This window comes from Pseudomonas sp. SWRI51, from assembly GCF_014268825.1.
Lineage (GTDB): Bacteria > Pseudomonadota > Gammaproteobacteria > Pseudomonadales > Pseudomonadaceae > Aquipseudomonas > Aquipseudomonas farsensis.
The window spans coordinates 1-57,002 of sequence record NZ_JABWRG010000004.1 but is presented as its reverse complement, the minus strand read 5'-3'; the positions used below and the strand labels follow the sequence as shown (position 1 = coordinate 57,002).

Here is a 57,002-nt window from a genome sequence, read left to right as displayed (position 1 = left end):
CACTGTTGCCTTCGAAGCTGACACACTCATCAAACTCGCTCAACAGGGTGAGTTTCCGCTTTACCAGAAAGGCATCGGGGTTCTACGACGCGAGCCCGACCTGTTCGAAGTCTGTGAACTGACTGTCAAACATCCGGGGCTGGAGATGACAGGCGCTGGCTACACGAAGGGATGGTGCTATCGAAGACAGCAGGAAGGAACATGGCTTAGAGAGGCGAACGAGGGGGAGTGCGACTGCGGTAGCGAGATAACTCACGGCGAGCACATTTCCGCGCTCCACATTGCCGAGGACTTTCTCAATGGCACTAACGCCGACTAGATCAGAGCCGCACTGTGCCCCCCCGAAGGCTTTCGAGTGAAAGAACAGAACAACCCTGGGCCACCCTGAAAGCATGTAGTCCAACTCCGGAAACTCCACCTTGACTGCAAACTGGCATAGCAAAACCCCTACTGCCGAAGGCGCAGAAGTTCCTTTTCGACCTGGCCTTCAAAATCCCATATATCCCTATCCCATAAAAAAGGGCCCCGCAGGGCCCTGATTTGTACTCAAACAGTGTTACTTAGCCAACCAGGATTCGACCTCTTCGGCACCGTGCTCAGCCTTCCACTCTTTGAGCTGCTTGTGATTGCCACCTTTAGTTTCGATGACTTCACCAGTATGCGGGTTTTTGTAATGCTTGACCTGGCGCGGCTTGCGATTGCCTTTTTCAGCAACTGCGGCAGGAGCTGCGCGGCGAGAAGCGGCTTGAGGATCGAGGATGGCAACAACGTTACGCAAGCTATAATTGTACTCGCCCAATAAGTTGCGAAGCTTTTTCTCAAATTCGATCTCGCGTTTGAGACCATCATCGTTTTTCAAGCTTTCCAGCTCAGCCAACTGTGCAGCGAGCTGTTGTTCAAGGGCGCGGAATTCAGCGAGCCTAGACATATCGGTTCCTTTTAGATTATTGGTTAGGCTCGTTTTGAGCCTCAGGCAGAGCCTGGTGAGACTGCACGAATAGTACGATGGCCGAAGCTGCCGTGTGAAGGGTGTAGGCCACCATGTGGCAGTCAATTTCTTTGGCAACAACCCCTTGGCCAGACCGGCCTCAGCATTGCGAATGACAAGATTGGTCTGACGCTGTCCGTGAAGTTCGGCATTTAACCGGGCGCTCCAATAGTAACGTATAAAACACGCTCTGGTGATCAGTCACCCCCCCTCAGTGCTTAGCACCGTGCAGCCCTGTGCCAGTTCGCCCCCCTCTAAAAATCGAGGCTGTCAATCACGATTGCAAGCACACCTACTAGATGGTAGGCTTCGATCTATTCGAGTTCGACCCTCAATTCCCTACCACCTTTGCGACAATTCACACACGCAAAACTCTCAGCAAGCCTACTCCAAGACCAATGCTTCCTACGGAGCTAAACATGACCAAACAGAAAATTACGTTTCCAAATTCCCAGGGCATGAACCTTTCAGGTCTGCTTGAGGCGCCTCAGTCACCTAAAGCTTACGCATTGTTCGCGCACTGTTTCACGTGTGGAAAAGATATAAAAGCAGCCGCCCGAATTGCCAAAGCGTTGGTAGACAATAATATCTCTGTGCTTCGATTTGACTTCACAGGTCTTGGTGGCAGTGATGGAGATTTCTCCAACAGTAATTTCTCTTCTAATGTTGCCGACTTAGTAGCTGCAACAGAATATTTGCGTAATTTCCACCAGGCACCATCCCTTTTGATTGGACACAGTTTAGGCGGCGCCGCAGTTATAGCAGCGGCCAAGCACATTCCAGAGGCAAAGGGGGTAGTTACAATCGGCGCTCCCGCCGATGCGTCCCATGTCATGAAACAGTTCAAAGGTCAGGTGGAAACCATCAGAGACATTGGTGAGTACAGCGTAACGCTTGCAGATAGACAATTCACAATAAAAAAGCAGTTTCTTGACGACATTGAGAGCCACCAGCAGGATAACAGTGCTGCGAACTTGAAACGTGCGCTTCTTGTCTTTCACTCCCCCACGGACAACATCGTATCGATAGAACAAGCGCAGAAGATTTACCAAGCAGCTAAACACCCTAAAAGCTTCATTTCACTGGATTCCGCCGACCATCTATTAACTAACAGTCGAGATGCGGAGTATGTTGCCTCATGCATTGCCGCCTGGAGCTCTAGATATCTATAACAGTGTTACTGCCTCGATCTAAAGGAATTGTCTTATGCGATACTGCTCAATTTTGGCCCTAAAGAAGGCTAGGGAACAAGGGAAAGAAACTCCCCTCTGCTGCGATAGTGAATCGGCACAGCGACAAGGGAAAGAGAGTGCCAGTAGCAGTTCTTGGTCTATGATATTTCTCATCATATTAGTGGCGTTTTTTGCGTTAGCTCTAATGCAATCGTCCTAATCCCAGCGTTAGCGTAGGTGCGAGAATTCTGCATAGGGCTGGCACCCTACTCTTCAGCGGTCGCAAGGCTGTGTTGTTGCCGCCACCAATGACGAGCTCAATCGTGAAGCCATCCTAGACACCTAACGAATGGCCGTAGCTCCCCTTCAGACCAATTCCGCCAGTCGAGTCGATCACGTACAGCATCGGCTCACTCATATCCACTGCGGGAAACGGCTAAGCGGCAGGGGTGAGGAAAGCACAGGTAGCTCAGCATCCACAGCGCTCCGTGACCGCCGGAAGCTTCTGAAAGCCAGATATCAAGCCAAGTCCAGCCGACCAGACACAGAGGCTCGGCGCAAGTGATTGCGCCTGTTGGCTGGGAAATCCTAATAAATGAAACAGAATTGCTATTCCTACCTACTAGGTGGTAGGCTTGTTTTCCTTTCCCGCAACCATACTAAATGTTTAATTTCTACGCCTTGGCGTAGCTGAGAGGATCACATGCAAGATTGGAAACAGGCCCGACAAGACATCAACGCCCGCGTTATGCAGCTTGGCTCGCTTTCGCCAGAAACCATTAAAGGTGTAATGGCACTAGGTGGGGCTGGCGCAAAAACCAATCACCTAGACGCGAAAACCCGCGAGCTGATTTCTCTTGCGGTAGCGGTGACCACTCGCTGCGACGGCTGCATTGCTTTCCATGTAGCCGAAGCTAAGAAGCTTGGTGTTACGGTTGAGGAGGTCTCAGAAGCTCTGGGAGTCGCAATCAACATGAACGCAGGCGCAGCTCTGGTTTATAGCACCCATGTGCTAGACGCCTTCGACAAAGAATGACCTAAAGGGGCTGTTTTCCTAATGAGCAGCCATCCTTTTCCCGTCCGCGCCCAGACTAATAACTGGGCTGCTGAATCTTTCAGGTGATACAAAATGAGCGCAGAATCCAAATTGATCACCATTTACGTTTGGTCGGACTTCGTCTGCCCTTGGTGCTGGATTGCGAAGCGCCGGTTCGAGATTGCCCTCGCCGATTTCGAGCACAAGGACTTGGTTCAAGTTAACTACAAGGCATTTCGACTCGCTGCTGGCCAAAAAGCTGCACCGATAAAACAGGTTCTTGCGCAGAAGTTTGGCAACGAGCAGTCTGCCAAGGGGATGATCCAGGCTGTTGTTGCGAACGCCACAGAAACAGGCCTCGTTTACAACTTTGACACTATGCTTTTTGGAGACACCACAAAAGCACATGCTCTCGTCAAAGCAGTCGACGATAACGACATCAAAAAGGCTCTCAGCGAACGCCTTTATAAGGCCTGCACCACAGATGGACGCTCGATCTTCGAAGTGAACTCATTAGCGGAAATTGCGGGAGAAGTCGGCCTTTCAGAAAGTTTCGTCCAGAATGCCTGGAATGATGAGACGCTGCCTTACCTAGTCGCCAAGGATGAGAAAGAGGCTCGTGAGGTCGCAAACGGCGTTCCTCTGTTTGTCTTCAACAACGGCTTCTACATTTCGGGAGCCCAAACCGTTGACGCATTCAAACTGGCGCTACAACGAATGCATTCGGATGCCACCGAAGATGAATCTTTTCAAGGGCAGACCTGCGGCCTAAACGGATGTGACAGCTGATGAACATGCTCGCACATTAACGATAAATATTAATTTCTGTAGGCCGTCAGTATGAACAACATTGTGAATGGTATCGACGTTACTAATCTAGAGAACTTCGCTCGCGAAGTAGCGGCGGATGACACAAAAGCTGAAGTCCGCTTCAATGTCCAGACTAAGTGGATGGGCCAAACCAAAAGCGTTACGAATGTTACTCAATGCAGGCTTGCCGGTCGGCAAATAGCGCGAGACTTCCAGATCGTCTCGGACGAGCCTGTTGAGCTGCTGGGTGAGAATACAGCTCCCGGCCCAATGGAGCTGCTGCTTGCCGCCCTGAATGCTTGTATGTCGGTGGGTTACGCAACAGGCGCTGCGGCGAGGGGCATCAAAATCAAGAGTCTTGAAATTGAAACGGACACTAATCTAGATCTACGTGGATTCTTGGGTCTTGATGAAAGCCTCAACCCTGGCATAAATGAAATTAACTACAAAGTAAAAATTTGCGCAGACGCGCCTCAGGATCAAATTGAGGAGCTTCATGCACACGTCATTAAAACCTCGCCAAACTTCCATAATATGGCGAGAGAAATCAAAGTATCGCCTAAACTAGAGATCATATAATATCTGGCAGCATCATCGCTGAAGGGACGCCAAAGTACTACCTGGCGGCCCTACGCAGCACTTTAAGAACAAGCTTGGATATGTTTCTATGAATGACACTCATGACTTAGATGCAGACGGGCTGTATAGAGAACTTAGCGTACCCCATAGACTTTTTGTGGTCTACTTCTCTGCTCCTTGGTGCGGCCCGTGCACCGGAATGAAGCCAGTCTTCCAAAAGCTCGCTGACGCCTACTCTCAGCTCGCGTCATTCAGACACGTTGATGTCGCCCTGTCCCCCACGGTTGCGAAAGCATTAAATATTCACGGCGTTCCTTCAATCGCAGTATTTAGAGAGGGGATTCTCTCTAAGTTGATCATGGGTGCGAATTCATACAGGGAGTTGCAGAAAGCTCTGGAAATTGAATTCAAATACATGGACTGAAGCGACCTTTAAGGTTGACACTCTATAACAGATTCTCGGTTGGAAATCTGACCCTACCCAGTGGAAGACTTCTCTTGAATACACGTCTATCTGCCGCTCTCACCACCAAAAAAACACAACGCGTTGTCATTCTCACCGCTATCGCTTTGACCGCCTTTGCTGCGAACTCAGTGCTGTGCCGCGTCGCACTGCGCCACAGCGCTATCGATCCGATCAGCTTCAGTGTCATACGTTTGGTGAGTGGTGCACTGATCCTATGGGTGATTCTTAAGTTTCAGCGGCCAGTAAAAAAGGCGACAGGTTCCTGGGGGGGAGCTGTATCACTCTATGTTTATGCCTTTGCGTTTTCCTACGCGTACCTGAAACTAGACACCGGTACCGGCGCACTTGTTCTGTTCGGCGCAGTGCAGCTAACCATGCTCGGGTACGGAGTTCTGCAGGGAGAGCGTATGGGCGTCTTGGCACTGCTAGGCCTAGTGTTGGCGGTTACTGGCCTTGTCGTGCTGCTTCTTCCTGGATCCAGCGCTCCGCCGCTGACAAGCGTAGTAATAATGCTAGCATCAGGGGTGGCATGGGGGGTCTACTCAATACTCGGTAAAGGCTTAACTGATCCGTTGGCGGCTACAGCTGGCAACTTCATGATGTCTGTGCCGCTAATCATGCTTACCTCCCTGCCCTTCATATCCTCTTTCCATGCAGACGTTGTCGGTATTACCTCTGCCGTCGTATCAGGCACAATCGCATCAGGCGCGGGATACGCTATCTGGTACGCGGCGGTTCGACATCTCTCATCTTTTCGCGCAGCTACGGTACAACTGACCGTGCCAGTGATTGCCTCCATCGCCGGAGTTCTACTGCTAGGGGAAACCTTTACTACTCGACTTGGCCTAAGCTCCCTCACAGTACTAGGTGGCATTGCCCTGGTACTGTCAGCTAAGCAAACAGCTTCATTAAAGCCGAGAGACTGAAAAGCATCGACACGTGCAGCACAGTCGATCTTAGGCTGCACGCACTGCATCAATCGCTGAGGCAAGTTCCACATCGCGCGTAACCTTGGCACTCACAAAGGAAGAGTCGGGCACCTTTTGATCTCTTTGAGAGAAAAGCCCGTATACATCTCCTTAATATTTCCCAAGCGGCGGATCTTATACATAGCCAGCTGATGGAAATCGTCCATGTCTTTAACCACCACCTGAAGTAAATAGTCATACTTCCCAGATATGTTATGACAGGAAATCACACTTGGAAGTGAATTGATTCCCTTCTCAAAGTTGTCCATCGCCTCCTCAGAATGCGTATCCAACGTAATACTGATGAAAGCAAAAACATTCAAACCAATAGCTTTTCGGTTAAGGGAAGCGTGATACCCCTCGATCACCTCTTCTTCAAGCCGCTTCAATCGCTTCCAGCTTGCAGGGGCCGAAAGCGAGACGCGAGCTGCAATCTCAGCGTTGGTGAGACGACCGTTCAACTGAACGATCTCAAGGATCATTCGATCCACCTTATCCAGCTCAATCATGGGCGCATCTCGGGCAATGGCAGAAAAATCTAAATTAATCGGATACGGAATTTTCCTAGACAGCCCTAATAATATTAACTAGAAAACCGCCATGCAAGAAATATACGAAAGAAAATTTCTCTAGGAAATAAATATAATTAACTGGTCTAGCCACGCATCGATCAGAGAGAAAAGCCTTGAATAACAATAAGTTAACCACCTCAAGCGCGACGGTGATTGCTCACGCAGGTAGCCATCCCGAAGACCACTACGGTTTCGTCAACCCTCCTATCTACCGAGGTTCGACAGTCGTTTTCCCAAGCGTCGACTGTATGCAGAATGGCGACCAGCGCTATCAGTACGGTCGATGGAACAATCCATCGACCGAGGCCCTGTGCGAAGCTATATCAACGCTGGAAGGCGCCACTGGGGCCGTTCTGTGCCCTTCCGGCCTATCCGCGTGCGTTACCGCGATATTGTCCGTTGTAGGCTCAGGCGACCATATTCTGGTACCGGACAGTGTTTATGCCCCGACACGCCATTTTTTGGATACTGCAGGAAAACGGCTGGGTATTCAGACAACCTACTACGACCCTCAAATTGGAGCGGGCATCTCCGAACTTTTCCAATCTAATACTGAGGCGGTGTTTACTGAGTCCCCAGGCTCTCACACCTTTGAAATTCAAGACATCCCGGCAATCGCCAAGGCCGCACACGCCCATGGCGCACTGGTTCTGCTCGATAACACCTGGGCGACGCCGCTTTACTTCAAAGCGATCGATCATGGCGTTGATCTCTCGATTATGGCTGCCACCAAGTATATCGTTGGTCACTCTGATGCCCTTATCGGCACCATCGCCGCATCATCACGCGCATGGCCGCAACTGAAAGCCTACCATTTCCAATCGGGCACATATGTGAGCCCGGACGACGCGAATCTGGCACTGCGAGGACTTCGGACATTAGACGTTCGTCTGGAGCGACATCAACGCAGCGCCCTGTGCGTGGCAAAATGGTTGGAAGAGCAAGACCAAGTTTCTCGTGTCATTTACCCTGGGCTACCATCCCACAAAAATCACTCCCTATGGCGCCGGGATTTTACAGGCGCAACCGGCCTCCTATCGTTTGTTACCAAATCCGCCCCCATTGAAGCAGTCAAAGCCCTTCTTGATGATCTAAGTCTTTTCGGACTCGGCTATTCCTGGGGTGGTTTTGAGAGCCTAGCGATGACAGTAGATCCACGAAAAATGCGTACCACAACCACCTGGGAGGAAAAGGGTCACCTGATTAGACTTCATATCGGCTTGGAAAATGCAGAAGACCTGATCGCCGACCTCAAACTGGGCTTTGATAGATTCGATCTGATTTGCCATCAGGCTTAACATTGATCGAGCGTTAATTAACCGATTAAATAAATAAAGCCTTGCGCACGCTAAGACAGGGGGATCCGATAGGTTACCCCCCTTCTTCACGTACTGCCGAGAATAATAAAACCGGAGGCAATTGTGAGCATTTTTAGAACAAAAAGCTTAGACGAAATAAGCAAACTACAATCTTCAAAAATATCTCTAAAAAGGGTGCTCGGGCCCGTCGACCTTATATTTATCGGGGTGGGCGCCATTGTAGGAACAGGTATTTTTGTTTTAACGGGCACGGGCGCTCTAACAGCTGGGCCTGCACTGACAGTTTCGTTCATCATCGCTGCTTTAGCGTGTGGCTTTGCAGCACTCTGCTATTCAGAGTTTGCATCAAGCATTCCGGTAGCAGGCTCCGTCTACACCTACAGCTACTTCACACTCGGTGAGATTGTTGCATGGATGATCGGCTGGGATCTTATGCTTGAGTACGGGTTGGCTAGCGCCGCAGTATCTGTTGGGTGGTCTGGTTACTTCCAGTCTCTTCTAAGTGGGTTCGGACTTTCGTTACCCACCGTGTTGACTGCAGCACCCGGGGCGCTACCAGGCGTTAGTACCTTCTTCAACCTTCCTGCGTTTGTCATCATGATGGTAATCACGTGGCTGCTTTCTGTTGGAATACGTGAATCTGTAAAAATCAACAACATCATGGTGGCACTCAAAATTGCAGTCGTACTTTTGTTCATTATTGTCGGCGCCCGACACGTAAAGCCCGAAAACTGGCAGCCCTTTGCGCCTTTTGGATTCAATGGAATAATGAGCGCAGCAGCATTGGTCTTCTTTGCGTTCATTGGTTTTGACGCAGTATCTTCTGCAGCCGAGGAAGTCAAAAGACCCGAGCGTGATTTGCCTATCGGGATTATTGGTTCACTTGGTATATGCGCGATATTGTACGTCGTGGTGTCCATGATCATGACAGGTATCGTTCCATTCGGTGAGTTCCTCGGCGTCGACCATCCCGTCTCGCTAGCCCTCCAACATGCAGGTGAAAACTGGGTAGCAGGCTTTGTCGACTTGGGTGCTATCTTGGGGATGACCACGGTCGTGCTTGTAATGCTCTATGGGCAATCCAGAATTATTTTCGCTATGTCTCGCGATGGATTGGTGCCCTCTAAGTTTTCCGAAATTCACCCTAAATATGGAACACCATTCTTCACTACTTGGGTGATCGGCATAATTTTCGGCCTTATCGCAGCAGTAGTGCCATTAAATGTACTTGCTGAACTTATGAACATAGGCACGCTAGCCGCATTCTGCCTTATTTCATTTGCAGTAATCGTACTTAGGAAAAAGCGGCCCGATCTGCCACGTGCCTTCAAATGCCCTCTCGTACCGCTCGTACCAGCACTCGCGATTATTTTCTGCATTACGCTCATGTCGTATCTAAAACTGCACACATGGATTGCATTCGGAGCATGGCTGCTCATTGGTGCCGCAATCTACTTTCTATACGCCAAAAAACACTCAAAACTCAATACCTCTACGGATGGCGCACTGAACACAGGCATTCCCCCGGCCTAATCCGCTAGAGCCTCATTGTGGCCAGCCTCGCTCACAGCACGACTGGCCTTCGTTTAGCTAAAACTATGGAGAGCACATGTCCCATCGGATAATTATTGTCGGCGGCGGCATTGGCGGCACAATGACTGCCAATCACCTTGCCACCAAACTCTACCCTGAAATACGCAGTGGTAAAGTAGAAATCTTGATGTTGTCAAACTCCCCCTGGCACTACTACAAACCAGCCTTCATGTACATCGCCTTTGACAGCTTCTTCAAGAATGAACTCAGGCGGCCTCAGCGCAGCCTACTCCGCCCTGAGATTGACTTTCTTATTGAAGAGGTCGAGGAATTCCAATTCAATATAAACCGCGTGAAATGTAAGAGCGGAAAAGCATACGGATACGACCAACTCATTATCTCCACAGGGTGCATACCAAGCCCTGAACGAATCGACGGCCTAAAAGAAGGCGGTGATCACTTCTATCAGCATGAGCCTGCGCGGCAGCTTGCAGATAAGTTAAAGTCGATCGAAAAAGGTCGCATCCTAGTCACGGTAACATTCCCCAAGACGCCCAATGTACCTCATCAATGTGGTATTGCGCCCATTGAAACTACACTAATGCTTGACGACCTGCTACGTAAACGCGGCGTTAGAAACAAGGTGGAAATTGTCTACACGTACCCCACCGTAGCTCAACTGTTAAGAAACTGTCTTTTTTTGCAAAAGGACACCTGCGAAGTACTACCAAGCATATTTGAGCAAAGGGGCATCAAGCATCAAAGAAGCTTTACTCTCAACAGAGTTGATCCAGAAAGCAATATCGCCTTTTCAGAAGAGGGTGGGGCTGAAGATTTCGATATCCTTATGGCAACCCCACCTATCCGCGCCGTAGAGGCGGTCAGAAACTCCGGACTATCGCAAGCTGCAGACGATGAAGGGTGGCTCCCTACAAATTATCAAACCATGAAAGTCTATGGCTTAGAAAACGTCTATGTTTTGGGCGATACCGTTGATCTCCCCGTGAGCAAGGCCGGAGGCGCATGCCATAGCCAGTCCCCCGTTGTAGTAAATAACATAGCCTCCGAGCTTCGTTTCGGGCGGACTTGCGACAGTTACGAGGGCAAGGTTGCTGCAATTGCTCAGATGGGACTGGAGGCAGGAATGCCGCTCTGGTACGACTATGAAAGTGATGTAAAGCCTACGCCCCCCACTAAGGTTGGCGGACTTATGAGGAAAAGCTTCAATAGAGGCATATATTGGGCGGTCGCGCGCGGCCTGGTGTAACACGATCAATAATTTTACAGGACACCTCAGATGAGCTTACTCTCTGAACAAGGAAGCGCCTCGGAAAATCAACCGGGAGCGCCCTCGATTTTGGAATCGTTGGAACTTAGCGAGGCGGCGCTCGAAGGGCTCAGGCTGCTTGTCGTAAAGCTTGAGCCACTCTTGGCCGGAGATCGACTCTCAAGGCTGGTCGACCTAATGTCAGTTGCGACCGACATCGTCGACATGAGCGATTCTTACATGGTCGAAAAGCTAGCAAATGTCTTCGAAGAAGGCACGTCTGCTGCATGGTTAGCGGGTAACGCAGCTCGCGTCGCAAGCGCGCAAGTGAGCAAGCTTTCGGAACCCCCCTCTTTAATCCGTTTGCTTCGGATGACCTCTGATTCGGATGTCAGACGGGGACTAGCATTTGCGTTGGAATTTTCGGGAGCACTCGGAAAGCAACTAAACCATGGCGTTACCAACCATTTAGAAGACTGACACCGTTTTCGCAGACCAAGACGCAAAGCGCCCGATGCATTGCATCGGGCGCGATTGACTACGCAGATAAATACCTCAAGGTGCTAACAGCAACGTGGCTGACCGTTGCCGCCGCCATATCGAGCTTCCTGTCTCTCCCGAAAGAATTCCTCATATGACATCAGAGGTTTGTCAGGGTGCTTGTTCTGCATGTGCTCGACGTAGGTGTCGTAGTCAGGCATGCCCACCATCAGACGCGCTGCCTGACCCAGGTATTTACCGAGGCGACTCAGGTCATTGAACACGCTACCACCCTCCTTTATGCATCAGGCAGTGCTTGGTAAGGCGACTCTTTATCCGTCCGCTCCTTGCTACCCCACGCCGCAATCCCAACCTTGAGCGCGTAGAACAAAATGCTAAACATAACAAGCAAGAACAGGGCTGTGAGCGTAGCGTTCGTATAGGCGTTGAAGATCACATGCTGCATCTGCGAAATGTCCTTCGCCGGCGCCAAAATCTGACCATTGGCCTGCGCATCACTGTACTTACGGGCCAACGCCAGGAAGCCCATAGCAGGGTTAGCATCGAACAGTTTGATGAATCCCGCAGTTGTAGTGCAAATCAGCAGCCAAATCGCTGGTAGCAGGGTCACCCAAACATACCGATGACGCTTCATTTTGATAAGCACGACGGTACTTAGCATCAAAGCGATACCTGCCAACATCTGGTTGGAAATGCCGAACAGCGGCCAAAGCGTATTGATACCACCCAACGGATCGATCACGCCCTGGTAGAGCAGGTAGCCCCACAGTGCCACACAGCCAGCGGTGGCAATAAGGTTCGCCGTCCAGGACTCTGTGCGGCGTAGGGAAGGAACAAACGAACCTAACAAATCCTGCAGCATGAAGCGTCCTGCCCTGGTGCCAGCATCGACTGCGGTCAAGATAAACAGCGCTTCGAAGAGGATTGCAAAGTGGTACCAGAACGCCATGGTATTTTCACCCGGCAAGAGGTGGTGCAGGATTTGGGCAATACCTACAGCTAACGTCGGTGCACCTCCTGCCCGGGCAAGAATTGTGGTTTCACCGATATCTCGGGCAACAGCCTCAAGCTGATCAGGTGAAATTGTGAACCCCCAACTGCTAACCGTCTGCGCTACGGACACTGCATCACCACCAACGATAGCCGCAGGGCTGTTCATGGCGAAGTACACACCAGGCTCAATTACCGACGCAGCCACCATAGCCATGATCGCTACGAAGGACTCCATCAACATGCCACCGTAGCCGATGTAGCGGGCGTGGCCTTCGCTTGCGAGCAACTTAGGTGTTGTGCCAGAGGCTATCAGCGCGTGGAATCCCGAGACTGCACCGCAGGCAATGGTAATAAAGAGGAACGGGAACAAGCCGCCTTTCCACACCGGCCCCGTGCCATCGGTGAACTGAGTCAACGCCGGCATTTTCAGCTCGGGCATAGTGACGAGAATACCGACGGCAAGCGCGAGAATCGTGCCAATTTTGAGGAACGTGGACAGGTAGTCACGTGGTGCCAAGATCAGCCAGACGGGCAGCACCGCAGCGACGAAGCCGTAGCCAATCAGCATCCAGGTGATTTGAATACCGGTGAAGGTAAAAGCCTTGGCCCAAACTGGGTCAGCAGCAATCTGCCCCCCCAACCAAATTGAGCCCAACAGCAACAACACACCAATTACCGAGATCTCTCCGATGCGCCCGGGACGAACATAGCGCATGTAGACGCCCATAAACATGGCGATCGGAATGGTGGCCATGACGGTGAAGATACCCCAGGGGCTCTCAGCCAGCGCTTTGACCACAATCAGCGCTAATACGGCAAGGATGATGATCATGATCAGGAAGCAGCCAAACAGCGCGATCGTTCCTGGGACTCTGCCCATCTCCTCTCGCACTATGTCCCCCAAAGAGCGACCGTTGCGGCGGGTAGACAGGAATAGCACCATGAAGTCTTGTACCGCGCCGGCAAGCACCACGCCGGCTATCAGCCAAAGCGTTCCAGGCAAATAGCCCATCTGGGCAGCGAGTACTGGCCCAACCAAAGGCCCCGCACCAGCGATTGCAGCGAAGTGATGCCCGAAGAGCACGTGTTTGTTGGTCGGCACATAATCCAGGCCGTCGTTGTTGACAACGGCGGGAGTGGCCCGACGAGGGTCTAGCTGCATCACTTTCTCGGCGATGAACAGACTGTAGTATCGGTATGCAACGAGATAGATGGCGACTGCTGCGACTACGATCCAGAGAGCATTGATAGCTTCGCCACGGCGCAAGGCCACGACGCTCAGCGCGAATGCTCCCAGAACAGCCACGGCAAACCAGGCAATGTGTTTAGCCATATGGGTCATTACGTGTCTCCTGTCGACAGCCTGTAGGTCGTCGACCGTGATTTTTATATTTGTGTCCGCTTCGCGGCAGCGGCCAATATCCGCGTATACCCACCACAAATAAATCCGCAGAACTACGCCCACAAGCCTACGTAGTTCTACTGAGCTGCCGGCTATGCAATCGGGTCTTTCGACCGCTAGCCGCTTTCGGCTACTCGGTGCATCGGGGATTGACATAAGATGCTGGAGCCTCAGTGGTCTCCAACCGCAGCCCCCAAGACCGCTGGTCGAGTACAAGGTCTGGACAGGAGTAGGAATGCAGCTCAAACACAAAATTGTCGCCCTGGGGATCTTGCCACTTGTATTGGCTATTGCCGCTATCTGCGCGCTTGTCATCTCCCTGAACAACCAGCTGGGTGACCAGCAAGCACAACTGATCGAAGACAGTATTTTGGTCAGTAAGCGTGCAGAGCTGGAGAACTACGTAGCGATGGCAAGGAGCTTGATCGCCCCCCTCTATAACGATGGCCATGGTGACGAACATGCCAAGCAAAAAGTCCTAGACGAGCTGAGGAAGCTTAGCTTTGGTATAAATGGTTATTTTTTCGTCTACGATCGCCAAGGCCGCAGCCTGATGCATGCACGGCAGGCAGAGCTTGTCGGCAAAGACCTCATGGATATGAGAGATCCACACGGTCTGCTAGTGATTCAAGCGTTGCTGAAAAGTGCCAGGTCTGGAGAGGGCTTTCAACGCTATGCGTGGAATAAGCCTTCATCCGGAAGAGTGACCGAAAAGCTAGCGTACGTCGTAATGTTAAAACAATGGGGGTGGATGATCGGTACGGGCATCTACCTTGAAGACGTTGAGAAAGCCACTCGGCAAGCGCGCGATGAAGTGGCTCATGGCATCCGCAAGACGATGGTTTCAATTGCTGTCGTCGCCCTTGTGGCAGTCCTGTTCGTATTTGCAAGCGGGATGACGCTGAACCTGAGTGAGCATCGACTGGCCGACACCAAGCTACAACGCTTGAACCAGCGAATTGTCAGCCTTCAGGAAGAGGAGCGTTCGCGCGTTTCTCGCGAGCTTCACGATGGCATTAGCCAAGTTCTCGTGTCCATAAAATACAAACTTGAGCTAGCAGGCTTTCTGCTCGAAAACGAAGAAAGCCCAGGTGCAGTTATCTTGAAAGAGGCTACCGAGCGACTTGGAGAGGCCATCGGGGAGGTTCGGAGCATCTCACACGACCTTCGTTCTTCGCTCTTGGACACCCTGGGGCTTCCCGCCGCAATCGGACAATTATCTGATGAGTTCGAGCAGCGCAGTGGACTGCGGGTAACGTTCGAAACCAATGAGTTTGAATGCCTGCTGGACGATGGGGTACCCGTCTCGCTTTTTCGAATTGTTCAGGAAGCATTATCTAACATCGAGCGACACGCTCAAGCTCACCATGTAGCGATTACTTTGTTTGGAACCGAGAAATCTGTTCGCTTAAGAGTCATCGACGATGGAGTTGGCTTTAACGTCGATGAAGTTGAGCGTCGCCATGCCGGGATCGGACTAAGAAACATACGCGAACGCGTCGAACACATGGGTGGTCGATTTCATCTGGTATCTTCACCTGGCCGGAGTGAGGTCGACATTGAGATCCCAATGAGCATCCCTTGTAGAAAAGTTTGAACCACTTATTTCGATAACAATGGACACCCCCCTATGAGCCTATCAACAAAAATTCGTTTAGCCTTAGTCGATGACCACTCGCTTGTCCGCGACGGGATCAGGGCATTGCTTTCGGTAGTACCCAATGTGGCTGTTGTTGGTGAGGCCGAAAACGGCGCACGCGCCATGGAAATGGTTGAACAGTGCAAGCCAGACCTACTTCTAGTAGACATCAATCTACCAGACATAAACGGTCTTGTACTCACACGAAAAATACGCGAAAAGCATCCTTCATTGCGGGTTCTGGTGCTCAGCATGCACGACAGTAAAGAATACGTCAGCGAATCACTGCGTGCAGGCGCGAGCGGCTACGTGTTAAAAAACTCCCCTTCGAGAGAAATAGTTGCGGCGATTGAAGCGATCGCAACTGGAGGTACTTTTTACAGTGCCGAAATAGCACAAAAACTTCTCCTTGAAGACGGCGAGTCCAGCGAACTAACGCCCAGGGAGAGCCAAGTTCTTTATAAAATGGCTCAAGGACTGAACAACAAAGAAATGGCCCGTGAACTTAATATAAGCGTCAGAACAGTAGAGACGCACCGCCTGAGCATTCGACGAAAATTAAAAATCGACAAACCTGCAGCGCTAGTAAAATATGCAATCGATCATGGAATAATTTCCAGCCAACCACATTGAAAATGTGACGATAACCTAAACAACTATCTGGCTCGCCAAATTGTAATGAAATCGTACCATTTCTCGTGCGTTATTATACACCAGCCAGCCAACCAGCCAGCCGCGCACCAGCAGGACTGGCACAGCCACACTCCAGCTCACAAGGATGCAGCAGTGCCCCATTCCGTGTACCTCTGAATCCAAATTCCTTAGTACTGCCCCGCGACATAAGTGATGTCAGATGGCACCACCCATTGCAAGCCTACCTACTGGATGGTATCCTGCCTTCACAAGTCGGAGGAATTTACACGTGGACACAAACGATAAACCACCCACCCGAGCTACCTTTCGGTTCGGCATCAATCGATCGTCGGCTAATAAGCGAATGCGTTACATTGAAGGAACGCAAATCGATCCAAACGAATGCATTTTTTGCGTGCCCGACCTCAATGATGACGTCGTCGAATTAGGCAAGCGGGTGCCAGACGCAGAATCACCCCAGAAAACTCAGTGATCAAGCAAGGCGGCAAACGGCATGCCCCCCGTACTCCCGCTCTTGGTAAGCTTTTTCCCGCCCTGCCCTCCAAAAAATAGATAGCCTGGCTGGGAAGCCTCATTGCTCACGTATGGATTTTTATCTGCGCATTCGCAACCAATCCCAACAAAATTCGTTGATCCCGAACCAGTTTGCGTCTTAGCGTTTCTGGCTCATTTCGAAATGGCCTCAGATCAGCCGCCGCCTGGTGGATCGGTAGTCCTAAGCAGGCTCCTAGGCTCGCCAATCCCGCATGGAGCCTATTCGAGATGGGCGCTAAGGGTTAGGAAGCCCAGTGCGCGCATGGCGAGCGCTGTCTTATGAGGGGTGACTAATTTATGATGTCTGGATGACAAATTTGGATGCCGCATCATGAGTACACGTTCAGACCTTTTGACCAGCGCTGAAATTCTGTTGCGCACGAAGGGCTACGCAGCCTTCAGCTATGCCGACTTGGCAGAGGAAATTGGCATCAAGAAGGCGAGTATTCATCATCATTTCCCGACCAAGGAAGGCATGGCAATTGCCATCGTCGAAAGCTATCTGTTTCGTTTCAAGAAGCAGTTGAATGCCATCAATGATGAAAATATTGGCGTTGTTGACCGGTTGAACGCCTTTGCTCTTATGTTCGCGCACAGTAGTGAAAATGGAATGCTTCCACTCTGCGGGGCGTTGGCTGCAGAGCTGCTGGCCTTACCTGAAAGCCTCAAGGCGATAACAAAGGATTTTTTCGAAATCCATCTCACTTGGCTTCAAGATAACATCAAGCATGGCCAGGTTCTGGGTGAGCTTAAGGCCGACCTAGACGTTACGAAGGTTTCAAGATTTATATTGAATGCCCTGGAGGGTGCCAGCTTTGTGTCTTGGGCCATGAACGATGATTACCAGAAGTCTTCTGGGTTTGATTTGATTCTGGCTGGGCTTTTGAATTCTGAAACTAAACATTGATAGTAACCGTCCGGCCAACACATCTTCCCGCCCCACCCGCTGCAAGCCATGGTGTCCACCTAATCGAGTGGACACCATCGCCCTCAATACTGGAGTTTTGAAGGTGCGTTCTTCGACCTCTTACGTGACTCGAACAGGGCCATCTTTCCCTAGCATACGCCTGTATCCGTCCAGCAATTCGCTGAGGGCGTTCGCGACGCCCTCGCCATAGCAACCCGAGGCGCGCCCCAGACGTCACTGACGATTATGCTTTCCATTCCACTCGCTCTAACGCTCAAAGACCGAAAAGGCATCGCCAGGGCAATAGGCCATCAATGCACAGGAACAACTCGAAGCTCAATCTAAAGCAGACGGGGGTTATCCATTGCTGGCCCACAATCAAGAAATCCCGCTACGGTACTCGCCTCAACGGGCAGCCGGAGCCAAGCTCCACCTCGCAAAAACTACCTCATGGCGGGGTGTCACAGGTAGGAGATGAACCGTCGGGCTCCGCAACAGAAATAGAAACGCCCCGCCTGGGCGGGGCGTGGTTACCAGCACCGAACTCAGCGCTCTTTGTTCGCCTGCGAAAGCACGGAGCCTGCCAGGCTCAACACCGTCTGGCTGTGGCCCAACTCACCCAGAATTTTGCTGGCTAGCTCCTCCATCCGAGCACTGGTTTGCTTGGTAGATGAGGCCTGAGAAAGCGCCGAGCCAGCTAGCTCCTTGGCCAAAGCGGAGGATTTAGAGTCAAGCAGTACAGCCGAGGCCAGGCTGGCGATCGAACTGCTGGTTTGTTTCGCATTAAAGCTCATAGTCTTACCTTTTGATCAGAGATTAAGTGCCCCGACCGAGCGCTAGCGCATCGAACCACGCGTCACCTTTCATTTGACGCGGCAGTGCGCAATTCGATGTAATGCGTTCACTCAAGTCAGGTTGTCCAACCGTATGGCTTTGAGAGCGAGTGGATCACGGAACGTTTGGCGACCTAACGTGACCGCTCGCTGAACTCGCCCCCCGTCTAGGGACACGGCACTGCAAACACCATATCTAGGGTGTCTTTGTCGCAGCAACCACAAGATGAGCGATTTCCGCTTAGTTATCAAGCGTTGAAGACACATATGCCCTGTGGATAATGTGTGCATATCCTGTTGGGCGTACAGCCCAAGCTGCATACCGCTTGGCTTGCAGCGCGCCCCAAAAATTTCGAACTTTTTTTTGACGCTGGCCATTACGTGATTCGTCGTGAGGATCTGAAGCGCTCACGCATGCTGAATTGGCCTGCACCTGGTGGCGGAGACGCTCGGGAGATAGGGCGAAAATGATGCAGGCCAGCCTCGTCCCGCTTGGCCTTCAAGCTAAGGCTGCGCAGGCGGCGGCACTGTCGACGGGCCAACTCATTTTGATGAGCGTGCGCGGATATTGGATTTCAAGGCAAATGTAGGCGGGTTGGCCTTGTGATCTGGTCGGGAGCATCTGGGTATGCAGAGGGATGAACGCTGGCTGCAACGCGGTGGATTTCTGCGTGTGCAGGCGTATCCATTTATGCACGAGGTTGGCGTTGAGGCTGGGGCCCAATCCGATGTTGGCGATGGAGGCGCCGGGCTCTGAACACTCTTGAATGACCTGGGCTTTGAAGGATTTGCTGTAGGTACGGCGCTGAAGGCGCATGAAGAGTCCGCCTGATGGGTCAGAAATGGCGTCCACTTAAATTAGGTGGATACCATGGCCTCCGGCGTTTGCATCGGGAAGGTGTGTTCGCCGGCCCCTTACCATTAATTAGGCGTTTTGGGGCTCAGAAAAGCTTGTTCTTCATGCGCTGATTATTGAGAAACCAGGGCAACGCCCTGGTTACATTCTTCACGGACGCACGTCCCCCAACTAATGCAGGCGCACCAGCCACAGATTTGAGAGCGCAAACAACTTGATCAGTCTCGCCGTGCTCTGCAAACACGCCACAAGCGTTTCCTGGCTGAGATGAAACAGGTCGTGCCGTGGCATGCACTGGTTGCATTGCGAACCGCTTAATCCAAAAGCTGACAGCGGTAGGAAGCCCTATCCACTGGAAACCATGCTGCGCATCCACCTCTGCAATACTGGTCTCACTAGCGATCCAGCCATGGAAGAAGCGCTGTAAGAGATCACCTCGATGCGCCAGTCTGCACAGCTGACACTCAGCGCCCCGACCCCTGAGGGCACCACGATGGTGAGTTACCGGCATCTGCTGGAAGAGCATCTGCTTGCGAGGGGCATTCTGGAGATCATCGACGACTTCTTCTCGACAAAGGCCTCTCATTGCGCAAGTGGTCGATGGTCGATGCCATCATCGCCACCCTCCCTGTTCGACCAAAAACATGCATGAAAAACGTGCCCCTAAGGTGCATCAGCCGAAGACAACTGCTGCCAGCCTAAAACCCCTCTTGTCTGGTTTATGTTTTCATTAATTATATTAAAAACAACGTCTTGGAGTATTTCACTCTGAGCCGCTACCACCTCTTCGCAGTGGAGCTCCGCACTGTCCGCTGCCAGTTCTTAACGGAGCTGGCCTCTTCCCCTCTGTGTAAATCTAAAACCTCCGAGAGCCTGGCATTTCAGTCGCCTAACCTGCTGAAATAGCAGGTATTTCACCAAGCTTAAGATACGAGCCTCTTCGGATCGAAAGGTCGCCGCATGCGTGCGCACACTTCACGGGAAAAGAATTTCTTGCACGCCAACCTACCAGTTGGTAGAGTTGTTTCTCAGCGAACAACCTACCCCCGTAAATGCGTGCACCGAGGATCTATCAAATGACTACCAATCTGAACGGTATTGACGTAGCTGCCCTGCAACAATTTGCCCAAGCCGTTGCTGAGGATGCGAGCAAGCGCCACGCCAGTTTCAACGTTAAGACCGCGTGGAAAGGCCAGACCCGCTCTGTAGCCAAAGTCAGCCGTTATAGCCTGGCCGGTGAAACCTACTCGCGTGATTTCGAAATCGCCGCCGATGAACCCAATGAACTGCTGGGCGAAAACACTGCGCCTAACCCTCAGGAACTGCTGATGGCTGCTCTCAACGCCTGCATGTCGGTCGGCTATGCCGCCAATGCCGCGATGATGGGCATCAAGATCCACAGCCTGGAAATTGAGACCGACGGCACTCTCGACCTGCGTGGCTTCCTGGGTATCGATGAAAGCGTTAACCCAGGCTACGACGAGGTAAGCGTCGTAATCCGCCTGCACACCGACGCCTCCCGTGAGCGCGTGGAAGAGCTGCACAAGGTGGTGCTTAAGACTTCGGTCAACTACGCAAACTTCTCTAAAGCCATCCGCATGCTCCCTAAGCTCGAAGTCATCGAAGGCTAACTGTCATGGCCGCAGGTGTGTACGGCACCTGGCGGCCAGCGACCTTTCGGTTATCTGGTACTGGAGTCTGTAATGAACGATTTTTTTAAAGGCAAAAAACTGTTGGTCGTGGGCGGCACAAGCGGCATGGGCCTGGAAACAGCACGCCTGTTTTTGAAGGCTGGTGGCAGCGTGGTTCTCACCGGCAGTAAACAGGATAAAGCCGACGCTGTTCGCGCTGAGCTGAGTTCGTTGGGGAACGTATCGGTGATCGTTGCCAACCTCATGACCGAAGAAGGGATGAATTTCGTACGCAACGAAATCAATGCCAATCACAGTGACATTGGCTTCATGGTGAACTCCGCAGGCATATTCATTCCGAAGCCTTTCATCGAGCACGATGAGGCTGATTACGACATGTATCTGGATTTGAACCGCGCCACGTTCTTTATCACGCAGGCCGTGGTCAAGAATATGCTCGCCGCCAAGCGCGAAGGTTCCATTGTCAACGTCGGTTCGATTGGCGCCCAAGCTGCACTGGCAGGCTCTCCAGCGACTGCTTATTCGATGGCTAAGGCGGGTCTGCACGCAGTCACCCGAAACCTGGCAATTGAGCTGGCGCACTCCGGTATCCGAGTTAATGCCGTGTCTCCTGGCATCGTTCACACCTCGATCTATGAAGGTTTCATGGACAAGGACGCGATTCCGGATGCGATGAAGTCGCTCAACGATTTCCACCCGCTGGGGCGTGTCGGTGTTCCCGAGGACGTCGCCAACACCATCCTCTTCCTGCTCTCGGATAAAACTTCCTGGGTGACAGGTGCTATCTGGGACGTTGATGCAGGGGTGATGGCAGTACGGGCCTAATACCGTAGCAAGCGCTGCATATAGCGCCTCTCAGTGAGGCGCTTTCCCAGTGCACTGCCTCCGGTGGAAAAAGGTGCTGGCTGTAGGAGTTCCAAATGCCTATCACGACAAAAGCTGCGCTCATGAGTTACGCGGAAACCCAGATGCGTTCAAAGGGTTACTCAGCATTCAGTTACGCTGATCTCGCTGCGAAGATCGGTATCAGAAAAGCCAGCATTCACCATCATTTTCCTACGAAGGAGTGCTTGGGCGCAGAGCTGATCAACGATTACATCTCCCGGTTCAATGAAACGCTGGCCTCAATCGAAGCCATGTATCCCGAGCCACTGCAGCGTCTGCAGGCCTTTTCTCGACTTTTCGTGATCAGCGCGAATGATGGGCTGCTGCCTTTATGCGGCGCCTTGGCTGCGGAAATGGCTGCGTTGCCGTTGTCGCTCCAAGGGCTCACGCGGGACTTCTTCAACTCTCAGCTCGCCTGGCTCCAAAGCACCCTGAATGACGCAGTCCGCCAGCACAACTGGTCGCTGGGAACAACGGCTGAAAACTTCGCCTTCATGCTGTTGAGTATGTTGGAGGGAGCAAGCCTCATTGATTGGACACTCGGTCGATCAACCGACCCTTTGGCTGGTTTTAACCATTTGCTTGAAATGGCGGCAATTCGGTCTTCATTTCTTCGTGCAGGATAGATTATGAAAACTCCTTCGAAAAAATACGTTGTCGATATCTGGTCTGATTATGTGTGTCCTTGGTGCTGGATTGCCAAGCGCCGCTTTGAGAAAGCACTTGAATGCTTCCCAGAGAAGGACGACGTACAGGTCAACGTTCGGGCCTATCGGCTGGCTGCCAACCATGCTCCGGAGCCGATGATTCCTGCCTTGAAGCGTAAGCTTGGTAACGCAAACTCCGCTTTATCGATGATGAGTACCGTCAGTAAATATGGCGAGGTCGACGGGCTTGATTACCGCTTTGACACCATGATGTTTGGCGATACTGCGGATGCTCATGTGCTGGTAAAAGCTGTTGAAGACTCGGAGGTAAAGAAGCGTCTTGTGGAAGCGCTGTACGAGCAGAGTACCAGCCACGGTAAGTCCCTTTTTGATCGCGCCAGCTTGGCGGCGATTGCTAAAGGCGCAGGTGTGTCGGACGAGTCCATCCAGCTGGCTTGGTCATCTGCAGAGTTGCGCGCTGAGATGAAGGCGGATGAACAGTTTGCCGCCCAATTGGGTTCCGGCGTACCGCTCTTCGTCTTCAATAATGCGTTCTCGGTATCAGGCGCACAGACAGACGCATCCTTTCTTCAGGCGTTGAATCAGATGGCAGCTGAGGCGAAATCCCTGGATAGCTCATCAATGGGCCAAGTCTGCGGGATCGATGGCTGCAAAATTTGACTGGCAATGGATGGCGGCATTCTCAAGGTGCCGCCTTTCCTCAATACAGAACGAGAAATCCAGATGAGTCGTATCGTTGAGTTGAGCGCTCCCCAATTTGCTCGCTTCGTAGCCAAAGGGAGCAGTGTCGTAATGTTCTCAGCCTCCTGGTGCAAACCTTGTAAAGAGATGAAGCCGATCTTCTTGGAGCTGGAGGGAAAACTCCATTCTCTAGCGGTCTTTGGAAAGATTGATATTGCGGTGTCTCCGACAATTGCGCCGATGTATGGCATCCGCTCTGTGCCGTCCTTGGCGGTGTTTCACGAAGGCCGCTTATTGAAAGTCTTCGCTGGGTCTAAGTCAGTTTCAGCCTTGAAGAAAGCAATTATCACTGAGCTGGAAGACGCTAGCTAACGGAGCGTTCTCCATAACTCGCAGTCTGGCCGGCTATTCACCTCTCGGTGCTGAAGACTCATTTTTTCCTGGGCCTGCGTCAATTGGATGAGCACGATCTTCGTTGAATATTTCCGTCAGTAAAGCGTTGGCTCGTTTGTAAGCGTCGTACTTGAATTCGGTGTCATCAGCGGGCTGAGCGGCCATTTCTTCCAGCATTTCCAAATTCAGGCGACGGAACCGATCCGCACGCTCACGAGCCTCGTAGCGCCCTACACCCAGTTGCTCCAAGGCTCTACGCCCAAGGGATAACGCGCTTTCAAAAGTTTCCCGCTCGACGGCCTCTATGCCCATCTGGCGCAGGGTAATGCTATGCCCCATATCACGAGCACGCACCACCAGTTTCAGGGATGGAAAATGCTCTTGAGCCAGCTCGGTCAGTGCCAGGTTATCGTCCTGGTTGTCGATGGCGTTGATCAGCACCACGGCTTTCGCGGCACCCGCAGCGTGAAGTAAATCGAGACGTGTGGCATCCCCATAAAACACCTTCACTCCGAATTTTCGCAGTGTCTCGATGTGGTCGGGATCATGATCCAAGACCACTACCTCAAAGCCACAGGACATCAGTAGACGCCCAGCGATTTGACCGAACCGACCGAAGCCAGCAATGATGACTCGAGGATTGCTCTGATCAATGATGTCCGATTCCTTGCTACCCTGTTTGCCCGACGAGTCCAAGTGATTGAGCAAGAGGATCAGCAGAGGCGTTATACACATGGACAGCGCCACCGCCAACGTCAGGCTTTTACCCCAAGGGTCGATCAGGATGCCGGCGACAGTCGCTGCGCCAAATACCACAAAGGCAAACTCACTGCCTTGGCCGAGGAACACCGCCTGCCACGAGCGCTGATCACTTGGGACACTCAAGAAACGCCCCAGAAGCTTTATCACGAGCAGCTTGATCAGGATAAAGCCCAACGTCAGAGTGATGACTTTCAAAGGGGCGTCGATCAGCGTTCCGAAGTCAATCGACATGCCTACGCCGATGAAGAACAGACCCAGCAATAATCCCTTGAAAGGCTCGATATCGCTCTCTAGGGCATGACGATATTCCGAGCTAGCCAATAGAACGCCCGCTAAGAAAGCACCCATGGCCATCGATAAGCCTGCCTCTTCCAATAAGAGGCCGAATCCGAATACCAGGAACAGCGCGACAGCACTAAAGATCTCTCTCAGGCCAGAGCGCGCTACAAAGCGAAGGACGGGTCTGGATACGTACTGACCCAAAAGAACAACTGCGACAACTGCACCTACGATTTTCGCGATAGACAGGGCCAGTTCCGCACCCGAGGGCGTGCCACCGTTTGCGGCCAGCAGTGGAATCATAGCCACCAGGGGAATCGCCGCGATGTCTTGGAAAAGCAACACGGCAAAGCTGCTTCGACCCACGGCGGTCGAGGTCATGTTCCGCTCATTCATGGCCTGCATCGCGATAGCTGTCGACGAGAGGCTCAGCGTTAGCCCTACCAGCAGCGCAGCTGTCCAGTTCAAGCCTAGTGCAGCGCAAAATATTGCGATGGCTGCACCACATGCCAGCATCTGCATCGCACCACCACCGAACACCATCCGGCGCATAGCCCAAAGACGCCTGGGGTCGAGTTCGAGACCAATGATGAACAGCATCAACACCACGCCAATTTCAGCGAAGTGCAGTATGGACTCGACGTCGGTCACAAGCTTCAAGCCCCACGGGCCGATTAAGCAGCCGGCTATCAGATACCCCAGAACCGGGCCTAAACCTAACCGAACGGCAATTGGGACTATCAAGGCAGCTGAGCCCAAGTAAATGAGCATTTCAATCAGGCTATGAGTGTCCATTCAATCTTCCTTCCACGAGGCCAGGCGCTCGCCGTAATGGCGGATCTGCTTGAGCAGTCCGTCTTGGTCTGCTCTATATGCACCATGAACTGCGACTGGGCTTAACCAACGCATTCCACAGTAATTCGCGGTTGCTTGAAGAGGCTGGGACAGCACCGCGAAACCCGGATGGTCACCGCCTTCAAAATGATCATGCTCTCCGCCCGTGGTCACGGCCCACAGGAGATTTTTATTTTTCAAAGCAGTAGCACCCGCCCCGTAGGCCCAGCCCTGCGTGAAGACCTTATCGATCCACAGCTTCAAAAGTGGGGGGTAGCTATACCAATACAAAGGATGCTGCAGAACCAGCAGGTCTGCTTGCTCCACGGCCTTCTGTTCAGCTTCAACGTTGATGTTGAAATCGGGGTATAGGTCGTACAGGGAACGGACTACAACATCGGATTTGTTAGCTGCGAACCTGAGCATCAACGTGTTTACGTTGGATTTCTCAGGGTAAGGATGGGCGTAAATGATCAGAATCATGACGTGATTCCCCACAAACCTGGCGTTCTTCAAGAACGGAAAAAGCCCCCTGATCGTTGAGCGTAAATACACTCAGCGATCAGGGAGCTAATGGTTTGGCGATGAAGCCTTATTGGCCTGCTTGCAACTTCAGCACGTCCTGTGCAGTGACTGGATTGCCAGCGATACCCCAGTCTCCGCTCTTAACCTCTTCGAAAATGACCCAGGTCAGGGCACGCATGTTTTCGCCTTCCACCGACACCATGGCGTCAGTCACTTTGCGAATGACCTCGGCTTTTTGCTCGTCAGAAAAAACCCCTTCAATACCTTTAATAGTTACGAGTGGCATGGTGTTCTCCTAAATGTTTGGGATGGAATTTCAGGCTTTTGCTGCTGCGTATTCAGGGTAGTCGGTGTAACCCTTATCAATCGAATCGCTTACGCCGTAGTAGGTAGCGCGATCACCCTCGGCCAGCGGCCAATCGTTTTGCATGCGCTCGACCAGATCCGGGTTGGCGATGTAAGCGGTGCCGAAAGCGATCAGGTCGAGTTCGCCTTTGGCCAGCTCAGACTCTGCGATCTCTTTGGTGAAGCCGCCAGCAGCCATCAAGGTGCCTTTGTAAGCGTCGCGGAACGCAGCACCGAAGCCTGGGGGCGTTTGCGCGGCCAAGATGGTCGGTTGGTAGTTCAGGTGAACAAATGCCAGCTCTCGTTCGTTGAGGGCAGCCGCCATGCTCATCCAGGTTTCTTCTTCGCCTTCGTACACCCCGAAGTCGTACAGGCGACCAAACGGCGAGAAGCGAACGCCAATCTTCGAACCACCAATTTCAGCAGCAATCGCGTCAATTGTTTCCAGCAGGAAGCGCTGACGGTTGGCAATAGAGCCACCGTACTGATCAGTGCGAGTGTTCAGGGCGCTGCTCAGGAATTGATCGAACAGGAAGCCGTTGGCTGCCATGATTTCGATACCGTCAAAACCTGCGTCCATCGCCATCCGCGCGGATTTAACGAAATCCGCAATGACCCGTTTCACTTCTTCAGTTTCCAGGGCGCGAGGTTCGCTTGGTTGAACAGGCCCAGATTTGCCCGGTTCGATCCAGGCATACACCGTGGTGTCTACGGCAGGCACTTTGCCCGAGGAGACCGGTACCAAACCATGCACCGAGACATGGGACATACGCCCTACGTGCCAGAGCTGCGCAAAAATCTTCCCGCCTTTGGCATGCACAGCGTCAGTGACATTGCGCCAGCCTGGCAGGTGCTCATCTTCGTAAATGCCGGGGGTGTACAGATACCCCCGAGCCTCGTCGGAGATAGGCAGGCCTTCGGTGATCAGCAAGCCGGCAGAAGCACGTTGCGCGTAGTACAGCGCGTTGGATTCATTTGGAATGTTGTTCAAGGTTCGGGTGCGAGTCATGGGGGCCATGACGACGCGGTTTTTGAGCGCAATACCGGACAGGTCGTACGGAGTGAACAGCTTATTCATGATTAATCTCGACGTCGTTGGAAGGTTGAAAGTCAGCGTCTGATTCAGGACTTATCAAACGCGTCGAGCACGTGGGTGCTGTAGACCAGCGCAGCACCGGCGTTCATGTTGATGGCTACACCCAGGGCTTCAGCTACTTCTTCACTGGTAACGCCGAGCTTCTTGGCCTCAGCTGCGTGGAAAGCGATGCATCCGTCGCAGCGAGTGGTCACAGCTACAGCCAAAGAAATCAGCTCGCGGGTTTTGGCGTCCAGATGGTTCGTCTTGCCGCCAGCGGCGCCTAGCGCAGCCATGCCTTTCATGGTTTCAGGGGACAGGCCATTGAGCTCAACGAGGCGAGTGTTGATGTCTTTGCGGGTTTGCTTCCAATCTTGCATGAGGCTCTCACGTGGGCGTTAACGCCCGGCAGGTTCACGGGTTGGTTTCGACTATGAGCATACGCTACCATCTAGTTGGTAGGCTTGCAACGCCTCATGCTAAATTCACGTCATTACGCAGGATCGAGGTGACAGTATCGATACGTGGCCAATGATATTTTGGTCGAAGGCGCCTGGCCATGACTGCGCACCTACCTATAGGTAGCCATCTTCAAAAAGAAGATTCGAATGAGCGTAGGCAGTGCAAAGGCTCAAGTGGAGCGATCCATATTCGCGAAATGTGGTTGAGGCTCGGTCAGAGTCAAGCCTGGCCTTATCAGGGTTGAAGGCACTGAATAGGCTCTGGGCTGAGCCCTGCGAGGGTGCGCCGGCAATAGGCTCTGTACCGCATGGAACAAGCCAGTGAGACTATGGCGGCATAGCCTCTGGCAAGCTTATCGAAGCCCGGAGGTTCTCTTCAGCCAGCCAAACATGCGCTTGGTGATGTTGCGCTGTCGATACTTGGGCTGATCGAACACTCTGGGTAATCTAGGCTTGGGCTTGCATTTCTTCGAGCGCAGGGAGATGGCGGGCTGCATTCGCTATTGGTCGCATTAGCGGCGTAGCGCTTCGACGTTGTAGCCCTTGTAGGTAAGCAACCATTTACGGCGCTTACGCGGGCGGCTAGGTTGGCTCGATGGAATGCTGACCTCGTCCAACAGTGGCTGGACGTAGTTCATTCAAAACGGGGCCCGGTCAGCATCAGATTGATTCTGATCGACGCCGTTATTCATACACCAAGATCTCCCGCAAAAAAGGCATCTCTCAGAGCAGGCGTGCCCTCATGCTCAAAGACGAGCTTACGCAGTAAATACTGCGCGAGGTATGACCGAAGACGGGATCGGAGCTGAACATAAGGTTCTGCATGCCCCACATCGCTATCAGGCCAGCGAAGCTTCAAGGCGTGTCTCAAACTCATCAGTGTCTCGCCGCCGAGTGTGTCCTCGTAGAGCCGGGTCAAATCGTCGAAGCCAGCGGTGCGCTTGTAGCCGACCAGTGCCTCACTCAGAATCAAGCTAAGCGAATCCGCGTAGACCTGCCACGCCCTTTCCCACACCAGCTTTTCCACATCACTGTCCAAGCACAAACCTCGCTGCTACAGCACAACTACACCGTGCCCACTAGAACACGGCACGACATTTAACAGCCCTGGAATTGAGCCTGAGCATGCACATCGAATTTGACCTGAATCAGAACGACCTGGAAGCCCTCTTGCGCCATTGCCAGGCCTACAGACCAACAAGCAGTGATCCTCGTGAGAATCAACGCCTGCAGGATGCGCTGGAGGCGTTGGAGCAGGCCTTGGTGGAGGCAAATGCTACTCGGTAATCCGAGGACATCATTATGCAGATCAATATGCTGATAACCAGAGGCAAGGGCACCCGTATGCACTAGGGAAAATACGGCGGCGCAACTCCAGCGTCGCCGTAGGTTGTCTGACATGGGTGCATTTTGAGACGGAGCTACTCCGCTCAAAAAAATTGGGTTCAGTTTGTTTTTTGAAGTCAAAAGCAAAAGCAGCGGCCTTACGGCCAAAAAGACGATCTCCCCTACCGGCCCTCGCCTCGCCTATCGGCAAGGCAATTGAGGCCTGAAAAGCGCTCAGATCAAAAGCGAAAAGATCGGCCATCACACCGTGTCTTATCCAAGCATCATCGGTGGCGCCGGCACCGTAGAAAATCTTTTTGCTCTCAAATATAAGAACTCCGTCTCGCTTAAAAATTTTCAAGAGGGGGGGGTGAAAAAACGGCGTGAATAAACAAAAAGCGGCGCGAATAGGTAAATTTGTCTGAGCCTGTCCCGGCTATTTAGCTCCTACCTACGAAGCAACTGAATACAGATGGGGTGAGGTTGATACCCCCCTCACCAAAAATCGAAGGTACTCTCAGCTGGCAAATCCGTGCTCGATACGCATCAGTTCTTCCAACACCTCCTTGTAGCCCTCGCGGTCGCTAGAAAGCTCAAGGGCAGACCTATTTCCGAACGCAGCACGCGGCATAGACATCCATGCGGCAGACTTTTCTTTGTCGCCAAACACTCTCTCGGCCTCAATCAACATTGCAGATCGGTAATCCATGTGCGCCCCCAGTTTTAAATGGCATAGCAATCATCGCTCAGCTCGACTGCGATGCGTTAGCAGCGCTTGCCTCCAGTGCGAGTTGCCCACACCTGGCGGTACCAGGGCTGCGGGCCTATCAGTGCCTCAGCTCCACCCTTCAAGCCTCATGGTAGCCCTAACCAGCCGCTGCTCTTCCTGCTCAATTTCTCGCAGGTTGTCGCGGATACTGGTGATGTGCTCCTTCGCAGCCCTTTGAGCTTGCTCAGGCAACTGCTCCATTACCGCGTGATAAAGCCGGGAGTGCTGCCGGTCAATCTGCCGCTTCAGCCCCAGCCGCTAACTCCAGATGGGGGGTATAAGCGGCACAGCACGAGCCAAGGATTCTTGACGGTGCTCCGCCAGCAAGTCGCGCTTATCAATGAAGATCCAAACCGCCCTCTTGAGCTATTCACTCAAGCCCACTTCAACGAGAAGGACACAAGCTACATCCGTAGCTCACTGAATATCGGTATGACTGTGCTCGGCCCGTTTGACAGCCGTCCGACCGATCAACTGGGAGTGGCTGTTGGTCGAGTGGAAGTCAGCCCGCAGTTCAAAAAGCGTCAGCAGATGCTGAGCGCCATGTCTGGCATCACCAATTTTGATGATCCCGATTTCATACCGGTGCTAGGAAAGGAATACAGCGCTGAGACCTTCTACGGAATACAGGCCACGAAATGGCTGATGATCAGGCCAAATATCCAGTATGTAAGGCATCCTGGAGGGGTTAGTGAAGTTGAAGACGCGGTGATCGTAGGACTAAAAATTCAGTCTCGATTCTGATCCTAGCTGCCTACTGTTAGAGTCCTCGTAACACTGAAGGTATGGGCATCCCTGGGTGCCCAATGCCCTAGATGGAGCATCGTGGAGCATGGGTAGCCATTATGAAAACAGGGCCACAGCTCGTTGTGAACTTGATTCTCCCTCCCCAGTACGATCCACCTCGTTCAGCACCTCAAGGCACGAGTAACGTCTGCCATCACGCGCGGCGATACGAGAGCTCAAGCTCTCGGAAAACGGGAACTCGACAGAACTTCGTTACCTCTCAGGCTTGTCTGCCGAACGGCATCCGCGACCGATATTCTGATCAGCAGTATGAGTGGATATAATGAGCTATCCAGGCCTCATACCTTTACTCAAAGCAAGCGTCCACCCTCAGTCGCAGTATTGTCGACAGGCTCGCCCGATGAGCCTAGCATCTCGAATTATTGCGAATGGCAGCCCCTCGTTAGACCATCTACACCAGGCTGGGAGGTGAGTCAACGATGGCCATGAGACTACCATCCATCATTGAATTCGACTCAAAGCCTTTCAGATAGTGTGATTTTCCAACCAATCGCTAACCTCTGCATCCCAGCCTGCATGACAGAAATCTAAATTAGGCCAGTAATTTTGATAGATTTCATAGTTTAGATTGCGTGCAGCGTCTCGCCCTTCTCGCCCCACTGCAGACCAAGCCAGGTACATGCGATTCTGCCAGCCCACCGCCAACAGGAGGCTATTTACGACCCGCTCGCCCCATCCTTCCTTCAACAGTATTGATTTGAATGCTCTCTCAGCGTGCTGTGTCGCTCCCACCCCAAACTGACCAACCTTATCGAGCATGTGATATAACAAGCCCAAGGCTTGGAAGGTGGACAGATCCTCAGAGTCGACACTCTGAATGACATGTTCAAATATCACCTCAAAGCCGCCTGCAGAGGGAACCATTTCAATGCGAAATTCAGGAGCGGACATACTGAAACCCTTATTTTTATTATTATTTCAGAAAGCATAGCAGGGAGCGTGGATCCAAACAACACCAAGAACCTAAAAACCAAAACAAGTCAAGCACAGCTTGGCCGCGAAGCTGGATGACCGAATCCACACATCGTCTCTGAAAATAATGCACTCTCTACCTCATGGGCAATAGCCGTAAGCATGGAGGCAATTAATGAAAAAATTTGTTGTACTTGATAAATCCTTTCTGCAAGGCGCACCAAAATCTCGAATTGAATCGCTGGGAGAACTATATGGTCTTCTCATGCCGGAAGAAATGCTCTACGAGATGGTGAAAGCCCACCCTGCTGACAGAGCAAAATTTTTTATGAAATTTCCGTCAACCGCGAGGCCGTTTGAGCTATCCAAAAATCTTGGCTCACTACTTCGTTACGAAAAGGAAAACTTACGTAGTTGTGGATTACCGAGCCAGCACATTCGAAACATTGATCACGCTCCCACCAAAGACTACCAAAATCCCGGATACGTGCTTCCAGATGAGCTCACAACCCAACGGGAAAGCAGAAAAAGTCAGGTCGATGAGGATGTGGAAAGGCTTGTCTGGATGACTGAAAACATTGGATATATATTCCCGGAGACACGCGAAACAGCACCAAAAGACAGAGAGATCCAGCGAAACTCACTGCAAATAAAAACATTCACCGACAGCACTTTCTTAAAGCAGAAATTAAACGAAATTCTCCCTCTCCCAGAGTCTAGTAGCACCATCGATCACACTTGGATCAGCTATCGCTGGCTTCAAGTCAATATCTTATTTGCGCTTGATTACTGGGTTCGCTACCCCCAAGGAATCGATTTAAGCACCGAGTCGAAACTGAAAGAGCGTATCAGGCATGATGTTCTAGATGCCGGTATTCTGATAGTAGGGCTCCAAGAAGGTGCGCTGGCAACAAAAGAAAAGAAGCTGATCAACTGGTGGGAAGGCATTTACCCCGAAGGCTTGCTCCTCGAAGCTTGATCAGAGCTACTTCGCCCTAATCTGCCGCACCTGGCCTTAAAAACATGCAAGGCTGCGGCATTCCTTCATACCTAGGCCGAGCCAACTAGACTGCCAGCCAACTCCACACTGGGTCAGCCAGATCATCAGTCCTCTAACACAAAAGCATCTTGCCAAGCTTCGATTAGCTCCGGACGCCCTACCCATCTTGCAGCTTCTGCATAAGCTGCCAAGAAAATAGGTTGCTCCATCCAATCCTCCGTCCGCCCTTCAGTGCTTCTACCATAGACCTTCAAGATGATGATCTGAGAGTCAATTTCATCGTCCAGATAAGGTATCTCTCCCCTACCGGTCTCTATTATCAGGGTCTTCAGCATTTCAACCATACTGGTCTCTTCAGCTTCGCCCAACTTCACCAGCATGCTCATCATGCTCTGCGCTATAGAATCCAGTGATTCTGAGTTGTCATCGCTCATCACATGTCGCGCGCCCCGGGCTTCCTTTGCCTTGAGTTTGGCACGTTTGGCCCGCTTGGCTTTCTTCCGATCTGATGCCATTGACTTCATCCTTCAGTGATTGAATCGTTGATAAAAGCGTGCTCGTATCAAATGTCCAAAATTGACCAGCCGGCCTTCTCTAGCGCCGCCCGCCTCTTCGTCTCAGCTTTTCCTTCACCTAACGAACTCTTACGCACGGCTAGGCACAGCATATGCGACGGCCTAGTCATCCCTACGTACATGAGCATCATGCTCTTCTTTGCGCCTTCATTAGGACGCTTCGCAGCAGACGCTTTACCTTCGAGCCATGGCATGAGTTTTTTGACGAAATGAGTTCGGTTAAACGTCTCTAGGATCAGCGTCGCAGAGTGGGTTTTACCCTTCTCGGAGTGGATCGAAGACAGTCGAATGTTGACACTTTCAGACTCGCCTTCAAACTTGTACGTATTGAGCAGAGCACTACCATTTTCGCCAGGATCTTCCACAAGCGGCGCAGCTGCCCACTCAAGGTAGGAATCAGCATCGGTCGATGCCAGCAGTTGGTCTGAGGAGACCAACTCCGCCGCAAGATCCAGCAAGCCCGAAGCAACCGTCGCATCCCAATCCGTCTGGGTGATTTCCCCCTGACTGAACAGCAACCGTTCGAGCCATTTACGATAAGCAGCGACCACACCTGGCCGACCGGCGAGATGTTGCTCCACGCCTTGATGGCTGCGAGACCTTGTCGCAATCGTGTCACTGGGAAATGCAAGACGCACCAAGGCCAACAGGCAGGACGCTATCAGCTCCACACCTAAGGCCGCAGTAGCATCCCGAGTAACATAACGCCGGGCGATGTGTACACCCTCTGCAAACGTACGCGGTTTGAACGAGGGTTTGTTCACCTCTGACTGATACGGCGCCCAGTAATGCTCTACCGCTTTGGGATACTGTTTGGGCTGGAAATTTTCCAGACGATGTACAGCCCCAAGTGCGTAGACACCTGAATTACGCAGATCTGCGGGTAGATGCCGTATCAAAAGCCGCCCATAGGTATCCAAGACATTCCCGACATCGTCATCAGGGAAGACGATGATGGTATTGGGAGCTGACTGGCTAGCACCACCCTCCCGCAACCCTATCAGGCCGCCAGTGATCGGCAGGTAGGCAAAGGGGTTGGCGATCGACGCGATCGACTGGTTGAACCGGAAACTACTGGAGATTTCCATCGAACTCGCCTGGTCAGGAAACGGCTCCGGAAGCTCCACCTTTTCCTCAAAAATTTCCTGATTGGGATCCCCTACCCTGATGACACAAACACCTGGATTCTGACGCGGAAAAACCTTGCTCAAAATGTCGGCTTGCTCGTGACGCGTATCTTGCATCTCATCGACCAGAACCCAGGGGAAGCGCGCTCGCAAATTGCTCGCCACCTCAGGCTCCTCAACCAGCAGAGCATTAGCCAGAACGAACACTTCATCGAAGCAAAAATGCCCTGTCTTCGCTGCCTGAGTCATCGCTTTGCAGGCATTCTTGTACGTGTCCGTGTGCGCCCCAAATTTAAAGCTCCACCCGGTTAGCGGGTTGTCGAAATCGACAGTCCGCAAGCGCAAATCTTCGACCTTCAAGAACGAGGATTCGAAGGTTTTCTTCATGCCCGCGTACTCCCAGCGCTTCAAAGCTTTCCGACGGGCTGCATGAGTAAGTTCATCGTCAAAAGCAGTGAGGGGAATGCCTTTCGAGCGCAGCCATGGGGAAGCAAGGAATCGCCCGGTAAAACCATGGATGGTATCGATGTAATGCGGGTAGCGAAGGAGGCGGTGCCCGATCTCCGTTCCACCAAGACGATGCTCAATTTCCTCTCGTGCCGCATTGGTATGCGAAAGCACGCATATCCCCTGAGTTCGACTTTTCCAATGGCGCGCGAGAATCGCCAGCTTGGCCACCACCAACGTGGTCTTGCCTGAGCCAGGGCATGCCGCAACATCCAGAGTGTTCATTGACTTGAGGAAATCGCGACGGGGCTCGTCCAGAGCCTCCAGCTTCATGAGCTTGGTGACCCACTCAATATCTTCATCAGTAATCGGATCGATGACCTGGATCAGATTCATTCCTCACTCTCCCCAATAGGAGCTGACGAAGAGGAGTCGGCTACTTTTCCTGCCACGAGCGACCCAATCGTGGCTCCTGTCGCAGGCACTGCTGCGCCACTGGTGGCGTATTCAATCGCCTGAATAACAGACTTGGAGAGAGAGCCACGCAAGCCGGCTACGTCCAGCGTTTTGACCTTAAAACGCTCCTCAATCAGGTCGATCAGGTGCTGGACGGTGATGGTCTTGGAGGCTTTTTTTACAAGTTTGTAGACTGCAGAACACCGAGCTTCTTTGGTTGCGTAGGTAGTTTCAATCAGCTTGAAAGCGGCTTCAGCCTCATCCAGAAGCGTTGCTCTCGTGACCGTCTTCTGATCAACCTTTTCCTCGTTGAGTGCAAGGTACGCTGCCGCGTGTACCTCCCGTGCAAGACCGGAGAAAGCCAAGTCATATTCGAGCGTCCAGTTGTCAGCTACGAATGTTCGGACGCACTGCCCATCGCTTGCCATGCGCTTCTTGCGATGCTCAGCCATTCCAGCTTCTTGCTCTGCGGCAGTCGTTCCGAAATCACACGCAGCTTTCCAGCGTCGGGTAGTGCTTTTCCATTTGGGATCCGTTGGCCCATCCACCAAACCGAGAATTTCAGGGGCGCAATCAGGCATCACATCCATATCGGTAATGCACGCCGTGGGAATGGAAATCTCGCCCTTGCTCGTGTCACGACGTTGCATAATCTTGGAGTAACGGCGCAGCCCTACTCCGCCCACATTGATTACCGACACACCATGCTTGGTCAGATCTCTCCCAAGCCTGCGAGCAAGCGCCGGCAGCAGGATCGCTTCTGCATCGCCCTCCACTACCAACAGCCCTTTGGCGAAGAACAAGCCTGCTTTAGTGACATCCAGGAAGCGACTCAGGAATCGATAGTCATCGGCACCTAGGCATGTCTGATCTTCAGCCAGAGAGAACGCATGCCCTCGATGCATGAGTACAAGGTTCTGGATCGGAATCTTCGAACTCAAATTCGGGCTATGGGTTGTCAGGATCACTTGCACCGGCCTGAACCCATCTCCAGGTTTCGCGGCCTTCTCAAGAAACTCCATGAGCTGCAGTTGCCGCTGCGGGTGCAGGTGAGCCTCTGGCTCTTCCACCAACAACAGCGGCAGGCCATCGGGCTCCTTACCAAGCAGAAGCAGCTCGCAGGCCATGAAAAGTACGTTGTTCGAGCCCAAGCCATACACACCCCGAGACTCACCGGATGCGTGATCAAGCAAGCCGAGTTCCAAGCGTTCCAAAATCTGTTTGAGCCTGGCCTCTTCGGTACCACCCTCTCCGAAGCTGATACGGCTCGATAGCGGTTGGCCGGCCAGAGAAAGCGGGGCCAGATAGTTATGGTTGATGGCATTCTCAGCACTGACAATAGCGCTGTGTTTATTCACAAGATACCGCATGTAGTCACCCATGCCCGCGATGCTCAGCGCTTCCGCATCAAGCGGACTGGAAGGCAGAGTTGCGATGTCGAACGCATTTCCGAGATCGATGCTTGGGAAACTGCTCAAGACCTGCGACAACCGAGAATTGCGACCAGACGACATTTCGCGCTCGGCATCACGCAGCGGCTTCAAGTACGCAGCCGCGAGTAACAGACGCGCCCCAGCATCCAGCGAAGGCCCCTCACCGTTCTCTCCTGACCGGACAGAAATATCCACCCATCTCCGAGTAAGCTTTGAGCCTTGGATGCGGGTGGCCGACCAGTGAATATGTAGGCGACCTACGTTGTTTTTGTAGGTAACGTATTCCGCAAACGCTCCCAGCTCCGCCTTGCTCAGACCGTCTAATGTGCACCTCAGGGTGATGGTATTGGCCTGGGCACCGCTGTCATCGATATAAAAATCTTCAAGCTGCAGCTTCAGGTACTCGGCGTCACGCGTCTGCAGCACATAGCGGATCGCATCAATGACGGCTGTCTTGCCCGCATCGTTCTCCCCAACCAGCGCGGTAACGCCAGGGTTAAAACAGATTTCTAAGCCATGGGAAGCCTGACCAAACTGACGGAAATTTTCGAGCTTTAGGACGGATAGATGCACGGCGACGCTCCCTGTTACTCATTGCGATACAGGGATGCCTGTCTGGCCGCTTCTGCCGACGCATAGCCCATCCCTGAAGACTGGTAGCTATATGACATGATCCTGATAGCGAATCCAATACCCCTAGCCACTAAACTAACCAGCCGTGACGGGAGTTTTTGGTTGAGGATTGGGTGGAGCGAGCAGAGGCTGGCCGAGTTTCTCGAGTTGGGATCTATCAAGAAACGAATGACCAGTACCGATTTACTGGGTTAAGCAAGATAGGCTGGTGCGATCAATAGTCATCAATCGGCGCTCTCTACGACAAGCATCCTTTAAGCTGTCCATGCCGCCGAGGTTGCTTTAGCCTGGTATCTGTTGACTTTTAATAATTGACTAAGTCCGAGAACAGAACTCACTACCCTCTGCAACAATGGAATTCGCAAAAGAGAGCAAATCCTGGAACCGCCCTCCCCCCGAGCGATCCAAGTGATGCCCTGAAATCCCGAAAGATCGCGGGCCGGATTCGTCACACCGCTTGGAATCCCCAATCATTAAGACCCGATCAGGATTAGTTCTTGATAGCTCATTAGGCCGAACGCCTAGCATCTCGCAGACGCTTTGGTACATTTCGTAATCTGGTTTAAGCAGGCCTAATTCAGCACTCAACGCATATCCATCAAGCTCTGGAAACAAGCGCCTGGCAATAGAACAATAAGGCCCGGCCAAATTTGAACACACAGCAACCTTTATCTCATGCTTTCGCAATAGTTCAAGAGCAGGGACTGCGTCAGTAAAAGGCTTGATTGAGTCGAATTCAAGATCAAGCAAGTCTTGAAGCTCGATCAATTGGTGAGAGGAAAGCCAAATCTCCAATGCCTCAGCTGCCTCTCTCAGCCCACCGTTGAGGGCCATGATGAAGCGCAGATCGTTCGGAGACGCCGCTCGCCCCTGCTGATTTCCTATAAGAAGGAGCCTTCGATAGGGATTCTGACGATTTTGAATTTCGACGAGCGTACCGAACAGGTCAAAGACTACCGCCGCTATCATTTTGCATCCTCTTCGGTACGTAGAACCCTATGAAATTTTAGCCAGCCTTGCGCAGTAAAGCTATCGTACAACAACTCCATGAGCTTCTAGCTCGCTTACCAGCCGTTTGCGACGCAGCATCCCCGGAATTTTGAAGAGACTACGATACCCGTAGTAGAAACCGACCGGAATGAACAGCAAGCCGAGACCGTACGTCGCAGTTGCAATGGTTAGACCCGCTGGAATTGCCGCCAATGAAAATACAATCCCTTTCATAATACTAGACCTAGCAACAAGCTTCAAATGATCCAAATCATATTCGACTTTCCCGTTACTTTTTTCGAAAGCCACGAGAACAATCGATTTTTTGTTCAAGTGCTTGTAATACCAAATCCTTGGACTATCAGTCATCAGAGCACCGTGCCTCTTGAGATAATCAAGCATGACGACCTCCTTGAAATGAAAGGTTTTTCCCTCACTATCCTCGCACCGAACTTGACCATACAAGGCATCAAGATCGCCACTACTTTGATGATTGTAATTCTTGATAGTAAGTTGCATTTTCTTGAGATCAGACATAACTTCCCTTAGTGCTGGATGCACTATTAGTATTTGCTAAGCAGAGACTGAGCAACCCGATGAGCAGGCTCGGGCGCTCACCAAATGGAGTTACTGATTCAAAATCGCCATTGCCTTAAATGTCGCCGACGACTGGACAGCTAGAGTTTTCCTACGGCTCGGTAAGCATCCTCAGGATTCTCCTATCGCGCGCTCCAATAACTTTGAGACAATCACGTAATGATCTCGGCCCGTCACGCTGCGTACCAGCGTGTAGCCATTGACTTGGCGAACATCGCGAACTGGCGGGGTCACTACTGTCATGCCGTCGGCACTCACACCTGAGAGATCGCAGTAGACCAAGCCCGTGAGACGACCACCTACCCGCGCCGAATCCACCAGGTACGCGTCAATCGTAACCCCCCAACCAATTCGGGCTGCCTTGACGACTTCCATTGGAAGTTCGATCGATTCACAAGCACTCACGTTCAGCATTCCTCACTCAATCTCAATAATCTTTTCGGGGTCAAACCCGCAATTTTCGCCAGGATATCCGCGCTGATTCGAGAGCAAGCGACATCCGCCCAGCATCGTATCTACTGAATGATGAGTGTGACCAAACGCCCAGAAGTCAGCCTGCTCGACTAAGCCATGCCAGCGGTTGTAGTAAGCCGCACTGATATGCCCACCCTCCTCATCGCCTGAAACGTCAGGCAGCGGTGAATGGTGGGTTATCACGAATGTCTTTCCGTCGAATTGCTGGCTCAGTTCATGGCTAAGGAACGCCCTGGTAGTCAGATTCTTGAAAACCAAATCTCCTGGCCGTAAACGACGATAATTCGCGTCCGCACGGATCATCCGAAAATCATTCATCCCGCGGACGCATGTCCTGGATGCCGCAGCCACATCTCCCGTGCTCGAAAAATCCGTCCACGCGGTAGCTGCCAAGAACCTCACGCCTCCGATCGTCATCGACTCGTTTTCCAGTATATGGACGTGCGGGGCTGCTGCAGCTCGCATCTTCTCGACCGTCCTGTCGAGGTGGCCTTTGTAGTGCTCATGATTTCCAGCGCAGTAGATCACTTGGCATTGGAAAGCCTGATTTGCCCACAAAACCCCTTTTGCCTGGATGCCAATATCGCCGGCGAGCACGACTAGGTCTGCCTCGACATCAGGGGGGTCAAAAGGCTTGAACTCGATGTGGAGGTCGGAGTAAATCAGTACTTTCATGGGCTGGTGATTTTGGCCTGGCCGCTGGAATGCGCCTACTGGGTCGAGACCCGATACGTTGCACGCCGGAGCTGAAATTCGGTTTAAGCGTATATTGATAGAACCCGCTTGGCAGAGGGGCTCGGTCGCGAAGAGCGCCTCAATGCCAATACCGCTGACTATAGTCATTTGCATATGACAAGGCAAATTCAGCATATCGTTGCGTTTGCCGGAAACGCCCATGTCGCTTCGCACAGCCTTTGCCGCAGCCTTGCAATTGCTCCGTACCCGCCGCGAGTCATCGCAGCAGGATTTGGCAGAGGCCGTCGACCCTAGCTACATCAGTCGTCTCGAAGCGGGTGCTCGATCTGTGACGCTAGACGTTAGTCAAGACATCGCGAAAGCACTGGGGGTGGATCCATTGACCTTGTTGACGCTCGCTTACGCTGCAGAGCGTGGACAGACGCCACAACAGATTTTGGATCACCTTGCAAAAGATCTTGAGTCCACAGGCTTGCTCTGCAGTGAGATACCGGCCCTCCCGTCGAAAAAGCCACACCCAATCGTCGCGGCGTCCCTTGAGTTGAGAGAGCAAATCAAGGAGCTCGTCGATCTAGGCTATAGCCAGGCCGAGGTTGCGAGACAGCTGGGGATTTCTCGGCAAACCGTCAGTAATCGCATGAAGAAGTCGTGAAGCCCAGCGTACAGGCGTCATGACCCATAGCCCTGCGGTGTAGCTGCCCTTCATACCCTGATTGTGGTTGGGTAACCGTGGTGATCTACCATGCAGGATTACCCGTAAACGCTCTCAGGTCGGCTTTACAGGCCAGCCTGACGAGGCCGCGACCGCCCAGTGCTTGATCCATCGACTCGAAACAGTGACCTTAAGGATGAGCAATGAACTCAAATATCCCACAGGGCTCAAGATCCACTTCGGGTGAACCAGGTAAAGAACTGAGCCCATCGGAGGGTGGCGAGATACAGGACTCCCAACTGAAGCTGGCCACAGCTGAGGACTTCTCTCAGACTAAAATCGGCAGCCTGCTGGAAACCCTCGACACGCTAGAGTTCTACTCGATCGACTCGCAGTTCAGCGCCCTCTCCCGGAAGGCTCTTGCCGAAGGCAATCTTGGGGCGCATCGCGCATACAGGGTCTTGATGGTTGTCTGCTCCTACCATTTCTCGGTTGATCGCCAGGATGCGTTCGGGCCACGGCTAGTCAGGGATGGAATGCGTACCCCTATCCCATCAGACATCGCGGGCGAGCAGAGCCAAGTGCTCGCGGCCATCTGCAGCGATATCGATCACCCGCTGCTACGGGCTCGTGTGGCGGATGTGGCCTGGTACAACCATAGAAACCTACATCAGAGTGCCGGCGTGGCAATCGAGTCGTACTGCCAGGCGATCGAATTCTATCTCGACGACAAACTCTCATACCGCTACGAGCCTCCTTCTGGCCTTTCCTCGAAGATCATTGATCTGATTGAGCGGGTCTTTCAAATCGTGTCGAACACTGGCAAGCGAAATACCCCCCCAGACATTGCAATCGCCATGTGGAAGCGGTTGTACCTCCAAGCCGAGGTACTTCGGTGCTATCCGTCGTTTGACCGCCTTGCACGCCTAGGCCAAGCGTTCAAAATCATCGACTGGACGCAGGTCGCGCACGACGCTGAGCAATCAGCGAACAAGGCTGAGGCTAACCATTACGCAATGGCCGTGAAGATGGTTTGGGAGCTGGCGGCCTTCGCCCATCGACGGTCGAATGATCAAGAGGCCTACAAGCGCTGCAAGCTAAAATCTGTAGAGCAGATTCTCAAGATGCGCGAAGGGGTAGACAGCGATCTGTCCAAGGCAAGTTGGACGAGGGATGCCATACAACAGCTTCGCTCAATACCTGGAATGCAGAAAGAGTTGGCGGCCCTGAAAGCCGAGTTGCTGGAACTGCAGGCGCAGGCAGCCCATGAGCTATCGGTATTCCAAATTCCGATGGAATTGGACGAGGAGCGCCAAGGGACGATCGACTTTTTCAGACGTTTGACGCTCCCTGATTTCTTTTACAGGCTTGCTCAGATCTGCCAGGTACCACAGAAAATTGCATTACACACCGAGATCATCGGTGATCGGAGTGATTCACTCCTGACCGATCTGCTGAATGGGCGGATCTACACTGACGCGTTGGGCCGGGTTATAACCCAAGCACCGTACATCAATCTCAATGAGACACCGCCGCCAGAATGGTATGATCACGAAAGCCTGCGATATCTGGATATCCATTATCAGATGCAGGTCGAGAGTCTGATCAAACCCGCTGCGCAAACGCTGCTGGGCAAGTTTCCTGTCGATGACCGACATCTGATGGTGCTAGCGACTGCGAGCCCGTTTGTGCCCCCTGGGTTCGAAAACATCTATGCCTTGGGCCTTGCTCGCTTCCTTCAGGGCGACATGATGTCAGCCTGTCATCTGCTCTTCCCTCAGCTGGAAAACTCGCTACGCCACGTGCTAAGCGACGCAGGAATCGAGACGTCGAAGTTGGATGAGGAGATGCTGCAAGAAGACAGGTCTATCAGCGGGCTGTTCACGAAACGGCGAGATGAACTGGAGTCGATTTTTGGCGTCGACCTGATCTACCAGATCGATCTCCTGTTCAACCTCAAAGGCGGCCCATGCTTGCGCCACGAATTGGCGCACGGGAAGCTAGCGTCAGGCAATTGCTACCTGCATTCCAGCATCTATGCGAGCTGGCTTATGTATCACTTGGTGTGCTTACCGCTACTGCCCCATTGGAAAACCCATATTGCTCCACAGCTGGAGCTGATAGCTTTGTAGAAGCTCCCGCCCGAGGCCAGCCAGGGGACAGCCCAGTACACGTTCAGTTGAATCCATGAATGGGTCATTGGGTTGACCCCGGTGCTAATGGCAAGATCGATTGGAAGCGATGGGGGGCGCCCCCCTCCCGCCCCCCACGACAAACAAGCGAGAACGCCACCATAGTCAAAGCATCCTGAGCACTTTCGAAGGTTTGCATAGTGCCTGGTTTGAAAATCGTCTTCCCATCCGGATCGAGCACATCACCGGACTCACCCCGCTGAAGCTTCCAGTCCAAAATAAGGTCGTCAGACCTCAAATCCTCCATGGTTCGACGCTCAGGTCGGCTTAGCTTGTAGTCAGCAGCTGTATCCGCTGCACGGCTTCGGCAGTTGGTGAGATGTAGGCTCTCGAATTCAGCAACAGCCAGAGAGACGGGCTTTTGAGCGTTCAAAATGGGAGGCGAGGATGGCGTTTGCAAGGAGTCAGCAAGTGCCTTCCGAGCGGCAAGTTGGTACAAAATATTGTCTCCGCCGCAAGTGCTGCCAACATAATTTTTCCTTTGAAATTCGACCCGCCTGCTGGAAAACTTTAGTTACCCCCAAAGCTGCCCATGGCAATTTACTAGCCTAATAAGCTCTACTAGCAAGATACGCCCCTACTGGCGCCTTACCATTCGCCACATAGGCTCCAAATAAACTTTAAACCACCTTTCTTATACAGCTATATATTCGCTCAACATCACACAGAAATATCCAACCAGCCAAAGTTACGATCGACGACTTAATAATATATTGAAAACCGCACCTCCCGCCTTAACTTTTCCACAGGAAGCACAATCAAAAACCCATGCTACCCTGAGTTCATCCACGGACATCTAGCCCACCTCAACGTGAACACGAGGTACCACTCAGAATGATCACTCTCACGCAAATCAAGCTTCATGACAGGGGCACTCTTCGTCGCTTAGGCGTGCTGAATGAAGAGGCCGTCAAGCATAAGGTCGATGCCGCCTGTGCCCAAGTGGATATATGGGGAAGCCTGTATGCCTTCAATGCCTTCCTCTCGATCACCAAAGAGCCCATCACAGCCTTCACGAGCTGGAAAGATCTGAAGGCTTTCCGGGGCTTCTTGAGCGTCGAGATAAATCTGGAAGACAACGAGGCCTGGCATTTCGTCCGAGCGATCGCTGCGGCTCTTTTCCCATCCCTTGACGAGGCGGGTAAGGCCACCGATCAGATCTTTCATGAGCCGCTAGCAGGGTGTAACGAAGCATATTTAGCGCTTTCACCCTCCAAGGAGACGATTGAAGAGTACCAGTCAATGTTTGAATGCCAAGATCCCAGCATTGGCATCCACGTTGATTTTGGGCAGCTTCGCGCCTTGCTTGGTGAGGCGGACATAAGCTACTTCAGTGAACTGCTAGCGAAGCATCTGAAAACCACACCCCACTTTTACGCCCAAGGATTTGGAAATTGCATTTGCGGCATTATGCAAGGGCTCGTGTACGAGAATTCTGGGAAGCCACTACCGGAGCTGCGTCTTGACAAGGAAAGAACTAAGGCCTTCGTAAGTCAGGTGGAATATCAGGCCGTTGATCAGATAATGAAGGCAGGGTACTCGATCAAGCAGGCGTTTGAGAATCGTGAGGTCATCAGAGATTTGATTTCAAAATTCTTTGTTCGCAACGGATTCCTGACAATCTAGGAGGCCAGGTATTCAGCGAATTGAGGTTGGCTCGGAATCTTTCAGGCTGCACCACCTCGATGCTTCAGCACAGTCGAAATTTCTGAGCATTAGCATTTATAGGCAGTGGATCGTCATTAACCGTCTCATACCATTTTGACATTCGCAATTTTTCGAACACTGAGAAGAGCTGATCATGTCAAACAGAAAAATCCTTACGCAAGCGCGACAAGTCATAGGCGCATGTTTAAATCCGGGAGTGCAGCTCGTGCACATATGGACGGGGCACCCTAACTTTTCTCATTGCATAAACTCTCAGATGGCGTCCTATTACACAGAGCCCTCTCCAATCGTAAAGCATCTAACAGATCCGTCGCTCCGGTTCGATCTGCAAGCCACCAGGTCAATTCTTCATGCGGCTGTATCCCTGAAAACCCCAGTCGTCATCTCTGATGAAATCAAAAACTGCGCATCTGCGCCGGATTATATTTATCGTCCAACCCCCTCGACCCAACTTTCCGACCATCAAGGGCGCACAGTAATAGAACGTCTTATCATGCGTTTGCTGCGACGTTCACTAAAGCGCGGTAGTACAGTATTCGGAAATTGGAATTTGCGCAGAGTGGTTCGGATCCCTGAATCGGTATGGGAAGCTTTTCTTCTGGCTGCGCTTCAATGGTGGATTGATGACGGAACTGCCCCTCCACAGTTGGCCGAGATTATCTTCGGGAGGGATCTTGGCTTGTAGTAATGCAGGGCTTTGAAGGCTGGGGGGCTCGAAGGGGCTCATCCGGTGTTCCGTCAGAACATCATGCCTAGCCCCTCGACTGCTAGCTCCTCACCCGCACTCCCCCCGGGAATCGTCGACTAACTCGCCATGCCATCCCTGAAGCATTAGCGATCACCGAAACCAAGCCGGGATTTAGGTAACGACCTTAAGCTTGCTGATGGCGAGGGTGGTAGGAACAACGATGCATGGGACGCGGTGAATTGGCTTCCTAACGACTGCTCTCCAATAACGACCGTTCGTCGAACAGCCCCGAATCTGAAAAAACTGTTAGGAGCTGTAAGCACCTGAAATTGTGGAACTATTTATAAGCTAACAGTTAACAGCTACCCCTAAATGATGTACAGCGGGTCGCCTGCCGCCAGCTCCACCGGGGCCACAGGCTGGGCGGTGGCCAGCGCCTGCTGCCAGTCGAGGTCGCGCTGCGGCGACAACTCGGCGTGGGCCTGCTGGCGCTGCAGCACGAGGACGTGGCGAGGTTGATGGCGGGCCAGTTGCAAGGCGCGGTCAACCAGGGGCTTGTAGTGGATGACGCGGTCGAACTCCAGGCCGCACGAGGCCGTGAGGATCAGCGCAGGGCGGGCGTCGTCAATGCGCAGGGCCAGCTCGTTGGCGGCGAAACCACCAAACACTACTGAATGAACGGCACCGATGCGCGCACAGGCGAGCATGGCCATGGCGGCTTGGGGGACCATGGGCATGTAGATGATCACGCCATCGCCCTTGCCCACGCCCAGGCTGCGGAGCAAGCCGGCCAGGCGCGCCACTTCGTCGCGCAACTGGTTATAGGTGTAGGTCTGTTGGGTGGCGGTGACGGGCGAATCATAAATCAGCGCCAACTGGTCGCCGCGGCCTTGCTCGATCTGGTGGTCGAGGGCCAGGTAGCAGGTGTTCAAGCGGCCGTCCGCGAACCAGCGGTGGGTGCCGTCGAGGTTTTGCTGCAGGGTCTGGGTGGGCTTTTGGTACCAGGCCAAGGCGTCTGACTGGGCTTTCCAGAAGGCTGCGGGGTCGGCTATGGACTGGGTGTAGCTGTGCTGATAAGTCATCGTTTTCGCAACCCGGTACTTGTTGTTATTGAAGGGCGAATGATGAGTATGGACCGGGGTTGGCGCGCCGCCATCGGACTTAAGTCGCAACGGTTGTGCAGATTTGCATGGGCTGGTGGCAGCTTTAAGTGTAGGAGCGGCCTTGTGTCGCGATGGGCTGCAAAGCAGCCCCAGAGGTTCTGCGTAAGGCATGGATCCTGGGGGCTGCTGCGCACCCCATCGCGGCACAAGGCCGCTCCTACAGCCAAACCGGCGTAACAACCCGAATCAACGGTTGGCAGGCCCGCCGGTAGAGCCCCATTTCGGTGCAAAGCGCTTTAGAATACGCAACCCTCCCCACCGAGCAGCGCCATGGACATCGAACAGGCCCGAACCTTCCTCGAAATCGTCCGCTGCGGCAGCCTTGTCGCTGCGGCAGAGCGGCTGTTCGTATCGCAAACTGCCATCACCGCTCGCGTGCAACGCCTCGAACAACAACTCGGCTGCCAGCTGTTCGTGCGCAACCGCAGCGGCGCCAGCCTTACCAGCGATGGCGAGGCGTTCGTCATCTATGCCAACCAGTTGGTGCAAACCTGGGAAGCGGCGCGGCGCGATCTGCCATTGCCGCAAGGCTGCCAGCAAGTGCTGCATGTGGGCGGGGAAGTGAGCCTGGGCAACCCGATGATGCTCGACTGGGTCAGCGCGCTGCACCGCGAACTGCCCAGCCATGCCATCCGCAGCGAAGTCAGCGATGGCGAGTCGCTGCTGCGCAAGGTCGAGATGGGCCTGCTGGACGCCGCGCTGGTGTACCAGCCCACCTACGGCCCCGGGCTGCAGGTCGAGCAGTTGATGGAAGAAAAACTGATCCGCATCCGCCGGGTGGATGCCCCCGCCCCTTACGTCTATATCGACTGGGGCGAAGCCTTCCGGCGCCAGCACGATGCCGCCCTGCCCGACCTCTCGCGCCCGGCGCTGAGTTTCAACCTCGGGCCGTTGGCCCTGCAGTTCATTCTCGACCAAGGCGGCAGTGGCTACTTCCGCACCCGCGTGGTCCAGGCCTACCTGCAAAGCGGGGTGTTCGAGCGCGTGCCGCATGCGCCGGAATTTACCTACCCAACGTTCTTGGTGTACGCCCGCAAGCGCGACAGCGAGGCGTTGCAGCAGGCCTTCAGCGTGCTGCGCCGGCTGATCGCAGCCGGCGAGAGCGACTGGTCACAGCGCTGGGACCCGGTTATCTGACGCCTGCCCTGCGGCATTGAGCAAATGCCGCTTCAGGCCGGCAATCAAGTCGGTTTGGGTAATCACCCCCACCAAGCGGCCCTCATCAAGCACCGGCAGGCAGTGCAGGCCCTGCTCGCAAAGCAGCGGCAACAGGCGCTCCAATGGGTGCTGGCTGGTCACGCTGACGACCCGCCGGCTCATCACCTGGCCAAGCCGCACGGGCTTTCGGCCAAACACGCCCCGCCAGCTGAACCGCCCGCGCGCCATGGCCGGGCCGACCAGGTCGCTCAGGCTGACAATGCCGGCCAGCTGGCCGTTGTCGAGCACCGGCAGGGTTTTCAGATGATGGCCTGAGAGCATCTTCCACGCCTGCTCCAAGGTGGTGTCCGGGCTGGCCGACTGCACATCACGGGACATCAGCGAACCCGCAGTGATACCGCCCAGGCTGCGCTGCAACGCATGCTGTTCGGTGGCCAGGATGATCCGCTGCAACTCCTCGCGGGTCACGTCGACGAACTCGCCAATGTCCTCCAAGGCCTGGTCCAGGTCCGCACCGCTGAAGCCCACGCGTTCGTTGGGCAGCGGGTCGTGGGTGTGGTGCGCGTCTTTACGCGGGGGCACGCCTTTGGGGTAGCGCACCCCGGTCAGCCGGTTGTACAGCACGGCCACCAGCACCAGCACCAGTGCGTTGAGCAGTACGGGCTCAAGCAGATGGTCGCCAAGCGCAACCAGCCCGGGGTCAGCCAGCACCGCACTGGCCGCTACACCGCCACCGGGCGGGTGCAGGCAGCGCAGCAGGCACATCACCACCAGGGCGATGCCTAACGCGGCGGCGGCCACCCAGAGGCCGCCGCCCAGAGCCTGGCGCATAGCCAGGCCTACGGCACCGGCCACGGCATAGCTGCCAAGCACCGACCACGGCTGGGCCAATGGGCCTGAATGCACGGCAAACACCAGCACCGCCGAGGCGGCCAATGGGCCGAGCAAGTGCAAGGCAACCGAGGGGCCATAGGCCAGGCTACACAGGTAACCCGCCAGGAACAGGCCGAGCAGTGCGCCAAGGCCTGCGCGCAACCATTCTTTTGGGGGGCTATTCAGAGGGGCCGGCAGCAAGCGCTGCAGGCGGCTTTGCGGACGAGAGGCAGACATCGAATTTATGGGGTCGTGTTTTTTTAGTTGAAAAAGAAAGCCCAGCACCGCTTGCCTGGGCCCCGTATTGCCGCAGCAATAACGCAAGGAGTTCCGTCCATGGAGGGATGGAAACCACAAGGTTTGGTGGGGGCGATTGTGCCGGGCGGCGGTGGGGGCGGCTAATTCAAAAAAGTGCGCTTGAGATGCAATTATTTTGCAGCATCGAGGCGGGCCATAGCGCCCGCCCTGCAAGTCAATGGTGTTTGCGCGGCAGGTCGATGCTGACCCGCAACCCGCCAAGAGTGCTCTCAAGCAGCGCGATGCGCCCGCCCCAGGCTTCGACGATGTCGCGCACGATACCCAGCCCCAAGCCGTGGCCATCGACCTGCTCGTCCAGCCTCGAGCCGCGCTCGAGCACCTGCAAGCGCTGGCCCTCGGGGATGCCTGGGCCGTCGTCATCGACCCATAACTGATAGCCCTCGGTGGTTGGCGCAATACCCAGACGCACTTCGCTGTCGGCCCACTTGCAGGCGTTATCCAGCAGGTTGCCCAGCAGCTCCAGCAGGTCTTCACGGTCCCACGGCAGCAGCAAGCCCGGTGGCACATCGCGAGCCAGCAGCAGCCCTTCGCCGTGGATCATGCCCAGTGTCGACATCAAGCCCGGCAGCTCGGCATCGCAATCGAACTGCGCGCCAGGCAGCGCATCGCCCGCCAGGCGTGCGCGGTTGAGCTCGCGGGCCAGGCGCTGCTGGATCTGCTCCAGTTGCTCGCGCAGTTGCGTGCGCACCTCAGGCAGCCCTTGCAGGCGCTCGCTGGCCGCCAGGCTAAGTAGCACCGCCAGGGGCGTCTTCAGGGCGTGGCCAAGGTTGCCCAAGGCATTGCGCGAGCGGCGCAGGCTGTCTTCGGTGTGGGCCAGCAGGTGGTTGATCTGGTCGACCAGAGGTTGCAGCTCGCTGGGCACCTCGGCGTCCAGTTGCGAGCGTTTGCCCTGCTGCAACTGGGCGATCTGCAGGCGTGCACGCTCCAGCGGGCGCAGCGAGCGGGTCACGGTGATGCGCTGCAGCACCAGCACTAGCACCAGCGCTACCAGGCCGATGCCCAGGCCAACCTGCTGCATGCGCCGGAAACCTTCGCGCACCGGGGAATAGTCCTGCGCCACGCTGATGGAAATGTCCTGACCCAGGCGCCGGTAATCACCGCGAAAAGCCAGCAGATGCTGGCCTTCGGGGCCAAGTTCGTGCCCATCGTCCAGCCCGGCCTTGGCCGGTTTGGGCATGTTCAAGTCCCACAGCGAGCGCGAGCGCCAGGTGCCTTGCTCGAAGTCGATGCGAAAGTAGTAGCCGGAAAACGGCCGTTGATAAGCCGAGGAAATACGCCGTTCATCCAGCTGCAGACCATTGGGGCCGCGCACCAGCGCCACCAGCAGGTTCTCGCTTTCCTTGCGCAAGCCGCTTTCCAGGTAGCGCTGCAGGCCGGCCTCGAACAGCCACAGGGTCAGCTGCGCCACGCACAACCCGACCACCACCAGCACCGCCACCAGGCCCAGGCTCAGGCGCCCCTGGATCGACTTCACGCAGCACTCCCGGCATACACGTAACCTTGGCCACGACGGGTTTCGATCACCGCGCGGCCGAGCTTGCGGCGCAGATGGTTGACGTGCACTTCGAGCACGTTGGAATCACGCTCGGTCTCACCGTCGTAGAGGTGTTCGGCCAGGTGGCTCTTGGACAGCACCTGGCCTGGATGCAGCATGAAGTAACGCAACAGGCGAAACTCGGCGGCAGTCAGCTGGATATCGACACCCTCGCGGCTGACACACTGGCGCGATTCATCCAGGTGCAGCCCCGCCGCTTCGAGCCGCGGCTGGTTGGCCAGCCCCTTGGCACGGCGCAGCAAGGCCTGGATGCGCAGTTGCAACTCCTCGGGGTGGAATGGCTTGGTCAGGTAGTCATCAGCGCCCGCCTTGAGCCCTTCGATGCGCTCGGCCCATGAACCACGGGCGGTCAGCACCAGCACCGGGGTGGCCAGCTTGGCTGCGCGCCACTGCGCGAGCACCTCCAACCCCGGCATGCCAGGCAGGCCGAGGTCGAGGATGATCAGGTCATAGGGTTCGCTCTGGCCCTGGTAGACCGCATCGCGGCCATCGGCCAACCAGTCCAGGGCATAGCCCTGGCGCTGCAGGGCGGCGGTGAGTTCGTCGGCCAGGGGCACATTGTCTTCGACCAGCAACAGGCGCATTCAGTCGTCTTCCTCGTCTTTGAGCAACGCACCGGTGCGGGCGTCGAGCTTGATCTCGCGCACCACACCCTGCGGGGTGAGCAGCTCGACTTCGTATTCGTAGCGCTTGTGCTTTTCTTCCAGCTCCGCCTCAAGCAAGCGCGCCCCGGGGTAACGCCCCAGGGCGGCTTCAAGCAGTTGCTCAAGCGGCAGGATGATGCCCTTTTGCCGTAGCGCCAGTGCCTCATCCTGGTCCAGGTCGCGGGCGGCCGCCAGCGAACACACAGCCGTAAGGGCCAGAGCCAGGTAGCGCGCCGCTCGCGGGAGTGCGTTCATCAGTTGTCTCGCGCGTCCTTCAGGACTTCACCGGTCTTGGCGTCCAGGTCAACGTCCCACTCGACATTTTGCGCATCGCGCAGCTCGACTTTGTAGATGTAGCGACCGTATTCGTTTTCCAGCTCCGAATCGGTGACGGAAGCGCCTGGGTGCTTGGCGACGGCGGTAGCCTTGAGCTCATCGAGGGACTTGATGGTATTGGCGTTCACCAGCTTGACCACTTCATCGGGTTGCACGTCCTGAGCGAAGGCGGCAGTGGCGCCGAAGGTCAGGGCAGCGGCGGTGAACAGGGCAGTCAACGTTTTCATGAATGTTTCTCCTGGGAGGGCTAGAAGTTGTCTACGCAATCAACATTAACCCTGGGTCCTTAATTCAACCTGAAAACAACGGGGTGCATGATAACGCAGGCTTGGGCGCTCTCGCAGGCCTTCGTGCCCCCAGGTGTTGCTCTATAATGCGCACCTGCCCGGCACGAGAGACGCCATGACCGCCATCCATATCAAATACCCTGCCTTGACACTCAAGGCCGGGCAACGCGCCATGCGCCAGATCCGCGAGCGTGGCTTGCAGGCTGGCGATGTGGGTGTATTGCCGGGTGCTGCGGGCGGGCCCAAGCCGCTGGGCATCCAGGGCCTTGACCTGGCGCTGTTCGGTGAATGGCTGCCCTCGGCGCCACGCCAACGGGCGCTGATCGGTGCTTCGATCGGCTCCTGGCGCTTTGCCAGTGCCTGCCTCGACAACCCGGTTGCCGGCATCCGCCGCCTTGGCGAGCTGTATACCGAGCAGGACTTCGCCAAAGGTGTCACTGCGCGGCAGATCAGCCAGAGCTGCCAGCGCATGCTCGATGACTTGCTGCAAGGCCGCGACGGGCAGATTCTGGCCAACCCGCACTATCGGCTGAATATTCTGGTGGTCAAAAGCCACGGCCATTTGGCCCACGACCATCGCGGGCGCCTGGGCATGGGCCTGGGTTCGGTGATCGCCAGCAACCTGCTGGGCCGCGCCAACCTGGGCCGGCACTTCGAGCGGGTTATCCTGCACGACCAGCGCGCAGCGCCGCCGCTGGGGCCGTTGACCGATTTCCCCTCACGCTGCCTGGCGCTGGACCTTGCCAACCTGCGCCACGCCCTGCTGGCTTCGGGTTCGATCCCGATGGTGATGGAAGGCGTGCGTGACATACCCGGCGCAGGCGCCGGCACCTACCGCGATGGCGGCCTGCTCGACTACCACCTCGACCTGCCCTACGCAGGCGACGACCTCGTGCTGTACCCGCACTTCACCGACAAAGTGGTGCCGGGGTGGTTCGACAAAGCCCTGCCCTGGCGCCGTGGCGACGCCGAGCGTTTGCGCAACGTGCTGCTGCTCACACCCTCGCCGCAGTATCTGGCCGCCCTACCCTACGGCAAGTTGCCCGACCGCAACGATTTCAAGCGTTTCATGGGCGATGCCGCCGGGCGCAAGCGCTACTGGTACAAGGCCATCACCGAGAGCCAGCGCCTGGGCGATGAGCTACTGGAGCTGATTGCCACCGGGCAGTTGGCTGATCGGCTGCAAGCCTTGTAGCGGGCATGCTGGTAGACTGCGCGCAATTTTCGTTACACACAGAGTTCATACAGCGTGGAAATCTTCAAGGAATTCACTTTCGAATCGGCCCACCGCCTGCCGCACGTCCCTGCCGGGCACAAATGCGGGCGCCTGCATGGCCACTCGTTCAAGGTCGCCCTGCACCTGACTGGCCCGCTTGATCCACACACCGGCTGGATCCGCGACTTTTCCGAGATCAAGGCGATTTTCAAGCCGCTTTACGAGCAGCTCGATCACAACTACCTGAACGACATCCCTGGCCTTGAAAACCCGACCAGCGAAGTGATCGCCAAGTGGATCTGGGAACAGGTCAAGCCGCTGCTGCCAGAGCTTTCGAAAGTGCGTATTCACGAAACCTGCACCAGCGGTTGCGAATACACCGGCGACTGATTTACCGGCCTGCATGGGCCTCATCGCGGGGCAAGCCCGCTGCCACGCCATAACCAGCAACGCGATCCCGTGTAGGAGCGGCCTTGTGCCGCGAACGGGCTGCGTAGCAGCCTTGGCGATGCTGCATGAGGCTGAGATCTTGGGGCTGCAGCGCAGCCCCTTCGCGGCACAAGGCCGCTCCTACAGCTCACGGCATCACCCCTACCGCGTGAGCTCAACCCATGGCGTCGCGCAGAAAGCTTGGGGCGATGTAGCGCTGGTAGTGCGCCTCGGACAACAAAAAGAACTCGCGGTCAATCGCATCGCGCAGTTGCGGCAGCTCCCAATCGCGAAACTCCGGCAGCAACACCATGCCGTAGGCCTCAAGTTCGCGGATCATGCGCGCCCCACGGGCGATCAGCTGGTATGCCCAGCAATACACCGACTGATGCTCGACAAAGCGGATCGAGCGGTTTTCCAGTTGCTGGCGCAGCAGCGCTTTGTCGAACACTTCGAGCTTGGCCATCATCACCTGCACCAGCAGTTGCTCCAGGCGCAGCCACACCGCGCGCTTCTGCTCGTCGTCGTAGCCGTTCCAATGGATCACTTCATGGTGAAAACGCTTGCAGCCACGGCACACCAGGTCACCGTAGACAGTGGAGCAGAGGCCGACACAAGGGGTCTTGATGGACTGGTTGGACATGAGCAAACAACGGTCTGGGGGTGGAACATGCGGCCATGTTAGCCCTTTGTCTAACCAGGGTCACTCGTTAAAGTCATCTTCCCCGCCTTACCATCGGGCATTTTTTACCGTAGAATCAACCCGCCTTTTCAAGGCAACAATGTCCGTTGGAAGCTGTTTTCAAAGCGTCACGAGCACAGTTCATCCGGTAGAACGGCGTTGGTCCGGGCCAGGCACCCTGCCCCGTACCAACCCCTCATCAGCCTTCCGTTCTACAGGCGTAAAACTTTGAAAACAGCTTCTGTAAGGATTCTCTGCGACCCTGGCCCTGCGGCTCAAAAAGCCGTTGCTGCGCATGGGTGCAAGGAATGCTGGATGAGCGTCCCGGACCCCCTTTAGGGACCACTGATGAGGGTAATAACTGTGCTTGAAGCCTACCGCAAACACATCGAAGAGCGTGCCGCTCTGGGCATCGTGCCCCAGCCGCTGAACGCCGAACAAACCGCAGGCCTGGTCGAGCTGCTGAAAAACCCGCCGGCCGGCGAAGAAGCCTTCCTCGTAGACCTGATCACCAACCGCGTTCCACCAGGGGTGGACGAAGCTGCCTACGTCAAGGCCGCTTTCCTTTCTGCCATCGCCAAGGGCGAAGCCACTTCGCCACTGCTCGACCGCAAGCACGCCACCGAGCTGCTGGGTACCATGCAGGGCGGCTACAACATCGAGACGCTGGTCGCGCTGCTGGATGACGCCGAACTGGGCGCCGTCGCGGCCGAACAGCTCAAGCACACCCTGCTGATGTTCGATGCCTTCCACGATGTGGCCGAAAAAGCCAAGTCGGGCAACGCCCACGCCCAAGCCGTACTGGAATCCTGGGCTGCCGGCGAGTGGTTCACCAAGCGCCCGGCAATCGCCGAAAAATACACCCTGACCGTGTTCAAGGTGCCTGGCGAAACCAACACCGACGACCTGTCGCCGGCGCCGGACGCCTGGTCGCGCCCTGATATCCCGCTGCACGCCCTGGCCATGCTGAAAATGGCCCGTGACGGCATCGAGCCTGAGCAACCCGGTTCGGTTGGCCCGCTCAAGCAGATCGAAGCCGTCCGCGCCAAAGGCTTCCCGGTCGCCTACGTCGGCGACGTGGTGGGTACGGGTTCGTCGCGTAAATCGGCTACCAACTCGGTGCTGTGGTTCTTCGGCGACGACATCCCATACGTGCCGAACAAGCGCGCCGGTGGTTTCTGCTTCGGCACCAAGATCGCCCCGATCTTCTACAACACCATGGAAGACGCCGGCGCCCTGCCGATCGAATTCGACTGCACCAACCTGGCCATGGGCGACGTCATCGACGTGTACCCATACAAAGGTGAAGTGCGCCGCCACGAAAGCAACGAGCTGGTCACCAACTTCGAACTCAAGACCCCGGTCCTGCTCGACGAAGTCCGTGCTGGCGGCCGTATCCCGCTGATCGTTGGCCGTGGTTTGACCGATAAAGCCCGCGCCGAGCTGGGCCTGGGCCCAGTTGACCTGTTCAAAAAGCCTGATCAGCCTGCCGAATCCAACAAAGGCTTCACCCTGGCGCAGAAGATGGTCGGCCGTGCATGCGGTCTGCCAGAAGGCCAGGGTGTACGCCCAGGCGCCTACTGCGAACCGAAGATGACCACCGTCGGCTCCCAGGACACCACCGGCCCGATGACCCGCGACGAGCTCAAAGACCTCGCCTGCCTGGGCTTCTCGGCTGACCTGGTAATGCAGTCGTTCTGCCACACCGCGGCTTATCCAAAGCCGATCGACGTGACCACCCACCACACCCTGCCAGACTTCATCCGCACCCGTGGCGGCGTGTCGCTGCGCCCAGGCGACGGCATCATCCACAGCTGGCTGAACCGCATGCTGATGCCTGACACCGTGGGTACCGGTGGCGACTCGCACACCCGCTTCCCGATCGGTATTTCGTTCCCGGCCGGTTCCGGCCTGGTCGCCTTCGCCGCTGCCACCGGCGTCATGCCGCTGGACATGCCCGAGTCGATCCTGGTGCGCTTCAAGGGCAAGCTGCAGCCTGGCATCACCCTGCGTGACCTGGTCCATGCCATCCCTTACTACGCCATCCAGCAAGGCCTGCTGACCGTCGAGAAAAAAGGCAAGAAAAACGCCTTCTCGGGTCGCATCCTGGAAATCGAAGGCCTCAACGAACTGACCGTCGAACAAGCCTTCGAGCTGTCCGACGCCTCGGCTGAGCGTTCGGCTGCAGGCTGCACCATCAAGCTGCCGGAAAAGGCCGTTGCCGAGTACCTGCAGTCGAACATCACCCTGCTGCGCTGGATGATCAGCGAAGGCTACGGCGATGCACGCACCCTGGAGCGCCGCGCACAAGCCATGGAAGCCTGGCTGGCCAACCCTGAGCTGCTGGCAGCCGACGCCGATGCCGAATACGCCGAGATCATCGAAATCGACCTGGCCGACGTCAAGGAGCCTGTGCTCTGCGCGCCGAACGACCCGGACGACGCCCGCCTGCTGTCTTCGGTACAGGGCGAGAAGATCGACGAAGTGTTCATCGGTTCGTGCATGACCAACATCGGCCACTTCCGCGCTGCCGGCAAGCTGCTGGAGAAGGTCAAGGGCGGTATCCCGACCCGTCTGTGGCTGGCTCCGCCAACCAAGATGGACGCACACCAGCTGACCGAAGAAGGCTACTACGGCATCTACGGCAAGGCCGGTGCGCGCATGGAAATGCCAGGCTGCTCGCTGTGCATGGGTAACCAGGCACGTGTGCAGACCGGCTCTACCGTGGTCTCCACTTCGACCCGTAACTTCCCGAACCGTCTGGGTGATGCTACCAACGTGTACCTGGCCTCGGCCGAGCTGGCTGCGGTCGCTTCGATCATCGGCAAGCTGCCGACCGTCGAGGAGTACATGCAGTACGCCAAGGACATCGACAGCATGTCTGCCGACGTCTACCGCTACCTGAGCTTCGACCAGATCGCCGAGTTCCGCGAGGCGGCAGCCAGCGCCAACATCCCGGTTGTCCAGGCTTAAGCAGCTACAGGCTTAGCGACAAGCGGTAAGAATGAGCCCCGGTGAGAACCGGGGCTTTTTTATGCCTTTGATATTGCCGCGAGGGCTACGCCATCCATCGCGGGGCAAGCCCGCTCCCACGCTGCCCAGCTCTCTGCGCGGCAGCGCAGCCCGGAAGGGCTGGGTGATCTCCCACAAAATCAAAAAGCGACGCAACCTGTGGGAGATTCTATGGTTTTGTACAAACCTGTTCCCGCCCGACATATCTTCTTGTGGCGAGCTCCTTTGTGGCGAGCGGGCTTGTCCCGCGTTGGGCTGCGCAGCAGCCCTGAAAACCCCAGGGGCTGCTGCGCAGCCC

Annotated in this window: 56 protein-coding genes and 4 pseudogenes (1 of these 60 running past the window's edge); 30 read left to right on the top strand and 30 right to left on the bottom strand. The window is 54.6% G+C overall.

All coding sequences use genetic code 11. The features are described 5' to 3' along the window. Positions 1-319 carry the 3' portion of a hypothetical protein gene (locus HU720_RS02655; RefSeq protein ID WP_186517037.1) on the top strand. It extends 287 nt beyond the left edge of the window, so 319 of the gene's 606 nt are visible here — the last part of the coding sequence; the start codon falls outside the window, past its left edge; its stop codon occupies positions 317-319. A 237-nt stretch (positions 320-556) separates the two neighbouring features. On the opposite strand, the gene HU720_RS02650 is transcribed toward HU720_RS02655, so the two are convergent. Then, positions 557-928, bottom strand: a complete 372-nt coding sequence (locus HU720_RS02650) for a histone-like nucleoid-structuring protein, MvaT/MvaU family (RefSeq protein ID WP_186517035.1) — start codon at positions 926-928, stop codon at positions 557-559. Positions 929-1,407: 479 nt separating this feature from the next. On the opposite strand from HU720_RS02650, the gene HU720_RS02645 reads away from it, so the two are divergent. The 6 genes from HU720_RS02645 (at position 1,408) to HU720_RS02620 (ending at position 5,977) form a co-directional block, all read left to right on the top strand. Continuing rightward, positions 1,408-2,160 carry an alpha/beta hydrolase gene (locus HU720_RS02645; RefSeq protein WP_186517034.1) on the top strand — a complete coding sequence of 251 codons (753 nt, stop codon included), beginning with the start codon at positions 1,408-1,410 and terminating at the stop codon, positions 2,158-2,160. A gap of 703 nt (positions 2,161-2,863) precedes the next feature. After that, positions 2,864-3,196, top strand: a complete 333-nt coding sequence (locus HU720_RS02640) for a carboxymuconolactone decarboxylase family protein (protein ID WP_122388558.1) — start codon at positions 2,864-2,866, stop codon at positions 3,194-3,196. Between the two features lie 93 nt (positions 3,197-3,289). After that, complete coding sequence (locus HU720_RS02635; protein ID WP_186517033.1) at positions 3,290-3,985, top strand: DsbA family oxidoreductase; 696 nt, start codon at positions 3,290-3,292, stop codon at positions 3,983-3,985. Between the two features lie 51 nt (positions 3,986-4,036). Continuing rightward, positions 4,037-4,585: an OsmC family protein gene (locus tag HU720_RS02630; protein ID WP_186517032.1), complete on the top strand. Its 549-nt coding sequence runs from the start codon at positions 4,037-4,039 to the stop codon at positions 4,583-4,585. A gap of 88 nt (positions 4,586-4,673) precedes the next feature. Continuing rightward, entirely contained in the window at positions 4,674-5,009 is a 336-nt protein-coding gene (locus HU720_RS02625) for a thioredoxin family protein (RefSeq protein ID WP_186517031.1), read from the top strand. A gap of 74 nt (positions 5,010-5,083) precedes the next feature. Further along, on the top strand, positions 5,084-5,977 hold the full coding sequence (locus HU720_RS02620) for a DMT family transporter (protein ID WP_186517030.1): 894 nt from the start codon (positions 5,084-5,086) through the stop codon (positions 5,975-5,977). 92 nt (positions 5,978-6,069) lie between these two features. On the opposite strand, the gene HU720_RS02615 is transcribed toward HU720_RS02620, so the two are convergent. Continuing rightward, positions 6,070-6,528, bottom strand: a complete 459-nt coding sequence (locus tag HU720_RS02615; protein ID WP_100633724.1) for an Lrp/AsnC family transcriptional regulator — start codon at positions 6,526-6,528, stop codon at positions 6,070-6,072. Positions 6,529-6,704: 176 nt separating this feature from the next. Here HU720_RS02615 and metC point away from each other — a divergent pair, with 176 nt between their 5' ends. The 4 genes from metC to HU720_RS02595 all read left to right on the top strand — a co-directional run bounded on the left by metC (position 6,705) and on the right by HU720_RS02595 (position 11,190). Further along, positions 6,705-7,889 carry a cystathionine beta-lyase gene (gene metC, locus HU720_RS02610; protein WP_186517029.1) on the top strand — a complete coding sequence of 395 codons (1,185 nt, stop codon included), beginning with the start codon at positions 6,705-6,707 and terminating at the stop codon, positions 7,887-7,889. 123 nt (positions 7,890-8,012) lie between these two features. Next, positions 8,013-9,443 (top strand): amino acid permease, encoded by a 1,431-nt coding sequence (locus tag HU720_RS02605; protein WP_186517027.1) that lies wholly within the window; start codon positions 8,013-8,015, stop codon positions 9,441-9,443. A 76-nt stretch (positions 9,444-9,519) separates the two neighbouring features. Continuing rightward, positions 9,520-10,710 (top strand): FAD/NAD(P)-binding oxidoreductase, encoded by a 1,191-nt coding sequence (locus HU720_RS02600; protein ID WP_186517025.1) that lies wholly within the window; start codon positions 9,520-9,522, stop codon positions 10,708-10,710. Between the two features lie 30 nt (positions 10,711-10,740). Further along, positions 10,741-11,190, top strand: coding sequence for a DUF1641 domain-containing protein (locus HU720_RS02595; protein WP_186517023.1), 450 nt, complete (start codon positions 10,741-10,743; stop codon positions 11,188-11,190). A gap of 83 nt (positions 11,191-11,273) precedes the next feature. Here HU720_RS02595 and HU720_RS02590 read toward each other — a convergent pair whose 3' ends face one another. Both HU720_RS02590 and HU720_RS02585 read right to left on the bottom strand, forming a co-directional pair. Then, positions 11,274-11,474 carry a YbdD/YjiX family protein gene (locus tag HU720_RS02590; RefSeq protein ID WP_014860748.1) on the bottom strand — a complete coding sequence of 67 codons (201 nt, stop codon included), beginning with the start codon at positions 11,472-11,474 and terminating at the stop codon, positions 11,274-11,276. Between the two features lie 14 nt (positions 11,475-11,488). After that, the gene (locus HU720_RS02585) at positions 11,489-13,546 is read right to left on the bottom strand and encodes a carbon starvation CstA family protein (RefSeq protein WP_100633715.1); all 2,058 of its coding nucleotides are present in this window, start codon (positions 13,544-13,546) and stop codon (positions 11,489-11,491) included. 295 nt (positions 13,547-13,841) lie between these two features. Between HU720_RS02585 and HU720_RS02580 the strand changes: the two genes are divergently transcribed. From HU720_RS02580 to HU720_RS02570, 3 genes are all read left to right on the top strand, one after another. Beyond that, entirely contained in the window at positions 13,842-15,203 is a 1,362-nt protein-coding gene (locus HU720_RS02580) for a cache domain-containing protein (protein ID WP_122388547.1), read from the top strand. 33 nt (positions 15,204-15,236) lie between these two features. Beyond that, the gene (locus tag HU720_RS02575; protein ID WP_186517021.1) at positions 15,237-15,878 is read left to right on the top strand and encodes a response regulator transcription factor; all 642 of its coding nucleotides are present in this window, start codon (positions 15,237-15,239) and stop codon (positions 15,876-15,878) included. Between the two features lie 886 nt (positions 15,879-16,764). Beyond that, entirely contained in the window at positions 16,765-17,340 is a 576-nt protein-coding gene (locus tag HU720_RS02570) for a TetR/AcrR family transcriptional regulator (RefSeq protein WP_100633709.1), read from the top strand. 545 nt (positions 17,341-17,885) lie between these two features. On the opposite strand, the gene HU720_RS02565 is transcribed toward HU720_RS02570, so the two are convergent. Together HU720_RS02565 and HU720_RS02560 are read right to left on the bottom strand one after the other, a co-directional pair. Continuing rightward, complete coding sequence (locus tag HU720_RS02565; RefSeq protein ID WP_100633707.1) at positions 17,886-18,134, bottom strand: hypothetical protein; 249 nt, start codon at positions 18,132-18,134, stop codon at positions 17,886-17,888. A 538-nt stretch (positions 18,135-18,672) separates the two neighbouring features. Beyond that, positions 18,673-18,990, bottom strand: coding sequence for a transposase (locus HU720_RS02560; RefSeq protein WP_100633705.1), 318 nt, complete (start codon positions 18,988-18,990; stop codon positions 18,673-18,675). Positions 18,991-19,263: 273 nt separating this feature from the next. Here HU720_RS02560 and HU720_RS24175 point away from each other — a divergent pair. The 6 genes and pseudogenes from HU720_RS24175 to HU720_RS02535 form a co-directional block, all read left to right on the top strand. Further along, a pseudogene (locus HU720_RS24175) lies at positions 19,264-19,712 on the top strand (transposase); the annotation flags it as partial. A gap of 393 nt (positions 19,713-20,105) precedes the next feature. Beyond that, complete coding sequence (locus HU720_RS02555) at positions 20,106-20,660, top strand: OsmC family protein (protein ID WP_100633703.1); 555 nt, start codon at positions 20,106-20,108, stop codon at positions 20,658-20,660. 72 nt (positions 20,661-20,732) lie between these two features. After that, entirely contained in the window at positions 20,733-21,506 is a 774-nt protein-coding gene (locus HU720_RS02550; RefSeq protein WP_100633701.1) for an SDR family oxidoreductase, read from the top strand. A 95-nt stretch (positions 21,507-21,601) separates the two neighbouring features. Next, complete coding sequence (locus HU720_RS02545) at positions 21,602-22,192, top strand: TetR/AcrR family transcriptional regulator (protein WP_100633699.1); 591 nt, start codon at positions 21,602-21,604, stop codon at positions 22,190-22,192. Positions 22,193-22,195: 3 nt separating this feature from the next. Then, positions 22,196-22,894 (top strand): DsbA family oxidoreductase, encoded by a 699-nt coding sequence (locus HU720_RS02540; protein ID WP_100633697.1) that lies wholly within the window; start codon positions 22,196-22,198, stop codon positions 22,892-22,894. A 63-nt stretch (positions 22,895-22,957) separates the two neighbouring features. Beyond that, on the top strand, positions 22,958-23,287 hold the full coding sequence (locus HU720_RS02535) for a thioredoxin family protein (protein ID WP_100634008.1): 330 nt from the start codon (positions 22,958-22,960) through the stop codon (positions 23,285-23,287). A gap of 33 nt (positions 23,288-23,320) precedes the next feature. Here the strand turns inward: HU720_RS02535 and kefC are convergent, their stop codons facing one another. The 7 genes and pseudogenes from kefC to HU720_RS02505 all read right to left on the bottom strand — a co-directional run bounded on the left by kefC (position 23,321) and on the right by HU720_RS02505 (position 28,628). Beyond that, the gene (gene kefC, locus HU720_RS02530; protein ID WP_186517019.1) at positions 23,321-25,144 is read right to left on the bottom strand and encodes a glutathione-regulated potassium-efflux system protein KefC; all 1,824 of its coding nucleotides are present in this window, start codon (positions 25,142-25,144) and stop codon (positions 23,321-23,323) included. Then, the gene (gene kefF, locus HU720_RS02525; RefSeq protein ID WP_100633693.1) at positions 25,145-25,666 is read right to left on the bottom strand and encodes a glutathione-regulated potassium-efflux system oxidoreductase KefF; all 522 of its coding nucleotides are present in this window, start codon (positions 25,664-25,666) and stop codon (positions 25,145-25,147) included. Positions 25,667-25,775: 109 nt separating this feature from the next. Further along, positions 25,776-25,994, bottom strand: coding sequence for a 4-oxalocrotonate tautomerase family protein (locus HU720_RS02520; RefSeq protein WP_014860756.1), 219 nt, complete (start codon positions 25,992-25,994; stop codon positions 25,776-25,778). A gap of 30 nt (positions 25,995-26,024) precedes the next feature. Further along, positions 26,025-27,131: an alkene reductase gene (locus HU720_RS02515; RefSeq protein WP_186517017.1), complete on the bottom strand. Its 1,107-nt coding sequence runs from the start codon at positions 27,129-27,131 to the stop codon at positions 26,025-26,027. Between the two features lie 44 nt (positions 27,132-27,175). Then, positions 27,176-27,508, bottom strand: a complete 333-nt coding sequence (locus HU720_RS02510) for a carboxymuconolactone decarboxylase family protein (protein WP_014860758.1) — start codon at positions 27,506-27,508, stop codon at positions 27,176-27,178. 316 nt (positions 27,509-27,824) lie between these two features. Then, a pseudogene (locus HU720_RS24170) lies at positions 27,825-28,227 on the bottom strand (hypothetical protein); the annotation flags it as partial. Between the two features lie 50 nt (positions 28,228-28,277). Next, complete coding sequence (locus HU720_RS02505; RefSeq protein WP_146095018.1) at positions 28,278-28,628, bottom strand: hypothetical protein; 351 nt, start codon at positions 28,626-28,628, stop codon at positions 28,278-28,280. An 86-nt stretch (positions 28,629-28,714) separates the two neighbouring features. Between HU720_RS02505 and HU720_RS02500 the strand changes: the two genes are divergently transcribed. Next, positions 28,715-28,876, top strand: a complete 162-nt coding sequence (locus tag HU720_RS02500) for a hypothetical protein (protein WP_167400214.1) — start codon at positions 28,715-28,717, stop codon at positions 28,874-28,876. Between the two features lie 556 nt (positions 28,877-29,432). On the opposite strand, the gene HU720_RS02495 is transcribed toward HU720_RS02500, so the two are convergent. Next, positions 29,433-29,624, bottom strand: coding sequence for an MbcA/ParS/Xre antitoxin family protein (locus tag HU720_RS02495; protein ID WP_186517015.1), 192 nt, complete (start codon positions 29,622-29,624; stop codon positions 29,433-29,435). 126 nt (positions 29,625-29,750) lie between these two features. After that, positions 29,751-29,930: pseudogene (locus HU720_RS02490) on the bottom strand (transcriptional regulator GlcC); the annotation flags it as partial. On the opposite strand from HU720_RS02490, the gene HU720_RS02485 reads away from it, so the two are divergent. Then, the gene (locus HU720_RS02485) at positions 29,892-30,428 is read left to right on the top strand and encodes a carbohydrate porin (RefSeq protein WP_337994282.1); all 537 of its coding nucleotides are present in this window, start codon (positions 29,892-29,894) and stop codon (positions 30,426-30,428) included. The pseudogene HU720_RS02490 and the gene HU720_RS02485 sit on opposite strands and share 39 nt — an antisense overlap. A gap of 528 nt (positions 30,429-30,956) precedes the next feature. Here the strand turns inward: HU720_RS02485 and HU720_RS02480 are convergent. Continuing rightward, positions 30,957-31,382 carry a hypothetical protein gene (locus HU720_RS02480; protein WP_186517012.1) on the bottom strand — a complete coding sequence of 142 codons (426 nt, stop codon included), beginning with the start codon at positions 31,380-31,382 and terminating at the stop codon, positions 30,957-30,959. Between the two features lie 196 nt (positions 31,383-31,578). Between HU720_RS02480 and HU720_RS02475 the strand changes: the two genes are divergently transcribed. After that, positions 31,579-32,382, top strand: coding sequence for a hypothetical protein (locus tag HU720_RS02475; RefSeq protein WP_186517011.1), 804 nt, complete (start codon positions 31,579-31,581; stop codon positions 32,380-32,382). Between the two features lie 125 nt (positions 32,383-32,507). On the opposite strand, the gene HU720_RS02470 is transcribed toward HU720_RS02475, so the two are convergent. The 7 genes from HU720_RS02470 to HU720_RS02440 form a co-directional block, all read right to left on the bottom strand. Then, on the bottom strand, positions 32,508-32,918 hold the full coding sequence (locus tag HU720_RS02470) for a hypothetical protein (protein ID WP_186517010.1): 411 nt from the start codon (positions 32,916-32,918) through the stop codon (positions 32,508-32,510). Positions 32,919-32,965: 47 nt separating this feature from the next. Continuing rightward, on the bottom strand, positions 32,966-34,948 hold the full coding sequence (locus HU720_RS02465) for a UvrD-helicase domain-containing protein (RefSeq protein ID WP_186517009.1): 1,983 nt from the start codon (positions 34,946-34,948) through the stop codon (positions 32,966-32,968). Beyond that, complete coding sequence (locus HU720_RS24580) at positions 34,945-37,014, bottom strand: AAA family ATPase (RefSeq protein WP_186517008.1); 2,070 nt, start codon at positions 37,012-37,014, stop codon at positions 34,945-34,947. The genes HU720_RS02465 and HU720_RS24580 overlap by 4 nt, the downstream gene beginning before the upstream one ends. A gap of 375 nt (positions 37,015-37,389) precedes the next feature. Continuing rightward, complete coding sequence (locus HU720_RS02455; protein WP_186517006.1) at positions 37,390-38,043, bottom strand: HAD family hydrolase; 654 nt, start codon at positions 38,041-38,043, stop codon at positions 37,390-37,392. A gap of 60 nt (positions 38,044-38,103) precedes the next feature. Then, a complete protein-coding gene (locus HU720_RS02450) occupies positions 38,104-38,601 on the bottom strand; it encodes a hypothetical protein (protein ID WP_186517005.1) in 498 nt (165 codons plus the stop codon). A 171-nt stretch (positions 38,602-38,772) separates the two neighbouring features. Continuing rightward, positions 38,773-39,075, bottom strand: a complete 303-nt coding sequence (locus HU720_RS02445; RefSeq protein ID WP_186517004.1) for a hypothetical protein — start codon at positions 39,073-39,075, stop codon at positions 38,773-38,775. 3 nt (positions 39,076-39,078) lie between these two features. After that, positions 39,079-39,810: a metallophosphoesterase gene (locus HU720_RS02440; RefSeq protein WP_186517003.1), complete on the bottom strand. Its 732-nt coding sequence runs from the start codon at positions 39,808-39,810 to the stop codon at positions 39,079-39,081. A gap of 220 nt (positions 39,811-40,030) precedes the next feature. Here HU720_RS02440 and HU720_RS02435 point away from each other — a divergent pair, with 220 nt between their 5' ends. The 3 genes from HU720_RS02435 (at position 40,031) to HU720_RS02425 (ending at position 44,301) form a co-directional block, all read left to right on the top strand. Then, positions 40,031-40,483: a helix-turn-helix domain-containing protein gene (locus tag HU720_RS02435; RefSeq protein WP_186517002.1), complete on the top strand. Its 453-nt coding sequence runs from the start codon at positions 40,031-40,033 to the stop codon at positions 40,481-40,483. A 203-nt stretch (positions 40,484-40,686) separates the two neighbouring features. Next, on the top strand, positions 40,687-42,615 hold the full coding sequence (locus HU720_RS02430) for a hypothetical protein (protein WP_238337597.1): 1,929 nt from the start codon (positions 40,687-40,689) through the stop codon (positions 42,613-42,615). A gap of 894 nt (positions 42,616-43,509) precedes the next feature. Then, positions 43,510-44,301 (top strand): hypothetical protein, encoded by a 792-nt coding sequence (locus HU720_RS02425; protein WP_186517001.1) that lies wholly within the window; start codon positions 43,510-43,512, stop codon positions 44,299-44,301. Between the two features lie 1,104 nt (positions 44,302-45,405). Here HU720_RS02425 and HU720_RS02420 read toward each other — a convergent pair. Then, positions 45,406-46,113 (bottom strand): annotated as a pseudogene (locus HU720_RS02420) (AMP-binding protein); the annotation flags it as partial. A 351-nt stretch (positions 46,114-46,464) separates the two neighbouring features. On the opposite strand from HU720_RS02420, the gene HU720_RS02415 reads away from it, so the two are divergent. Beyond that, entirely contained in the window at positions 46,465-47,331 is an 867-nt protein-coding gene (locus tag HU720_RS02415; RefSeq protein WP_186517000.1) for a LysR family transcriptional regulator, read from the top strand. Here HU720_RS02415 and HU720_RS02410 read toward each other — a convergent pair. The 5 genes from HU720_RS02410 to HU720_RS02390 all read right to left on the bottom strand — a co-directional run bounded on the left by HU720_RS02410 (position 47,305) and on the right by HU720_RS02390 (position 51,305). After that, positions 47,305-48,462 (bottom strand): HPP family protein, encoded by a 1,158-nt coding sequence (locus tag HU720_RS02410; protein WP_186516999.1) that lies wholly within the window; start codon positions 48,460-48,462, stop codon positions 47,305-47,307. The genes HU720_RS02415 and HU720_RS02410 overlap by 27 nt on opposite strands. Before the next feature lie 235 nt (positions 48,463-48,697). Next, positions 48,698-50,017 carry a sensor histidine kinase gene (locus HU720_RS02405; RefSeq protein ID WP_186516997.1) on the bottom strand — a complete coding sequence of 440 codons (1,320 nt, stop codon included), beginning with the start codon at positions 50,015-50,017 and terminating at the stop codon, positions 48,698-48,700. Continuing rightward, complete coding sequence (locus HU720_RS02400) at positions 50,014-50,682, bottom strand: response regulator transcription factor (protein ID WP_186516996.1); 669 nt, start codon at positions 50,680-50,682, stop codon at positions 50,014-50,016. The genes HU720_RS02405 and HU720_RS02400 overlap by 4 nt, the downstream gene beginning before the upstream one ends. Next, complete coding sequence (locus tag HU720_RS02395; protein WP_186516995.1) at positions 50,683-50,997, bottom strand: PepSY domain-containing protein; 315 nt, start codon at positions 50,995-50,997, stop codon at positions 50,683-50,685. Then, a complete protein-coding gene (locus HU720_RS02390; RefSeq protein WP_186516994.1) occupies positions 50,997-51,305 on the bottom strand; it encodes a PepSY domain-containing protein in 309 nt (102 codons plus the stop codon). Before HU720_RS02390 ends, HU720_RS02395 begins: the two co-directional genes overlap by 1 nt. A gap of 175 nt (positions 51,306-51,480) precedes the next feature. Here HU720_RS02390 and HU720_RS02385 point away from each other — a divergent pair, with 175 nt between their 5' ends. Continuing rightward, positions 51,481-52,560 carry a patatin-like phospholipase family protein gene (locus HU720_RS02385; RefSeq protein WP_186516993.1) on the top strand — a complete coding sequence of 360 codons (1,080 nt, stop codon included), beginning with the start codon at positions 51,481-51,483 and terminating at the stop codon, positions 52,558-52,560. Between the two features lie 54 nt (positions 52,561-52,614). After that, positions 52,615-52,971 (top strand): 6-carboxytetrahydropterin synthase QueD, encoded by a 357-nt coding sequence (queD, locus tag HU720_RS02380; RefSeq protein ID WP_110972230.1) that lies wholly within the window; start codon positions 52,615-52,617, stop codon positions 52,969-52,971. Positions 52,972-53,185: 214 nt separating this feature from the next. On the opposite strand, the gene HU720_RS02375 is transcribed toward queD, so the two are convergent. Continuing rightward, complete coding sequence (locus HU720_RS02375) at positions 53,186-53,653, bottom strand: DUF1289 domain-containing protein (RefSeq protein WP_186516992.1); 468 nt, start codon at positions 53,651-53,653, stop codon at positions 53,186-53,188. Between the two features lie 402 nt (positions 53,654-54,055). Between HU720_RS02375 and acnB the strand changes: the two genes are divergently transcribed. Next, complete coding sequence (gene acnB / locus HU720_RS02370) at positions 54,056-56,665, top strand: bifunctional aconitate hydratase 2/2-methylisocitrate dehydratase (protein ID WP_186517112.1); 2,610 nt, start codon at positions 54,056-54,058, stop codon at positions 56,663-56,665. The last annotated feature ends 337 nt before the right edge of the window (positions 56,666-57,002 follow it).

Bases quoted from the DNA above. Each gene is read 5' to 3' on its own strand.
- HU720_RS02535 (WP_100634008.1), top strand. From the start codon at position 22,958: ATGAGTCGTATCGTTGAGTTGAGCGCTCCCCAATTTGCTCGCTTCGTA.
- HU720_RS02455 (WP_186517006.1), bottom strand. From the start codon at position 38,043: ATGATAGCGGCGGTAGTCTTTGACCTGTTCGGTACGCTCGTCGAAATT.
- HU720_RS02475 (WP_186517011.1), top strand. From the start codon at position 31,579: ATGAAAAAATTTGTTGTACTTGATAAATCCTTTCTGCAAGGCGCACCA.
- HU720_RS02615 (WP_100633724.1), bottom strand. From the start codon at position 6,528: ATGATTGAGCTGGATAAGGTGGATCGAATGATCCTTGAGATCGTTCAG.
- HU720_RS02635 (WP_186517033.1), top strand. From the start codon at position 3,290: ATGAGCGCAGAATCCAAATTGATCACCATTTACGTTTGGTCGGACTTC.
- HU720_RS02640 (WP_122388558.1), top strand. From the start codon at position 2,864: ATGCAAGATTGGAAACAGGCCCGACAAGACATCAACGCCCGCGTTATG.
- HU720_RS02385 (WP_186516993.1), top strand. From the start codon at position 51,481: ATGACCGCCATCCATATCAAATACCCTGCCTTGACACTCAAGGCCGGG.
- HU720_RS02510 (WP_014860758.1), bottom strand. From the start codon at position 27,508: ATGCAAGATTGGAAGCAAACCCGCAAAGACATCAACACTCGCCTCGTT.
- HU720_RS02445 (WP_186517004.1), bottom strand. From the start codon at position 39,075: ATGCTGAACGTGAGTGCTTGTGAATCGATCGAACTTCCAATGGAAGTC.
- HU720_RS02450 (WP_186517005.1), bottom strand. From the start codon at position 38,601: ATGTCTGATCTCAAGAAAATGCAACTTACTATCAAGAATTACAATCAT.
- HU720_RS02625 (WP_186517031.1), top strand. From the start codon at position 4,674: ATGAATGACACTCATGACTTAGATGCAGACGGGCTGTATAGAGAACTT.
- HU720_RS02575 (WP_186517021.1), top strand. From the start codon at position 15,237: ATGAGCCTATCAACAAAAATTCGTTTAGCCTTAGTCGATGACCACTCG.
- HU720_RS02425 (WP_186517001.1), top strand. From the start codon at position 43,510: ATGATCACTCTCACGCAAATCAAGCTTCATGACAGGGGCACTCTTCGT.
- HU720_RS02550 (WP_100633701.1), top strand. From the start codon at position 20,733: ATGAACGATTTTTTTAAAGGCAAAAAACTGTTGGTCGTGGGCGGCACA.
- HU720_RS02630 (WP_186517032.1), top strand. From the start codon at position 4,037: ATGAACAACATTGTGAATGGTATCGACGTTACTAATCTAGAGAACTTC.
- HU720_RS02570 (WP_100633709.1), top strand. From the start codon at position 16,765: ATGAGTACACGTTCAGACCTTTTGACCAGCGCTGAAATTCTGTTGCGC.
- HU720_RS02515 (WP_186517017.1), bottom strand. From the start codon at position 27,131: ATGAATAAGCTGTTCACTCCGTACGACCTGTCCGGTATTGCGCTCAAA.
- HU720_RS02465 (WP_186517009.1), bottom strand. From the start codon at position 34,948: ATGAATCTGATCCAGGTCATCGATCCGATTACTGATGAAGATATTGAG.
- HU720_RS02555 (WP_100633703.1), top strand. From the start codon at position 20,106: ATGACTACCAATCTGAACGGTATTGACGTAGCTGCCCTGCAACAATTT.
- HU720_RS02395 (WP_186516995.1), bottom strand. From the start codon at position 50,997: ATGAACGCACTCCCGCGAGCGGCGCGCTACCTGGCTCTGGCCCTTACG.
- HU720_RS02495 (WP_186517015.1), bottom strand. From the start codon at position 29,624: ATGGATTACCGATCTGCAATGTTGATTGAGGCCGAGAGAGTGTTTGGC.
- HU720_RS02410 (WP_186516999.1), bottom strand. From the start codon at position 48,462: ATGTCTGCCTCTCGTCCGCAAAGCCGCCTGCAGCGCTTGCTGCCGGCC.
- HU720_RS02650 (WP_186517035.1), bottom strand. From the start codon at position 928: ATGTCTAGGCTCGCTGAATTCCGCGCCCTTGAACAACAGCTCGCTGCA.
- kefF (WP_100633693.1), bottom strand. From the start codon at position 25,666: ATGATTCTGATCATTTACGCCCATCCTTACCCTGAGAAATCCAACGTA.
- HU720_RS02430 (WP_238337597.1), top strand. From the start codon at position 40,687: ATGAACTCAAATATCCCACAGGGCTCAAGATCCACTTCGGGTGAACCA.
- HU720_RS02600 (WP_186517025.1), top strand. From the start codon at position 9,520: ATGTCCCATCGGATAATTATTGTCGGCGGCGGCATTGGCGGCACAATG.
- HU720_RS02645 (WP_186517034.1), top strand. From the start codon at position 1,408: ATGACCAAACAGAAAATTACGTTTCCAAATTCCCAGGGCATGAACCTT.
- HU720_RS02480 (WP_186517012.1), bottom strand. From the start codon at position 31,382: ATGTCCGCTCCTGAATTTCGCATTGAAATGGTTCCCTCTGCAGGCGGC.
- HU720_RS02415 (WP_186517000.1), top strand. From the start codon at position 46,465: ATGGACATCGAACAGGCCCGAACCTTCCTCGAAATCGTCCGCTGCGGC.
- HU720_RS02500 (WP_167400214.1), top strand. From the start codon at position 28,715: ATGCACATCGAATTTGACCTGAATCAGAACGACCTGGAAGCCCTCTTG.
- kefC (WP_186517019.1), bottom strand. From the start codon at position 25,144: ATGGACACTCATAGCCTGATTGAAATGCTCATTTACTTGGGCTCAGCT.
- HU720_RS02520 (WP_014860756.1), bottom strand. From the start codon at position 25,994: ATGCCACTCGTAACTATTAAAGGTATTGAAGGGGTTTTTTCTGACGAG.
- HU720_RS02400 (WP_186516996.1), bottom strand. From the start codon at position 50,682: ATGCGCCTGTTGCTGGTCGAAGACAATGTGCCCCTGGCCGACGAACTC.
- HU720_RS02540 (WP_100633697.1), top strand. From the start codon at position 22,196: ATGAAAACTCCTTCGAAAAAATACGTTGTCGATATCTGGTCTGATTAT.
- HU720_RS02375 (WP_186516992.1), bottom strand. From the start codon at position 53,653: ATGTCCAACCAGTCCATCAAGACCCCTTGTGTCGGCCTCTGCTCCACT.
- HU720_RS02440 (WP_186517003.1), bottom strand. From the start codon at position 39,810: ATGAAAGTACTGATTTACTCCGACCTCCACATCGAGTTCAAGCCTTTT.
- HU720_RS02545 (WP_100633699.1), top strand. From the start codon at position 21,602: ATGCCTATCACGACAAAAGCTGCGCTCATGAGTTACGCGGAAACCCAG.
- HU720_RS02435 (WP_186517002.1), top strand. From the start codon at position 40,031: ATGTCGCTTCGCACAGCCTTTGCCGCAGCCTTGCAATTGCTCCGTACC.
- HU720_RS02470 (WP_186517010.1), bottom strand. From the start codon at position 32,918: ATGGCATCAGATCGGAAGAAAGCCAAGCGGGCCAAACGTGCCAAACTC.
- HU720_RS02585 (WP_100633715.1), bottom strand. From the start codon at position 13,546: ATGACCCATATGGCTAAACACATTGCCTGGTTTGCCGTGGCTGTTCTG.
- HU720_RS02595 (WP_186517023.1), top strand. From the start codon at position 10,741: ATGAGCTTACTCTCTGAACAAGGAAGCGCCTCGGAAAATCAACCGGGA.
- HU720_RS02560 (WP_100633705.1), bottom strand. From the start codon at position 18,990: ATGCGCCTTCAGCGCCGTACCTACAGCAAATCCTTCAAAGCCCAGGTC.
- HU720_RS02580 (WP_122388547.1), top strand. From the start codon at position 13,842: ATGCAGCTCAAACACAAAATTGTCGCCCTGGGGATCTTGCCACTTGTA.
- HU720_RS02390 (WP_186516994.1), bottom strand. From the start codon at position 51,305: ATGAAAACGTTGACTGCCCTGTTCACCGCCGCTGCCCTGACCTTCGGC.
- HU720_RS02565 (WP_100633707.1), bottom strand. From the start codon at position 18,134: ATGAGCTTTAATGCGAAACAAACCAGCAGTTCGATCGCCAGCCTGGCC.